Annotated in this window: 53 protein-coding genes and 2 pseudogenes (1 of these 55 only partly in view); 24 read left to right on the forward strand and 31 right to left on the reverse strand. The window is 71.1% G+C overall.

What is annotated here, in order from left to right:
• The first annotated feature begins 216 nt into the window (after positions 1-216).
• Positions 217-1872: a phospho-sugar mutase gene (locus tag ABZ016_RS04465; protein ID WP_356915058.1), complete on the forward strand. Its 1656-nt coding sequence runs from the start codon at positions 217-219 to the stop codon at positions 1870-1872.
• Between the two features lie 62 nt (positions 1873-1934).
• Here ABZ016_RS04465 and ABZ016_RS04470 read toward each other — a convergent pair.
• Together ABZ016_RS04470 and ABZ016_RS04475 are read right to left on the reverse strand one after the other, a co-directional pair.
• A pseudogene (locus ABZ016_RS04470) lies at positions 1935-2123 on the reverse strand (DUF6204 family protein); the annotation flags it as partial.
• A 14-nt stretch (positions 2124-2137) separates the two neighbouring features.
• On the reverse strand, positions 2138-2833 hold the full coding sequence (locus ABZ016_RS04475; protein WP_356915059.1) for a PH domain-containing protein: 696 nt from the start codon (positions 2831-2833) through the stop codon (positions 2138-2140).
• A gap of 111 nt (positions 2834-2944) precedes the next feature.
• On the opposite strand from ABZ016_RS04475, the gene deoC reads away from it, so the two are divergent.
• Genes deoC through ABZ016_RS04490 form a run of 3 tightly spaced genes read left to right on the forward strand, consistent with a single transcriptional unit; the run spans position 2945 to position 6226 of the window.
• On the forward strand, positions 2945-3907 hold the full coding sequence (gene deoC / locus ABZ016_RS04480; protein WP_356915060.1) for a deoxyribose-phosphate aldolase: 963 nt from the start codon (positions 2945-2947) through the stop codon (positions 3905-3907).
• Between the two features lie 5 nt (positions 3908-3912).
• On the forward strand, positions 3913-5349 hold the full coding sequence (locus ABZ016_RS04485; RefSeq protein WP_356915061.1) for an aldehyde dehydrogenase family protein: 1437 nt from the start codon (positions 3913-3915) through the stop codon (positions 5347-5349).
• Positions 5342-6226 (forward strand): aldehyde dehydrogenase family protein, encoded by an 885-nt coding sequence (locus ABZ016_RS04490; RefSeq protein ID WP_356915062.1) that lies wholly within the window; start codon positions 5342-5344, stop codon positions 6224-6226. The genes ABZ016_RS04485 and ABZ016_RS04490 overlap by 8 nt, the downstream gene beginning before the upstream one ends.
• Before the next feature lie 85 nt (positions 6227-6311).
• Here the strand turns inward: ABZ016_RS04490 and ABZ016_RS04495 are convergent, their stop codons facing one another.
• Positions 6312-7055, reverse strand: coding sequence for a TetR/AcrR family transcriptional regulator (locus tag ABZ016_RS04495; protein ID WP_356915063.1), 744 nt, complete (start codon positions 7053-7055; stop codon positions 6312-6314).
• Between the two features lie 118 nt (positions 7056-7173).
• On the opposite strand from ABZ016_RS04495, the gene ABZ016_RS04500 reads away from it, so the two are divergent.
• Both ABZ016_RS04500 and ABZ016_RS04505 read left to right on the forward strand, forming a co-directional pair.
• Positions 7174-7770: an NAD(P)H-dependent oxidoreductase gene (locus ABZ016_RS04500; protein ID WP_356915064.1), complete on the forward strand. Its 597-nt coding sequence runs from the start codon at positions 7174-7176 to the stop codon at positions 7768-7770.
• On the forward strand, positions 7767-9305 hold the full coding sequence (locus ABZ016_RS04505; protein WP_356915065.1) for an MDR family MFS transporter: 1539 nt from the start codon (positions 7767-7769) through the stop codon (positions 9303-9305). Before ABZ016_RS04500 ends, ABZ016_RS04505 begins: the two co-directional genes overlap by 4 nt.
• Before the next feature lies 1 nt (position 9306).
• Here ABZ016_RS04505 and ABZ016_RS04510 read toward each other — a convergent pair whose 3' ends face one another.
• The gene (locus tag ABZ016_RS04510) at positions 9307-9705 is read right to left on the reverse strand and encodes a hypothetical protein (RefSeq protein WP_356915066.1); all 399 of its coding nucleotides are present in this window, start codon (positions 9703-9705) and stop codon (positions 9307-9309) included.
• A 124-nt stretch (positions 9706-9829) separates the two neighbouring features.
• On the opposite strand from ABZ016_RS04510, the gene ABZ016_RS04515 reads away from it, so the two are divergent.
• Positions 9830-10465, forward strand: a complete 636-nt coding sequence (locus ABZ016_RS04515; RefSeq protein ID WP_356915067.1) for a uridine kinase — start codon at positions 9830-9832, stop codon at positions 10463-10465.
• A gap of 203 nt (positions 10466-10668) precedes the next feature.
• On the opposite strand, the gene ABZ016_RS04520 is transcribed toward ABZ016_RS04515, so the two are convergent.
• Complete coding sequence (locus tag ABZ016_RS04520) at positions 10669-11448, reverse strand: SigE family RNA polymerase sigma factor (protein WP_356915068.1); 780 nt, start codon at positions 11446-11448, stop codon at positions 10669-10671.
• Positions 11449-11685: 237 nt separating this feature from the next.
• On the opposite strand from ABZ016_RS04520, the gene afsQ1 reads away from it, so the two are divergent.
• The 5 genes from afsQ1 to ABZ016_RS04545 all read left to right on the forward strand — a co-directional run bounded on the left by afsQ1 (position 11686) and on the right by ABZ016_RS04545 (position 15583).
• A complete protein-coding gene (gene afsQ1, locus ABZ016_RS04525; protein WP_053675520.1) occupies positions 11686-12363 on the forward strand; it encodes a two-component system response regulator AfsQ1 in 678 nt (225 codons plus the stop codon).
• On the forward strand, positions 12360-13964 hold the full coding sequence (locus ABZ016_RS04530; protein ID WP_356915069.1) for a HAMP domain-containing sensor histidine kinase: 1605 nt from the start codon (positions 12360-12362) through the stop codon (positions 13962-13964). Before afsQ1 ends, ABZ016_RS04530 begins: the two co-directional genes overlap by 4 nt.
• Positions 13964-14629: a hypothetical protein gene (locus ABZ016_RS04535; RefSeq protein ID WP_356915070.1), complete on the forward strand. Its 666-nt coding sequence runs from the start codon at positions 13964-13966 to the stop codon at positions 14627-14629. Before ABZ016_RS04530 ends, ABZ016_RS04535 begins: the two co-directional genes overlap by 1 nt.
• A 95-nt stretch (positions 14630-14724) precedes the next feature.
• Entirely contained in the window at positions 14725-15306 is a 582-nt protein-coding gene (locus ABZ016_RS04540; protein ID WP_356915071.1) for a VanZ family protein, read from the forward strand.
• A 64-nt stretch (positions 15307-15370) separates the two neighbouring features.
• Complete coding sequence (locus tag ABZ016_RS04545; protein WP_356915072.1) at positions 15371-15583, forward strand: PspC domain-containing protein; 213 nt, start codon at positions 15371-15373, stop codon at positions 15581-15583.
• 91 nt (positions 15584-15674) lie between these two features.
• On the opposite strand, the gene ABZ016_RS04550 is transcribed toward ABZ016_RS04545, so the two are convergent.
• The 4 genes from ABZ016_RS04550 to tnpA form a co-directional block, all read right to left on the reverse strand.
• On the reverse strand, positions 15675-16058 hold the full coding sequence (locus tag ABZ016_RS04550) for a hypothetical protein (RefSeq protein WP_356915073.1): 384 nt from the start codon (positions 16056-16058) through the stop codon (positions 15675-15677).
• A 142-nt stretch (positions 16059-16200) separates the two neighbouring features.
• Complete coding sequence (locus tag ABZ016_RS04555) at positions 16201-17358, reverse strand: adenosine deaminase (RefSeq protein ID WP_356915074.1); 1158 nt, start codon at positions 17356-17358, stop codon at positions 16201-16203.
• A 168-nt stretch (positions 17359-17526) separates the two neighbouring features.
• On the reverse strand, positions 17527-18735 hold the full coding sequence (locus tag ABZ016_RS04560) for a transposase (RefSeq protein ID WP_356915075.1): 1209 nt from the start codon (positions 18733-18735) through the stop codon (positions 17527-17529).
• Positions 18732-19154, reverse strand: coding sequence for an IS200/IS605 family transposase (tnpA, locus tag ABZ016_RS04565; protein WP_356915076.1), 423 nt, complete (start codon positions 19152-19154; stop codon positions 18732-18734). The genes ABZ016_RS04560 and tnpA overlap by 4 nt, the downstream gene beginning before the upstream one ends.
• A 155-nt stretch (positions 19155-19309) precedes the next feature.
• Between tnpA and ABZ016_RS04570 the strand changes: the two genes are divergently transcribed.
• Positions 19310-20068: an alpha/beta hydrolase gene (locus tag ABZ016_RS04570; protein WP_356915077.1), complete on the forward strand. Its 759-nt coding sequence runs from the start codon at positions 19310-19312 to the stop codon at positions 20066-20068.
• Between the two features lie 94 nt (positions 20069-20162).
• On the opposite strand, the gene ABZ016_RS04575 is transcribed toward ABZ016_RS04570, so the two are convergent.
• Positions 20163-21116: a LysR family transcriptional regulator gene (locus ABZ016_RS04575; protein ID WP_356915078.1), complete on the reverse strand. Its 954-nt coding sequence runs from the start codon at positions 21114-21116 to the stop codon at positions 20163-20165.
• Between the two features lie 63 nt (positions 21117-21179).
• Here ABZ016_RS04575 and ABZ016_RS04580 point away from each other — a divergent pair, with 63 nt between their 5' ends.
• Together ABZ016_RS04580 and ABZ016_RS04585 are read left to right on the forward strand one after the other, a co-directional pair.
• Positions 21180-22451, forward strand: a complete 1272-nt coding sequence (locus ABZ016_RS04580; RefSeq protein ID WP_356915079.1) for an MFS transporter — start codon at positions 21180-21182, stop codon at positions 22449-22451.
• A gap of 213 nt (positions 22452-22664) precedes the next feature.
• The gene (locus tag ABZ016_RS04585) at positions 22665-23684 is read left to right on the forward strand and encodes a sigma-70 family RNA polymerase sigma factor (protein ID WP_356915080.1); all 1020 of its coding nucleotides are present in this window, start codon (positions 22665-22667) and stop codon (positions 23682-23684) included.
• On the opposite strand, the gene ABZ016_RS04590 is transcribed toward ABZ016_RS04585, so the two are convergent.
• On the reverse strand, positions 23568-23954 hold the full coding sequence (locus ABZ016_RS04590) for an STAS domain-containing protein (protein WP_356915081.1): 387 nt from the start codon (positions 23952-23954) through the stop codon (positions 23568-23570). The genes ABZ016_RS04585 and ABZ016_RS04590 overlap by 117 nt on opposite strands.
• Positions 23955-24090: 136 nt before the next feature.
• Between ABZ016_RS04590 and ABZ016_RS04595 the strand changes: the two genes are divergently transcribed.
• Positions 24091-25011, forward strand: a complete 921-nt coding sequence (locus ABZ016_RS04595) for an AEC family transporter (RefSeq protein WP_356915082.1) — start codon at positions 24091-24093, stop codon at positions 25009-25011.
• A 6-nt stretch (positions 25012-25017) separates the two neighbouring features.
• Here ABZ016_RS04595 and ABZ016_RS04600 read toward each other — a convergent pair whose 3' ends face one another.
• The 9 genes from ABZ016_RS04600 to ABZ016_RS04640 all read right to left on the reverse strand — a co-directional run bounded on the left by ABZ016_RS04600 (position 25018) and on the right by ABZ016_RS04640 (position 35477).
• Positions 25018-25611: a Uma2 family endonuclease gene (locus ABZ016_RS04600; protein ID WP_356915083.1), complete on the reverse strand. Its 594-nt coding sequence runs from the start codon at positions 25609-25611 to the stop codon at positions 25018-25020.
• Positions 25612-25707: 96 nt separating this feature from the next.
• Positions 25708-26985: a thymidine phosphorylase gene (locus tag ABZ016_RS04605; protein ID WP_356915494.1), complete on the reverse strand. Its 1278-nt coding sequence runs from the start codon at positions 26983-26985 to the stop codon at positions 25708-25710.
• A gap of 84 nt (positions 26986-27069) precedes the next feature.
• Positions 27070-27474 (reverse strand): cytidine deaminase, encoded by a 405-nt coding sequence (locus ABZ016_RS04610; protein WP_356915084.1) that lies wholly within the window; start codon positions 27472-27474, stop codon positions 27070-27072.
• Complete coding sequence (locus ABZ016_RS04615; RefSeq protein ID WP_356915085.1) at positions 27471-28736, reverse strand: ABC transporter permease; 1266 nt, start codon at positions 28734-28736, stop codon at positions 27471-27473. Before ABZ016_RS04615 ends, ABZ016_RS04610 begins: the two co-directional genes overlap by 4 nt.
• On the reverse strand, positions 28733-29857 hold the full coding sequence (locus tag ABZ016_RS04620) for an ABC transporter permease (RefSeq protein WP_356915086.1): 1125 nt from the start codon (positions 29855-29857) through the stop codon (positions 28733-28735). The genes ABZ016_RS04615 and ABZ016_RS04620 overlap by 4 nt, the downstream gene beginning before the upstream one ends.
• Entirely contained in the window at positions 29857-31428 is a 1572-nt protein-coding gene (locus ABZ016_RS04625; RefSeq protein ID WP_356915087.1) for an ABC transporter ATP-binding protein, read from the reverse strand. The genes ABZ016_RS04620 and ABZ016_RS04625 overlap by 1 nt, the downstream gene beginning before the upstream one ends.
• Before the next feature lie 210 nt (positions 31429-31638).
• The gene (locus ABZ016_RS04630; RefSeq protein ID WP_356915088.1) at positions 31639-32685 is read right to left on the reverse strand and encodes a BMP family ABC transporter substrate-binding protein; all 1047 of its coding nucleotides are present in this window, start codon (positions 32683-32685) and stop codon (positions 31639-31641) included.
• Positions 32686-32952: 267 nt separating this feature from the next.
• Positions 32953-33996, reverse strand: a complete 1044-nt coding sequence (locus ABZ016_RS04635) for a BMP family ABC transporter substrate-binding protein (protein WP_356915089.1) — start codon at positions 33994-33996, stop codon at positions 32953-32955.
• A gap of 248 nt (positions 33997-34244) precedes the next feature.
• Complete coding sequence (locus ABZ016_RS04640; protein WP_356915495.1) at positions 34245-35477, reverse strand: M20 family metallopeptidase; 1233 nt, start codon at positions 35475-35477, stop codon at positions 34245-34247.
• Between the two features lie 299 nt (positions 35478-35776).
• Here ABZ016_RS04640 and ABZ016_RS04645 point away from each other — a divergent pair, with 299 nt between their 5' ends.
• Positions 35777-36463 carry a class I SAM-dependent methyltransferase gene (locus ABZ016_RS04645; RefSeq protein ID WP_356915090.1) on the forward strand — a complete coding sequence of 229 codons (687 nt, stop codon included), beginning with the start codon at positions 35777-35779 and terminating at the stop codon, positions 36461-36463.
• Positions 36464-36840: 377 nt separating this feature from the next.
• Here the strand turns inward: ABZ016_RS04645 and ABZ016_RS04650 are convergent.
• The 4 genes and pseudogenes from ABZ016_RS04650 to ABZ016_RS04665 all read right to left on the reverse strand — a co-directional run.
• Positions 36841-37890, reverse strand: a pseudogene (locus tag ABZ016_RS04650) (hypothetical protein); the annotation flags it as partial.
• Positions 37891-37937: 47 nt separating this feature from the next.
• The gene (locus ABZ016_RS04655) at positions 37938-38876 is read right to left on the reverse strand and encodes an N-acetylneuraminate synthase family protein (protein WP_356915091.1); all 939 of its coding nucleotides are present in this window, start codon (positions 38874-38876) and stop codon (positions 37938-37940) included.
• Between the two features lie 13 nt (positions 38877-38889).
• Positions 38890-40155 (reverse strand): N-acylneuraminate cytidylyltransferase, encoded by a 1266-nt coding sequence (locus ABZ016_RS04660; RefSeq protein WP_356915092.1) that lies wholly within the window; start codon positions 40153-40155, stop codon positions 38890-38892.
• 32 nt (positions 40156-40187) lie between these two features.
• Complete coding sequence (locus ABZ016_RS04665; RefSeq protein ID WP_356915093.1) at positions 40188-41534, reverse strand: DUF6716 putative glycosyltransferase; 1347 nt, start codon at positions 41532-41534, stop codon at positions 40188-40190.
• A 198-nt stretch (positions 41535-41732) separates the two neighbouring features.
• Between ABZ016_RS04665 and ABZ016_RS04670 the strand changes: the two genes are divergently transcribed.
• From ABZ016_RS04670 to ABZ016_RS04685, 4 genes are all read left to right on the forward strand, one after another.
• A complete protein-coding gene (locus ABZ016_RS04670) occupies positions 41733-42719 on the forward strand; it encodes a glycosyltransferase family 2 protein (protein ID WP_003992533.1) in 987 nt (328 codons plus the stop codon).
• Positions 42719-44050, forward strand: a complete 1332-nt coding sequence (locus ABZ016_RS04675; RefSeq protein WP_356915094.1) for an alpha-2,8-polysialyltransferase family protein — start codon at positions 42719-42721, stop codon at positions 44048-44050. The genes ABZ016_RS04670 and ABZ016_RS04675 overlap by 1 nt, the downstream gene beginning before the upstream one ends.
• A gap of 237 nt (positions 44051-44287) precedes the next feature.
• On the forward strand, positions 44288-45394 hold the full coding sequence (locus ABZ016_RS04680) for an acyltransferase (protein ID WP_356915496.1): 1107 nt from the start codon (positions 44288-44290) through the stop codon (positions 45392-45394).
• Between the two features lie 64 nt (positions 45395-45458).
• Positions 45459-46379 (forward strand): class I SAM-dependent methyltransferase, encoded by a 921-nt coding sequence (locus ABZ016_RS04685; protein WP_356915095.1) that lies wholly within the window; start codon positions 45459-45461, stop codon positions 46377-46379.
• A gap of 10 nt (positions 46380-46389) precedes the next feature.
• On the opposite strand, the gene ABZ016_RS04690 is transcribed toward ABZ016_RS04685, so the two are convergent.
• Positions 46390-47040 (reverse strand): TetR/AcrR family transcriptional regulator C-terminal domain-containing protein, encoded by a 651-nt coding sequence (locus tag ABZ016_RS04690; protein ID WP_356915096.1) that lies wholly within the window; start codon positions 47038-47040, stop codon positions 46390-46392.
• A 74-nt stretch (positions 47041-47114) separates the two neighbouring features.
• Between ABZ016_RS04690 and ABZ016_RS04695 the strand changes: the two genes are divergently transcribed.
• Complete coding sequence (locus tag ABZ016_RS04695; protein ID WP_356915097.1) at positions 47115-48518, forward strand: FAD-dependent oxidoreductase; 1404 nt, start codon at positions 47115-47117, stop codon at positions 48516-48518.
• Between the two features lie 19 nt (positions 48519-48537).
• On the opposite strand, the gene leuE is transcribed toward ABZ016_RS04695, so the two are convergent.
• Both leuE and ABZ016_RS04705 read right to left on the reverse strand, forming a co-directional pair.
• Entirely contained in the window at positions 48538-49188 is a 651-nt protein-coding gene (leuE, locus tag ABZ016_RS04700; protein WP_356915098.1) for a leucine efflux protein LeuE, read from the reverse strand.
• Between the two features lie 51 nt (positions 49189-49239).
• On the reverse strand, positions 49240-50820 hold the full coding sequence (locus ABZ016_RS04705; protein ID WP_356915099.1) for a methylmalonyl-CoA mutase family protein: 1581 nt from the start codon (positions 50818-50820) through the stop codon (positions 49240-49242).
• Between the two features lie 139 nt (positions 50821-50959).
• Between ABZ016_RS04705 and ABZ016_RS04710 the strand changes: the two genes are divergently transcribed.
• Positions 50960-51844 (forward strand): L,D-transpeptidase family protein, encoded by an 885-nt coding sequence (locus ABZ016_RS04710; RefSeq protein ID WP_356915100.1) that lies wholly within the window; start codon positions 50960-50962, stop codon positions 51842-51844.
• Positions 51845-52056: 212 nt separating this feature from the next.
• Here ABZ016_RS04710 and ABZ016_RS04715 read toward each other — a convergent pair whose 3' ends face one another.
• From ABZ016_RS04715 to ABZ016_RS04730, 4 genes are all read right to left on the reverse strand, one after another.
• On the reverse strand, positions 52057-53085 hold the full coding sequence (locus ABZ016_RS04715; protein WP_356915101.1) for a hypothetical protein: 1029 nt from the start codon (positions 53083-53085) through the stop codon (positions 52057-52059).
• Positions 53085-53759, reverse strand: a complete 675-nt coding sequence (locus ABZ016_RS04720) for an RNA polymerase sigma factor (RefSeq protein ID WP_356915497.1) — start codon at positions 53757-53759, stop codon at positions 53085-53087. The genes ABZ016_RS04715 and ABZ016_RS04720 overlap by 1 nt, the downstream gene beginning before the upstream one ends.
• 352 nt (positions 53760-54111) lie before the next feature.
• Entirely contained in the window at positions 54112-54858 is a 747-nt protein-coding gene (locus tag ABZ016_RS04725) for a hypothetical protein (RefSeq protein ID WP_356915102.1), read from the reverse strand.
• Between the two features lie 129 nt (positions 54859-54987).
• Entirely contained in the window at positions 54988-55605 is a 618-nt protein-coding gene (locus ABZ016_RS04730) for an RNA polymerase sigma factor (protein WP_356915103.1), read from the reverse strand.
• A 232-nt stretch (positions 55606-55837) separates the two neighbouring features.
• Here ABZ016_RS04730 and ABZ016_RS04735 point away from each other — a divergent pair, with 232 nt between their 5' ends.
• Positions 55838-55992, forward strand: partial view of an N-acetylmuramoyl-L-alanine amidase gene (locus ABZ016_RS04735; protein ID WP_356915104.1) — the 5' end (the start) only. 1048 nt of this gene lie beyond the right edge of the window; 155 of the gene's 1203 nt are visible here — the first part of the coding sequence; its start codon is at positions 55838-55840; its stop codon lies off the right edge, out of view.

Below are 55992 nucleotides of genomic sequence, written 5' to 3' on the forward strand. Positions count from 1 at the left end.
CGGAAGGGGACGTGTCGGGGGGTGTCCGCCCGCAGCGGTTGGCGCGTCAACGGACGGTTAGTCGGTGTCCGAGTCCATCGCGCCGTTCCGAGGACGGACACCCCCCGGCGCGGCCCCGACCCACCGCACCCCGGAAGGCGCTACGCGCACCCCCACCGAAGCAGCACAGGCCGCCGCAGGCATCCCACCCGACACCGGAGAGGCTGACACCCCACCGTGCACGACGAACTCATCGCACAGGCCCAGGCGTGGCTCACCGAGGACCCCGACCCGGAAACCCGCACCGAGCTCGCCCGCCTCATCGACGCCCAGGGCCACACCGAACTCGCCGCCCGCTTCTCCGGCACCCTCCAGTTCGGCACCGCCGGCCTCCGCGGCGAACTCGGCGCCGGCCCCATGCGCATGAACCGCTCGGTCGTCATCCGCGCCGCCGCCGGCCTAGCCGCGTACCTCAAGAAGCAGGGTCACCAGAACGGCCTGGTCGTCATCGGCTACGACGCCCGCCACAAGTCACACGACTTCGCCCGAGACACCGCCGCCGTCATGACCGGCGCCGGCCTGCGCGCAGCGGTTCTCCCCCGCCCCCTCCCCACCCCCGTCCTCGCCTTCGCGATCAGGCACCTCGGCGCGGTCGCCGGTGTGGAGGTCACCGCCAGCCACAACCCGCCCCGCGACAACGGCTACAAGGTGTACCTCGGCGACGGCTCCCAGATCGTCCCGCCCGCCGACGCCGACATCGCCGCGGAGATCGCAGCGGTCCCGTCCCTCACCACCGTCCCCCGCCCCACCGACGGCTGGGACACCCTCGACGACAGCGTCCTCGACGCCTACCTCGCCCGCACCGACGCCGTACTGTCCAAGGGTTCCCCCCGCACCGCCCGCACGGTGTACACAGCGATGCACGGTGTCGGCAAGGACGTCCTCCTCGCCGCCTTCGCCCGCGCCGGCTTCCCGGAACCGACCCTCGTCGCGGAGCAGGCCGACCCCGACCCGGACTTCCCGACCGTCGCGTTCCCCAACCCGGAGGAACCCGGCGCGATGGACCTGGCCTTCGCGACGGCCCGCCGCAGCGAAACCGCCCCGGACCTGATCATCGCCAACGACCCGGACGCCGACCGCTGCGCCGTCGCCGTACGAGACGGCGACGACGGCACCGACAGCACCAACTGGCGCATGCTCCGCGGCGACGAGGTAGGCGCACTCCTCGCCGCCCACCTGGTCCGCCGCGGAGCAACCGGCACCTTCGCCGAGTCGATCGTCTCGTCCTCCCTCCTCGGCCGTATCGCCGAGAAGGCGGGCCTCCCGCACGTCGAGACCCTCACCGGCTTCAAGTGGATCGCCCGCGCCGAGGGCCTGCGCTACGGCTACGAGGAGGCGCTCGGCTACTGCGTCGACCCCGACGGCGTACGCGACAAGGACGGCATCACGGCCGCGCTCCTGATCACGGAGCTGGCCTCCGTCCTCAAGGAGGAGGGCCGCACGCTGCCGGACCTCCTCGACGACCTGGCCGTGGACCACGGCCTGCACGCGACGGACCAGCTGTCGGTCCGCGTCGAGGACCTGTCCCTCATCGCCGCCGCGATGCGCCGCCTGCGCGAACAGCCCCCGACCGAGCTCGCCGGCCTGCCGATCACCCGCACCGACGACCTCACCCGGGGCACGGACAGCCTTCCGCCCACCGACGGCCTGCGCTACACGCTCGACGGCGCCCGGGTGATCGTCCGCCCGAGCGGCACGGAGCCGAAGCTGAAGTGCTACCTGGAGGTCGTGATCCCGGTCGCGACCCCCGCCGACCTCCCGGCGGCCCGCGCGAAGGCGACGGACCTCCTGGACTCGATCAAACGGGACCTGTCGGCGGCAGCCGGAATCTGAGCCCGACCGGGGTGCCCGACGCGGACGCACGGGCACCCCGCACCCACCGAACCTCCGTGGCCTCACACACCCTTACGGGCAGCCTCCCGCCGCTGCCGCTTCCCCAACGGCGCCTGCGAGAGGTCCTCGGCCTGCGACCGGAGGTTCTTGTAGCCGTACCCGCGCTCGCCGAGCCACGCCCGCGCCGCCTGCTCGGCCCGTTCGGTCGCCTCGAGGATGTCCTCCTCGGCGTCCCCGGAGTCCAGGAAGCGGACTCCGGCCCCCATCACCCCACAAGCAGCAGAACCACAACAAGCACCGCCCCGGCCACCACAGGCGCCAAGACCTCGTACGCCCACCGCACGGTCACTTCGCCCTGCGCCGTCTCCGCCTCGCGCCGCGCCTCGTGCAGCCCGCGCAGCTCGTCCACGATCCGGTCGGTCTCCGCCCGCGCGGGCCCGTCGGACACCTGGTCATGGCCGGCTCCGGCCCCCAGCCCCGCCCTCATCCCGAGCGCACTGCCCCGCCCCTCGTCCCGCCCCATGGCCCGCCGCGCCTGCGCCGACGCCCGCATCTCACGCCGCGCGGCCTTCTTACGGGCGCGCAGCGAGACGGGGACGGCCCACAGCTGGTACTTGGCGCCGGACTCGGTGACGGCCTCGTTCGAGTAGGCGGACTTCAGCGAGGCGATCTGCCCCCAGGGCAGCACCACGACGCGGAAGGGGTTGCGCACGCGCAGCCGGTCATCGCCCGCGTACACGGCGGGCCGCAGGGTGAAGGCGACGACCAGCGGCACGATGAGCAGCATCAGCGCGAGCGCCAGCCAGGGCGTGCGGCCCTCCCCCGAGATCACCGCGTCGATGCCGAGCCACGCGGTGAGGGCGAGCAGCAGCACACCACCGGCGATGGCCGGGGCCGACCGGTACACCCGGTCCTCGGACTCGGGCTGCGGCGCTGGTGACTGGGGCTCGGGGCTCGTCATGCCTCGATTCTGCCGGACCCGCCCCGGCCCTGGCCTCCACCCCCTGTTTCCACGGGCGAAGCCCAGGGGCTGTACAGCCGCTACGCGCGTAGATATGCTCGTCTGGTGACCATGCCCAGTACTGCACTCACCGCAGCTCACCCCCTCAAGGACGTCACCTCGTCCGACAGCGCGCTGCGCCGCTTCCTCCACGGGCTTCCCGGCGTCGACGCGGTCGGACTGGAGGGCCGTGCGGCTTCCCTCGGCACCCGTTCGATCAAGACGACCGCGAAGGCGTACGCCATCGACCTCGCCATCTCGATGGTCGACCTGACGACGCTGGAAGGCGCGGACACCCCGGGCAAGGTCCGGGCGCTCGGCGCGAAGGCGGTCCACCCCGACCCGACCGACCGTACGACGCCCGCCACGGCCGCGGTCTGCGTCTACCCCGACATGGTGGCCACGGCCAAGGAGGCCGTCGCCGGTTCCACGGTGAAGGTCGCCTCGGTGGCCACCGCCTTCCCGGCGGGCCGCGCCCCGCTGACCGTCAAGCTGGCCGACGTCCGCGAGGCCGTCGCCGCGGGTGCCGACGAGATCGACATGGTCATCGACCGCGGCGCGTTCCTCGCGGGCCGGTACCTGGCGGTGCACGACGAGATCACGGCCGTGAAGGAGGCCTGCGGCACGTCCGCGCGCCTGAAGGTCATCTTCGAGACGGGCGAGCTGTCGACGTACGACAACATCCGCCGCGCGAGCTGGCTCGGCATGCTGGCGGGTGCGGACTTCATCAAGACGTCCACCGGAAAGGTCGCCGTCAACGCGACCCCGGCGAACACGCTCCTCATGCTGGAGGCGGTGCGTGACTTCCGCGCACAGACCGGCATCCAGGTCGGTGTGAAGCCGGCCGGCGGCATCCGCACCTCCAAGGACGCCGTCAAGTTCCTCGTCCTGGTCAACGAGACCGCCGGCGAGGACTGGCTGGACAACCACTGGTTCCGCTTCGGCGCCTCCTCGCTGCTGAACGATCTGCTGATGCAGCGCCAGAAGCTGGCCACCGGCCGCTACTCCGGTCCCGACTACGTGACGGTGGACTGATCACCATGGCACCCGCATTCGAATACGCCCCGGCCCCCGAGTCCCGCGCGATCGTCGACATCGCCCCGTCGTACGGCCTGTTCGTCGACGGCGAGTTCACCGAGGCGGCCGACGGCAAGGTCTTCAAGACGGTCAGCCCCTCCTCCGAAGAGGTCCTCGCCGAGATCGCCCAGGCGGGCGAGGCGGACGTGGACCGCGCCGTTCAGGCCGCCCGCAAGGCCTTCGAGAAGTGGTCGGCGCTGCCCGGCTCGGAGCGCGCCAAGTACCTCTTCCGCATCGCTCGCATCATCCAGGAGCGCTCCCGCGAGCTGGCCGTCCTCGAAACCCTCGACAACGGCAAGCCGATCAAGGAGACGAGGGACGCCGACCTGCCCCTCGTGGCCGCGCACTTCTTCTACTACGCGGGTTGGGCGGACAAGCTCGACCACGCGGGCTTCGGCGCGAACCCCAGGCCGCTGGGTGTCGCGGGCCAGGTCATCCCCTGGAACTTCCCCCTCCTCATGCTGGCGTGGAAGATCGCCCCGGCGCTCGCCACCGGCAACACGGTCGTCCTCAAGCCGGCCGAGACGACCCCCCTCTCGGCGCTGTTCTTCGCGGACATCTGCCGCCAGGCGGGCCTGCCGAAGGGCGTCGTCAACATCATCCCCGGCTACGGCGACGCCGGAGCCGCGCTGGTCGCGCACCCGGACGTGAACAAGGTGGCCTTCACCGGATCCACGGCCGTCGGCAAGGAGATCGCGAAGACCGTCGCGGGCACCCGCAAGAAGCTCACCCTCGAACTGGGCGGCAAGGGCGCCAACATCGTCTTCGACGACGCCCCCATCGACCAGGCGGTGGAGGGGATCGTCAACGGGATCTTCTTCAACCAGGGCCAGGTCTGCTGCGCGGGCTCCCGTCTCCTCGTCCAGGAGTCGATCCAGGAGGAGCTGCTGGAGTCCCTGAAGCGCAGGCTCTCCACGCTCCGTCTGGGCGATCCCCTGGACAAGAACACGGACATCGGCGCGATCAACTCCGAGGAGCAACTGACCCGCATCACCTCGCTGGTCGAGCAGGGTGAGGCGGAGGGCGCCGAGCGCTGGTCCCCGGCCTGCGAACTGCCCGCCGCCGGCTACTGGTTCGCCCCGACGCTCTTCACGAACGTCACCCAGGCGCACCGGATCGCCCGTGACGAGATCTTCGGCCCGGTGCTGTCGGTGCTGACCTTCCGCACCCCGGACGAGGCCGTCGCCAAGGCCAACAACACGCCGTACGGCCTGTCGGCGGGCATCTGGACGGAGAAGGGCTCCCGCATCCTCGCGGTGGCGAACAAGCTCCGGGCCGGTGTCGTCTGGTCCAACACGTTCAACAAGTTCGACCCGACCTCGCCGTTCGGCGGCTACAAGGAGTCGGGCTTCGGCCGCGAGGGCGGCCGCCACGGCCTGGAGGCGTACCTCGATGTCTGACCGTTTGAGCGTCTTCAAGACCTACAAGCTGTACGTCGGCGGGAAGTTCCCGCGTTCCGAGAGCGGCCGGGTGTACGAGGTGACGGACTCGAAGGGCAACTGGCTGGCCAACGCACCGCAGTCGTCCCGCAAGGACGCCCGTGACGCGGTGGTCGCCGCCCGCAAGGCGTTCGGCGCCTGGTCCGGCGCGACGGCGTACAACCGGGGCCAGATCCTCTACCGCGTCGCGGAGATGCTGGAGGGTCGCCGCGACCAGTTCACGCGTGAGGTGGCCGACGCCGAGGGCCTGTCGAAGTCCAAGGCGGCGGCGGTCGTGGACGCGACGATCGACCGCTGGGTCTGGTACGCGGGCTGGACCGACAAGATCGCCCAGGTGGTCGGCGGCGGCAACCCGGTCGCGGGACCGTTCTTCAACCTGTCCTCCCCCGAGCCGACGGGCGTGGTCGCCGTGCTGGCCCCGCAGGAGTCGTCGTTCCTGGGCCTGGTGTCGGTGCTCGCCCCGGTGATCGCGACGGGCAACACGGCGATCGTGGTGGCCAGCGAGAAGTCCCCTCTCCCCGCCCTGTCCCTGGCCGAGGTGCTGGCCACCTCGGACGTCCCGGGCGGCGTGGTCAACGTCCTCTCGGGCCGTACGGCGGAGATCGCGACGCCGCTCGCCGCCCACCAGGACGTCAACGCGATCGACCTGGCGGGCGCCGACGAGATCCTGGCGAAGGAGCTGGAGATCGCGGCGGCCGACAACCTCAAGCGCGTACTGCGTCCACAGCCTGTGGATTACGCGGAGACTCCGGGCACCGACCGCATGACGGCGTTCCTGGAGACGAAAACGGTCTGGCACCCCACGGGGTCACTGGGCGCGTCGGGTTCCTCGTACTAGCCCCGCCCACGCCCTCGATGCGGAAGCCCCGGCCCTCCTCCGTCCAGGAGGGCCGGGGCTTCTCCCGTACGCGGGCGCTCTCCCGTCAGATGCCGAGGCGCTGGGCGATGCCGTCGAGCACGCAGTCGAGACCGAACACGAACTCCCAGGCCCGGTCGTCCTTGCGGGCCGCGTTGAGGGCGTACTGCTCGAAGGCGGGGTAGCGGCCGGTGCTCATCAGGTAGCGCATCTGCGGGGCGAGCGCCTGCCGCGTCTCGTCGCCGCTGGTCCAGCCGTTGCGTTCCTGATAGTCGCGCATGGCGATCTCGGTCTGGGCCGAGCCGTGCACGAAGGAGGTGACGGCCCGGAAGGCGGCCATCACCGAGTCGGCGTCCAGGCCGCATACGGTGAGCGCGGCCAACTGCCGTTCCGCCACGGCCATCCGCGACGGCGTCAGCATGATCACCGGAGTGGGCATGGCCGCCATCCACGGGTGGGCGAGCATCAGCTCCCGGGTCTGCAGGGCGTAGGAGCGCAGCACCTCGCGCCAGTCCGTCGTGCCGTCCGGCACGGCCAGGTCCCGGGAGACCCGGTCGATCATGAGGGCCCAGAGGTCGTCCTTGCCGTCCACGTGCCGGTAGGCGGCCATCGGAGCGACGCCGAGCCTGGTGGCGAGGCGCCGCATGGTGACGGCGGCACCGCCCTCTTCGTCTGCGATCTCGACCGCGGCGGCGGCGATCCGCTCCAGGGTCAGCGAGGTGCGGGGGGCCGGGGCGGGCCGCTCCATGCGTTCCCAGAGGGAGGGCGTCTCGGCCCCGCTGTCCTCGCCCGGCTTCTTCGCGACCGCCACGGCCTCTCCTCTCCTGCCCTCCGATGTCGTGTACAGCGTATCTCCAGTAGACGGCGTACACATCCATGTGTACGTTGTACGCATCGAAGATACGCCGTACACATCCAGGGGGAGACCCATGCCCGCCGCCACCGAACCTCTCCGCGTCGCCGTCCTCGTCGGCTCGACCCGGGAGGGACGTTTCGCACCCGTCGTGACGAAGTGGCTGACCGGCCACCTCGACCAGCGTGACGATCTGCGCGCCGATGTCGTCGACCTCGCCGAGACACCGCTCCCGACGGTGCTCCCGGCCTTCGGCCGGCAACTGCCGCCCGGCACCGAGGAGCAGTTGGCCCTCGTGTCGCCCCGGCTCGCCGCGGCCGACGCCTTCGTCCTGGTCACTCCCGAGTACAACCACAGCTTCCCGGCGTCCCTGAAGAACGCGATCGACTGGCACGGCGAGCAGTGGCACGGCAAGCCGGTCGGCTTCGTCTCGTACGGCGGCCTGTCCGGCGGTCTGCGCGCGGTGGAACAGCTGCGGGTCGTGATGGCCGAGGTGAACGCCACGACCATCCGCAACACCGTCAGCTTCCACAACGCCTGGAGCTGCTTCGACGCGGACGGCACCTGCACGGACCCCGCCGCCGACACCGCGGCGAAGGCCCTGCTCGACCAGCTCGCCTGGTGGGGGCACGCCCTGCGGGACGCCAAGACCGTCCGCGAGTACGTCGCATGACGGACGAGTCCCGCGCCGGTGAGACCCGGGCCGCACCCACGGGCACGGCTCAGCCGCCCGGCCCGGACGCCCCGCCCTCCCGCATCGTCGTTCTCGGCCTGCTGCTCGGCATCGTGCTCGCCACGCTCGACGGAACCGTCGTCGGCACCGCACTGCCCACCATCGTCGGCGACCTGGGTGGCCTCGACCACCTGTCCTGGGTGATCACGGCCTACCTGCTCACCACCGCCGTCACCACGCCCATCTGGGGCAAGCTCGGCGACCTGTACGGCCACAAGCGCACCTACCTCACCTCCATCACCGTCTTCCTCGTCGGCTCCGTGCTGTGCGGACTCGCCCAGGACATGGGGCAGTTGATCGCCTTCCGGGCCCTCCAGGGGATCGGCGCGGGCGGGCTGTTCGTGGGCGCGCTCGCCCTCATCGGCACGCTGCTCACACCCGCGGAGGCCGGGCGCGCCCAATCCCTGATCGGAGTGCTGCTGCCGGCCGCGATGATCGGCGGCCCCCTGGTCGGCGGTTTCCTGACGGACCGGCTGGACTGGCGCTGGGTCTTCTACGTCAACGTCCCGGTCGGCGCCCTGGCACTTGCCCTGATCGGCCTCGGGGTGCGGCCCCGCGCCCCGCGTGCCGAGGCCCGGATCGACCTGGCCGGTGCCGGGCTGCTGACCTGCGCGATCCTCGCCCTGACACTGCTGGGGAGCTGGGCGGGGACGACGTACGCCTGGTCGTCACCGCAGATCATCGGGCTCGCCCTGGTCTGCGCCGGCGCGCTGGCCGCCTTCGTCCGGGTCGAGCGGCGCGTCCCGGAGCCGGTGATCCCGCCCCGGCTGTTCCGCGACCGCAACTTCTCGGTGGCGCAGGTCATCAGCTTCGTCACGGGTGCGGCCATGCTGGCGGCGGCGAGCTATCTGCCGCAGTACCTGCAGTTCGTCCGGGGCATGTCGTCCACCGGGAGCGGCCTGCTGCTGCTCCCGCTGATGCTGGGCATGATGGGCGCCCAGCTGGTCATCGGCCGACGGGTCGGCGACGGCGGCCGCTACCGCGGCTACCCGATCGCGGGCGGCGCGCTGGCCGCGGCGGGGGCGCTGGCCCTGCTGACGCTGAGCACGGCCACGCCGGCGCCGGTGGCTTCCGGCCTGACGCTGGTGCTGGGCGTGGGCATCGGCTGTCTGATGCAGCCGACGATGCTCATCACGATGAACAGTGCGGAACCGCGTGACATGGGGGCGGCCAGCGGCACCCAGACCCTGCTGCGCACCATCGGCGGCTCGCTCGGGGTCGCCGTCCTCGGCTCGGTCTACACCGGCCGGCTCACGGACGGCTTCACGGACCGGCTGGGCACCGACGGCGCACGGCTGACCGGCCGGGAACTCACACCCGAGCTGCTGCGTGACCTGCCGGATCCGGTCCAGCAGGCCTTCCGGACGGGCGTGGTGGACGGTCTGCACGGTGTCGCGCTCGGCGCGGCCGCGCTGTGCGCCGTGGCGTTCGCGGTGTCCTGGCTGATCCGGGAGGTCCCGCTGCGGAGCCGCTGAACTACCTCCCCGAGACCGGCCTGGTGACCTGGCCCAGCGCCAGGGCGTCCCCGACCGACGGCGCCTGGGCCACCGGGCCCGTCACCTCCCTCGACTCCACCGGCTTGAAGTCGGCGACCTCGGTGCCGACGCCGTTGTCCAGCGGGTCGACTCCCGTGCCGGCGAGGGGGTTGGGCTTGAGGCCGGTTGCAGGGGCGGTGACGTGGCCGACGGTGTCGGTGGTGGTCCGCAGGCCGGACTCGGGGCCGGTCTTGCCGAGCGAGGTGCCGACCGTCTTCACGACCGAGTCGGTCCCCGCCGCGGCCGACGCCGTACCGGCCCCCAGCGCCACGCCCGCGGTCGCGAGGACGGCCAGGACCCGCTGGGCGGTCGGCTTCTTGGGAGAGACGTGTCGGGCCATCGTTGCCACCTTCTGATGCAGTGGGTAATCGAGTCGGAGCACAGGGTAGTTGAGATGTGACGCGCGCATCAAAGGCGACCCGCAGGGCGTACGGCGCCCGCCGGATGCCTCACACTGGTGTCCCGTGAGTTCCCCACTGCCCATACCGACGCGAGTCGTGCTGCTCTGCGGCCCCTCCGGCTCCGGCAAGTCCCTCCTCGCGGCCCGCTCCGGCCTCCCGGTGCTGCGGCTCGACGACTTCTACAAGGAGGGCGACGACCCGACGCTGCCCGTGGTGGCGGGGAGTTCCGACATCGACTGGGACCATCCGCACTCGTGGGACGCGGACACCGCCGTCGCCGCGATCACCCGCCTGTGCCGCACGGGCCGCACGGACGTCCCCGTCTACGACATCGCGCGCAGCGCCCGCACCGGCGAGGAGACCGTCGACATCGGGCGGACCCCGCTGTTCATCGCGGAGGGCATCTTCGCAGCGGAGATCATCACGCGCTGCCGGGAACTCGGTGTCCTCGCCGACGCGCTGTGCCTGAGCCGCGGCCCGGTGAAGACGTTCCGCCGCCGCTTCCTGCGGGATCTCAAGGAGGGCCGCAAGTCGGTGCCGTTCCTGCTGCGCCGCGGCTGGCGCCTGATGCGTCAGGAGCGCTCGATCGTCGCCCACCAGACCGGGCTGGGCGCGTACGCCTGCGACCGGGACGAGGCGATGGGCCGGCTGGCGGCCGCGGCGGCGGGCCGGTGCGCGAGCCTGCGCACAGCGGCCTAGGCGACGAGAGCACGAAGAAACGGGCCAAAGAAGCGGGCCCGAAGAAGCGGGCACAAAAAAGCGGGACTGGACGGACCCCCCGGCCCTCCAGTCCCGCTCCCCCGTGTCCCCCGCTCCCCTGCACAGACGCCCCCCAGCGTCTTCGCAGGTCCCCCGCTCGGGCCCCGTTCCCCCGTGGCCCCTTGTGGTGCTCCCCCCAGCCTTCAGGCGACGAGCTCGCCGAAGGCGTCCTCCTCGTCACGGCCGAAGCTGAGGACCTCGTCCTCGCGCAGCCGGCGGAGCGACCGCCAGATGCTGGACTTCACCGTGCCGACACTGATGTCGAGGATGTCCGCGATCTCCGGGTCCGTGCGGCCCTCGTAGTAGCGCAGGACCAGCATGGTGCGCTGGAGTTCGGGGAGCCGGGCGAGCGCCTGCCACAGGACCGCGCGCAGCTCGGTGCCGCGCATCGCGTCCGTGTCGCCGGGCGTCTCCGGCAGTTCCTCGGTCGGGTACTCGTTGAGCTTGCGGCGCCGCCAGGCGCTGATGTGCAGGTTCGTCATGGTGCGGCGCAGGTATCCGCCGACCGCCGCCTTGTCACTGATCCGGTCCCACGCCCGGTAGGTCGAGAACAGCGCGCTCTGCAGCAGGTCCTCGGCCTCGAAGCGGTCGCCGGTGAGGTGGTAGGCGGTGGCGTACAGGGAGGCGCGGCGCTCCTGGACGTAGGCGGTGAACTCCGCCTCCGACAGCGAACAGCGCTCCCCCGATTCCTCCCTGTACGCGGCTCCCCCGTGAGCCTTGCTCTCCCCCGTACGAGCGTCAACCACCGTCATGTAACCGGTGTGCTGACGCCCGGTGCCGCGAGCGCACCCCCGCCCTCCCCCACGCTCGAATCCGCTCGCGCGGGAGGGACCCCCATCGGCACCGGACTTCTCGGCACCCCGGTTCACGTCGTGCAGACGCGTGATCACTGCGCTGGTGGTGGTGCCGTGCAGCGTGTTCATCTCGCGCCCCCCGTCGTGGACTTCCGGTGTGCGGCCCGCCGGTCGGGCGGGCTTCCTTGCCTGTGCCGAAAAGCTTGCCTCGGCACTTTCATGGCCGTGTCCGTCGACTGTCACAGACCTGTCACAGGGGTCGGCCACAGTGCGGCCACGGTTCGTTCACAGGCGTCGGCGGCAGGCGCGGGCATGATCTCCGCCCACAGGTCGAACCGCGCCCCCTCCATGGGCCAGAATGAGCCCGTGCCTTCCCTGTTGCTGATCGAGGACGACGACGCCATCCGGACGGCCCTGGAGCTCTCTCTGACGCGCCAGGGTCACCGCGTGGCGACCGCTGCCAGTGGTGAGGACGGTCTGAAGCTGCTCCGTGAGCAGCGGCCGGATCTGATCGTGCTGGACGTGATGCTGCCCGGCATCGACGGGTTCGAGGTGTGCCGGCGCATCCGGCGCACGGACCAGTTGCCGATCATCCTGCTGACCGCGCGCAGCGACGACATCGACGTGGTGGTCGGGCTGGAGTCCGGCGCCGACGACTATGTCGTCAAACCGGTGCAGGGGCGGGTGCTGGACGCCCGGATCCGGGCCGTGCTGCGGCGCGGCGAGCGGGAGTCCAACGACGCGGCGTCGTTCGGCAGCCTCGTCATCGACCGCTCGGCGATGACCGTGACGAAGAACGGCGAGGACCTCCAGCTCACGCCGACCGAACTGCGGCTGCTGCTGGAGCTGAGCCGCCGGCCGGGCCAGGCGCTGTCCCGGCAGCAGCTGCTGCGGCTGGTGTGGGAGCACGACTACCTGGGCGACTCGCGTCTCGTGGACGCGTGTGTCCAGCGGCTGCGTGCCAAGGTCGAGGACGTGCCGTCGTCCCCGACGCTGATCCGTACCGTGCGGGGTGTCGGCTACCGGCTGGACGCGCCTCAGTGACACAGGGGCACCAGGGGGGAACCCGCGGCTGGGCCGCGACGCGCAAGGGAGTCTGGTCGCGGCTGCGTTTCACGAGCCTGCGGCTGCGGTTGGTCGTCGTGTTCGGCCTGGTGGCGCTGACGGCCGCCGTGTCCGCGTCCGGTATCGCGTACTGGCTCAACCGTGAGGCCGTGCTGACGCGTGCCCAGGACGCGGTGCTGCGCGACTTCGAGCAGGAGATGCAGAACCGGGCGGGCGCGCTGCCCGAGCATCCGTCGCAGGACGAGTTGCAGCACACCGCGGGCCAGATGGCGGGCAGCGACCAGCGCTTCAGCGTGCTGCTGGTCGCCACCGACGCCGACGGCAGGACCGTCTACGGCAGCTCCGGAGGGCTGAACGGCTTCTCGCTGCGGGACGTCCCGGCCTCGCTGCGCACGGCGGTGAACAGGACGCAGAAGGTCGACGCGAACAACAAGCACCCGTACCACCTGTACTGGCAGCGCATAGTCGACCACGACACGCCGTACCTGGTGGCCGGGACGCGGGTGATCGGCGGCGGTCCGACCGGTTACATGCTCAAGTCGCTGGAGCCGGAGGCCAAGGACCTGAACTCGCTCGCCTGGTCGCTGGGGATCGCCACGGGGCTCGCGCTGATCGGCTCGGCGCTGCTCGCGCAGGCCGCGGCGACGACCGTGCTGAAGCCGGTGCAGCGACTCGGGGCCGCCGCGCGGCGGCTCGGCGAGGGGAAGCTGGACACCCGGCTCAGGGTCTCGGGGACCGACGAACTCGCCGATCTGTCCAGGACGTTCAACAACGCGGCCGAGGCGCTGGAGAAACGGGTCGCCGACATGGCAGCGCGGGACGAGTCCTCCCGGCGGTTCGTGGCGGACATGAGCCACGAGCTGCGGACGCCGCTCACCGCGATCACCGCCGTGACGGAGGTGCTGGAGGAGGAGCTGGAGGCGGAGACCGGGAGCATGGACCCGATGATCGAGCCCGCCGTACGGCTGGTGGTCAGCGAGACCAGGCGCCTGAACGACCTGGTCGAGAACCTGATGGAGGTCACCCGCTTCGACGCGGGCACCGCCCGGCTCGTCCTGGACGACGTCGACATCGCCGACCAGATCACCGCCTGCATCGACGCCCGTGCCTGGCTGGACGCGGTCGAGCTGGACGCCGAGCGGGGCCTCCACGCCCGGCTGGATCCGCGCCGGCTGGACGTCATCCTGGCCAACCTCATCGGCAACGCGCTCAAGCACGGCGGCTCCCCGGTGCGGGTGTCCGTCCGTGAGGACGACGACTGGCTCGTCATCGAGGTGCAGGACCACGGTCCGGGCATCCCCGAGGACGTCCTGCCGCACGTCTTCGACCGTTTCTACAAGGCCAGCGCCTCCCGGCCGCGCTCCGAGGGCAGCGGGCTCGGCCTGTCCATCGCCCTGGAGAACGCCCACATCCACGGCGGGGAGATCACCGCGGCCAACTCATCCGACTCGGGTGCGGTCTTCACCCTGCGGCTCCCGCGCGACACGGCCGAACCGGGCGAGGAGCCCGCCGGTGGCGAGCCGAAGCCCGGGGAGGACGCCGACCGGCCCAGGGGCGAGGACTCCGAGGGGGACGCCTGATGACCACACGCCGACCGTCGACCGCGTCTTCCGAGGACGCCGGCGCCCGGCGGGGGCGCCTTGTGGCCCTGGGGCGGCTGGCTGCCGTTCCCGCGCTCGCCGTGCTGCTCGCCGGGTGCGGTATCCGGGCCACGGAAGTGCCGACGAACTTCGGGCCCGCGCCCTCGCGGGTTCAGTGTTCGCTCGCCGAGCCGGACGTGGCGGCGCAGGCCGCGCGGGGGCTGCCGGTGCAGGTGTTCCTGCTGTGCGGGTCCTCGCTCGTGACCGTCGACCGGACGGTGCGGGTGCCGGACGGCGCCGCCGACTCCGAGCGGCGCATCCTGGTGGCGCAGGGCCTGCTGGACCAGCTCGCCAGGACTCCGTCGCCCGCCGAGAAGGAGGCCGGCTACAGCTCCGACGTGCGCGGCGGCATCACCGTCGGCAGGCCCCGGCCCGGCGACCCGGAGGACACGCTGCGGCTCAGCACGGCCCCGGACAGCCTCACCTCGTACGCCCTCGCCCAGATCGTCTGCACGTTCTCCGACTCGGCGGCCGCCGAGGGCGACGGCTCGGTGGTCCTGGGCGGCCCCGGCGCCGAGCGCCCGCGCCGCTACGAGTGCACCGACGAGGTACGGGCCCGCCCGGGCAGCAAGGAACCGCCGTCCAAGGACGTCGCCGGCGAGTGAGGCGGCCGGCTCCGGGCGGGCTGTGGCGCATGCCTCACCGGCGTACCGGGGGGCTTCCCGGAACCGATCCTGCCGAAGGGCGCGTCTAGGGGGGCGTGCAGCGTCAAGGCTCCATCGGCGGCAGCGCCGCGTTCCGCATCCGTGTGACAGGAGGTGTCCTCCTCGTCGCACATCTCGCGTTCGTCGCCTGGTTCACGCTGCGACCGCTGGACGTGCCCTGGGTGATGCCCGCCAATCTGCGGCCGTTCGACGGTCTGCGGGCCGATCTCGCCCTGGGCTGGCCCGAGGCGGCCCGCCGGATCGGTGAGGGGCTGGCGCTGCTCGCCCCGCTGGGTGTGCTGCTGCCCATGGCGAGCGGAAGGCTGATCGTCTCGCCGCTGGCGTCCCTGCTGAACACCGTCACCGCCGGCGCCCTGTTGTCGCTGGGCATCGAACTGCTCCAGACCGGTGTCCCCGGCCAGGTCGTCGACATCGACTCACTGTTCCTGAACACCGCGGGCGTGTCCCTCGCGCACCTCGCGCTGGTCCCGGCCGGCCGCTCCTGGCTGCGCCGCCGCAGCCGCGCACGCCTGACCCGTACGCCCCTCCCGGAGGAGCCGGCTCAGGGTCGGACCCCGACGATTCCCAGGGTCGGGATCGCCCCGTGGAGCGACGCTTTGCCCCCTTCGTCTCCGTAGCGTGGAGTGCAGATGGGGTACTCGGAGACGAGGCCTCACACCGACACTCACGAAGGAGTCGCACATGTCCCGCCTCGCCCGCCCCACCCACGGCCGCATGATCGGCGGAGTGTGCGCCGCACTGGCACAGCGCTTCGGCACCTCCGCCACCACGATGCGGGTGATCTTCCTGGTCTCGTGCCTGCTGCCCGGCCCGCAGTTCCTGCTGTACATCGCGCTGTGGATCGTGCTGCCCTCGGAGAACAAGGTGCAGAACAAGGCACAGACGGCCTGGTGACCGGCCGCCGCGGAAACGCCGATGGGGCGCACCCCGTGTCCAGGGGTGCGCCCCATCGGCGTGTGTCCGCCAGGGCGGGAGGGGCAGCGGGTCAGACGACCGGCAGGCCCTTCGTCGGCAGACCCTTGGTGGGCAGGCCCTTGGCGGGCAGGCCCTTCGTCGGGAGGCCCTTGGCGGGCAGACCGCCGAGCAGCTTGCCGGCCGGGCCAGTCGGGCCCTGGGCGAGCGCGCCCTTGGCGGCCGGCTGGGCGGCGGCGAGACCGCCGCCGGCCAGGGTCTGGCCCTGACCCAGCGTCTCAGCCGAGCCCGGGAGCGCCTGGGAAAGCTGCTCCGCCGGGAGCGCCTTGCCGGCGGTCTCCAGCGTCTGAGCGGTGTCCGGGACGGCCGGGGCGGCGGCCGCGGCACCCGCACCGACGGCGGCGAAGGCGACACCGAGAGCGGCGACACCGAGGGACTTGGCAGCAGACTGCTTCATGAAAACGCGTCCTCGTAATGGAATGACGGGGTGTGTGAGCGGTTCAGCGACCGTAGACACTCAACGCCGCCCGCCGCAAACATCGAAATGCGGACGGCTTGTGAAAGCCGTCCGCATTCCCCGTGCGCCGATTAACCCGGGATCAGCCGTCGTTATCGACAGAACCGCTGGTGGAAGCGGTCTGCCGGAACAGCCATTCGGATTTCAGCTCGGCGTATCCCGGCTTGATCACGTCACTGATCATGGCCAGTCGTTCATCGAAAGGGATGAACGCTGATTTCATCGCATTGACTGAGAACCACTGCATGTCGTCGAGCGTGTAACCGAATGCATCGACAAGGTGCTCGAATTCCCGGCTCATGCTGGTGTGGGACATGAGACGGTTGTCCGTATTGACGGTGGCACGGAAATGCAGCCGGCGCAGCAGCCCGATGGGGTGCTCGGCGTACGAGGACGCCGCCCCGGTCTGGAGGTTGGAGCTGGGGCACAACTCCAGCGGGATGCGCTTGTCCCGGACGTACGAGGCGAGCCGCCCGAGTTCGACCCGGCCGTCCTCGTGGACCTGGATGTCGTCGATGATCCGCACACCGTGGCCCAGCCGGTCGGCGCCGCACCACTGGAGGGCCTGCCAGATGGACGGCAGCCCGAAGGCCTCGCCGGCGTGGATGGTGAAGTGGTTGTTCTCGCGCTTGAGGTACTCGAAGGCGTCCAGGTGCCGGGTGGGCGGGTAACCGGCCTCGGCACCGGCGATGTCGAAACCCACCACGCCCAGGTCGCGGTAGCGGTTGGCGAGTTCGGCGATCTCCAGGGCGCGGGCCGCGTGCCGCATGGCGGTGAGCAGGGCTCCGACGCGGATGCGGTGCCCGTTCTCCTTCGCGCGCCGCTCCCCTTCCCGGAAGCCCTCGTTGACGGCCTCGACGACCTCTTCGAGGCTCAGGCCGCCCTCCAGGTGCTGCTCGGGGGCGTAGCGCACCTCGGCGTAGACGACGCCGTCCTCGGCGAGGTCCTCGGCGCACTCGGCGGCGACCCGCACCAGGGCGTCGCGGGTCTGCATGACGGCGACGGTGTGGGAGAACGTCTCCAAGTACCGCTCCAGGGAACCGGAGTCGGCGGCCTCCCGGAACCAGATGCCGAGCTTCTCCGGGTCGGTCTCGGGGAGCTGGGAGTAGCGACTGTCGCGGGCGAGTTCGACGATGGTGCCGGGGCGCAGGCCGCCGTCGAGGTGGTCGTGCAGCAGGACCTTGGGCGCCCGGCGGATCTGGTCCGGTGTCGGGGTGTTCGCGATGGTCTGGCTCGTCATTTCCGCACTCTAACTCCTACGCGCGTAGATGGCGCGTTCTCGGCACCTTTACGTTTCCGTCGATACGTAACGGTGACCCCGGGGACGGGTCGAGTACACCCGCGCTTCTGACACTGTTCTGTCGTGACTCCACCCACGCGTAACCGCGCGGGCTTCCTGTGTCGGTGGCTAGGCCACGTCACAGAGGACCGGCCCGGCCCTGTTGAGGACGTTCGTCGCGCCGACGTGGGCCGCATTCGCCGCGAACCCGCACGCCGTGCATTCGAACTTCGCTTGGGTAACGCGGTTCTCCTTCGCTACATGCCCGCAGGACGGGCATGTGCGGGAGGTGTTGCGCGCGTCCACCGGGACCACGAGGCGACCGGCACTCTCAGCCTTGTTCGCCAGGATTCCGAGGAACTGCGCCCAACCCGCGTCGAGGAGGCTGCGGTTGAGCCCGGCCTTCGCGGCAGCACCGTTCGGCAGGAAGCCGCCGGGCTGGTCGGGGTCGGCCTTGGGGGCGGGACTCTTGGACATCCCCGCCGTGTTCAGCCGCTCGTGCGCGATCGCGTCGTGGTCACGGACCAGCGCGCGAGCGGTCTTGTGGTGGAAGTCGGTGCGCTGCCTCCGGATCTTGCCGTACAGCTTGGCGAACTTCCGGACCGCGGCGCGATGCTTCCTGGTGCGCTGCCGGGCCCGCTTGGGGAACGTCGCGAGGTGCTGCTGGGCTTCAGCCAGTTCGCCGGCCATCGCGTCGAGGAAGCGAGGGTTGGCGATGTGTTCGCCGTCGGAGGTGGTCAGGAAGTGGGCGATGCCCATGTCGATGCCGACCACCGCGCCGGTGGGCGAAAGTTTCTCGGCGGGTACGTTGTCGCAGGCGAGGACGACGTACCAGCGGTTTCCCTCGCGTTTCACCGAGATCGTCCTGACGCGGCCCTGCACGGGCCGGTGCTGGTGCACGCGGACGTGCCCGACGCCTTGGAGGCGGACGCGGGTCTGCCGGTCGTCGGGGGTGGAGTCCCAGCGGCAGCCGTCGCCATCCTTCGGGAAGACCACGGTGTCGAAGTGCCCGGCACCCTTGAACCTGGGGTAGCCCGGCGTGAGACTGGCCTTCACACGGCGGAAGAACGCCTGGAATGCCTTGTCCAGCCGACGCAAGGTGGCCTGCTGGGAGGAGAACGACCAGCGCCCCTGACGCTCCGGGTCGAACGCGCGGATCTCTTTGAGCTGCGCAGACTGGTCGCCGTAGCGGATCGTGGTCTTCGAGGCGTGCCGGTAGGCGTCCCGGCGCTCTTGCAGAGCGCCGTTGTACAGGGAGCAGCGGTCGGCCAGCATCTCGCGCAGCGCGACGGCCTGACGGGCTGTGGGCCGCAGGAGGAACTTGTACGCGCGGATCACGAGCTGTCCCCCTTCTTCCACGGGCGTTCCCACTGGGTGTTGATGTACTTCTCGACCGTCGCCGCCGACACGGCACCGACCGATGCCGCGAGATACGACGACGACCACAAGGTCGGCATCCGCGACTTCAGGTGCGGGAACTCCTCGCGCAGGACGCGGGAGGTGAAGCCCTTGAACTGGTTGGCCACGTACGAGGCTGACGACTTCGGGTCGTGCTTCACGAAGAGGTGGACGTGGTCGGGCATCACCTCAAGGGCGATGATCTCCCAGCCGCGTTCACCGGCCTTCTGCCGGATCAGTTCGTCCAGTCGTTCCGCGACCCGGCCGCTGAGGACCGGACGGCGGTACTTCGGGCACCACACGATGTGGAGACCAAGGTCGTACACGCCGCCGGAGAATCGACGAACCTTCCTGTTCACGGCAATGTGGGCACTATACACACGCCGCAGGTCTAATGCGGCAGAAAGGCGGCACAGGTGAACGGTGCAGATTCGTGCACCCAGTTGAGGTCAGCGCAACCAAGAGAAGCCATTCCTCACCCCGCTGAAGCGGGGCGTCTCCTGGCCAGGTCCTGATGGCACACCAAGCGACGCCGGTTCGCAGGGCCCGGCTGGGCAGGACGTTCGGTCCGGAACCGACGGCGGTGAGCGGCGTGGTGCTGCTGCTGCCCGGTGGTGACGAGGTCTCCGGCCGCAGACCGTCCCCCCTGCTGGCCACCGCCTCCGTACGCGGCCTCGGGCGCCGCCTGGCCCGCGCGGGCCGGGACGAGGGCCTCGTCACGCATGTCGTGCACTACCGCTGCCGCGGCTGGAACGGCAGCGAGGCCAACCTCGCGCGCGACGCCGCCTGGGCTGCCGACGAGGTCGCACGGCGCTACGGGGACGTCCCCGTCTGCCTCGCCGGCATCGGCATGGGCGGCCGGGCCGGGTTGCGTGCCGCTGGGCACGAGGGCGTCAACTCCGTGCTGGCCCTCGCCCCTTGGCTGCCCGAGGAGGATGTGGCGGCACCACCCGAACCGGTGAAACAGCTGGTGGGCAGGCAGGTGCTGATCGTGCACGGCACGAACGACGGGCGGACGGATCCGGAGTTGTCGTTCCGGCTGGCGGCGCGGGCGAAGAAGGCGAACCGGGAGGTGTGCCGGTTCGAAGTGCATGCGGACGGGCACGGGTTGAGTCAGTACCGGGACGAAGTGCTGGCGTTGGCGGAGGACTTCGTGATGGGGGCGTTGTTCGGGTGGGCCGTGTCGCGGCCGGTGCGGGACGCGTTCGCGGCGCCGCCGCCACTGGGGTTGCGGATGCCGTTGGCTGCGGGGTTCAGTCCTTCGAGGCGGTAGCGCCGTTTGAGGGGCCTGTGGGTTTCGGGGTGCGGGTTGTTCGTGGCTGGTCGCGCCCCGCGGCGGAACCGCAGATCGTTACAGCCCCGCGCCCCTAGGCAGGCAGCAAGCTGCCCCTTCTTGACAGCAGGAACCTTTTGAAGGCTGCTACCGGGGGTGTGTCCGGGTGGCCTTCCAGCCAGGCCACGCCGATTTCCCGGACCGCCCTCGGGGCTGTGACCGTCAGCTCCACCACTCCTGGGCGGGGGACGGCGGGTGGGGGCAGGAGGGCCACGCCGAGGCCCGCCGCCACCAGGCCCCGCAGGGTTTCCGCCTCCTCCCCCTCGAAGGCGATCCGCGGCTTGAAGCCGGCCTCCTTGCAGAGGTCGTCGGTGATGCGGCGCATGCCGTAGCCGGGTTCGAGGGTGACGAAGGTTTCGTCGGCCGCTTCGGCGAGGCGGATGCGTCTGCGGCCAGCGAGCGGGTGGTCGGCGGGGACGACCAGGCGGAGCTTCTGCTCGTCGAGTCGGCGGGCGACCAGGTCGGGGGCGTCGGGGACCGGGGAGGTCAGGCAGAGGTCGAGTTCACCGGCGCGGAGGCGTTCCAGCATGGCCTCGCCGTAGTTCTGGACGAGGCTGAAGCGGACGCGGGGGTGGTCGGCGCGGAAGGCCTGGAGCAGGCCCGGGACGGTCTCGGCGCCCATGGTGTGCAGGAAGCCGAAGGCGACCTTGCCGGTGGCGGGGTCGGCGTCGGCCCGTACCTCCTCGGCGGCGCGCTCGACCTCGGCCAGGGCGCGCTCGACGGAGGTGAGGAAGGTGCGCCCGGCCGGGGTGAGGGACACGGTGCGGCCGTGGCGGGCGAACAGGTCGACGCCCAGGTCCTGCTCCAGACGGGCCATGGACCGGGAGAGGGTCGACTGGGGGACGTTCATCTCCTGGGCGGCACGGGTGACGTGCTCGGTGCGGGCGACGCCGGCGAAGTACGCGAGGCGGGGCGCCAGCAACATCGCCGTGTCTTCTGTGTCACTGGATGGTGACAGCCGAGCCGCTGAACTGGGTTGATGCACCATGGGAACGATTATGGCAGTTCCATGCATTGGACGGATCAGTGGTGGCGTACGTAATTTCGAGGCATGTCTCCCGCCAGTACCGGGGCGTCCACCATCGTGGGCGCCGATGCCTCTGTCCCTGCTGTCGACGCACGTATGTCCCCGGGCGGGCCCGGCTACCGCCGGATGAGCTTCGCCCTCTTCCTCGCGGGTGTCGCGACCTTCGCGCTGCTGTACTCCACGCAGGCACTGCTCCCGCTGATCTCCGGCGAGTTCGGGGTGGCGGCGAGCGACGCGAGCTGGACCGTGGCCGCCGCGACGGGTGGTCTGGCGCTGTTCGTCCTGCCGATGAGCGCCCTGTCGGAGCGCTTCGGACGACGTACGGTCATGACGGCCTCGCTGGCCGTGGCGGTGACCCTCGGACTGCTGGTGCCCTTCGCCCCGTCGCTGGGTGTCCTGGTGGCGCTGCGGGCGCTCCAGGGAGCGGCCCTGGCCGGACTGCCGGCCTCGGCGACCGCGTACCTCGCGGAGGAGGTCGCTCCCAAGGCGCTGGTCACCGCGATCGGCCTGTTCGTCGCGGGCAACAGCGTCGGCGGGATGAGCGGCCGGGTCATCACCGGCTGGGTTGCGCAGGAGTGGGGCTGGCGAGTCGCCGTCGGTGTGATCGGCGCGATCGCCGTGGCCTGCGCGGTGGCCTTCCGGGCGCTGCTCCCGGCACCGACGAACTTCAAGGCGGGGTCGCTGCGCCCGCGTGTGCTGGCCCGTACGGTCCGTGACCACCTGTCCAACCCGCTGCTGTGCCGGCTGTACGCGATCGGCGCGCTGTTCATGACGGTGTTCGGCGGCGTGTACACGGTCATCGGCTACCGCCTCACCGAGGCCCCGTTCTCGCTGCCCCAGGGCATCATCGGCTCGATCTTCCTGGTGTACCTGGTCGGCACGGTGTCGGCGTCGACGGCGGGCCGCCTGGTCGGCCGGATGGGCCGCCGGGGTGCCCTGTACGCGGCGGGCGGTACGACGGCCACGGGTCTGCTGGTGTCCCTGGCGGGGTCGCTCCCGCTGGTCCTGCTGGGCCTGGTGCTGATCACCGGCGGCTTCTTCGCGGGTCACGCGGTGGCCTCCTCGGCGGTCAGCAAGACGGCCGCGCACGGCCGCGCGCAGGCCTCGGCCCTGTACCAGTCCGCGTACTACATCGGCTCCAGCGCGGGCAGCACGGTCGGCGCGATCGCCTTCCACTCGGGCGGCTGGGCCGGGACGGTCGGGGTCGGTCTGCTGGCGGTCCTCGGAGTCGTGACGATCACGGTCTTCGGAACGCGGGCGGCCCGCCTGCAGCGGCGGCTGACCACGGCCGCCTGAGCCCGACGCCGGGTCGTTCCCCTGGCCGAGTCCGACACCCCGGACCCGGCCAGGGGGTTTTCTCATGGGGTTCGGTGCAGCCAGCCGGTCTGAGGCGGCGCCTCCGACCTGCCGTTTTGTGCGCTCGGGGGGCCGTTGTCAGTGGGCTGCGGTAGCTTCCGAAGTGCTGGGCGCAAAGACGCGTGACAGAAATTCCGCAGGGGTGGGTGGGCGATGACGAACGGCACGGCGACACCGACGGACCTGGACGCCAGGCTGGAGGCACACCGCACCGAGCTGACGGGCTACTGCTACCGGATGCTCGGCTCCTCCTTCGAGGCCGAGGACGCGGTGCAGGACACGATGATCCGTGCCTGGCGCAGCTACGACAAGTTCGAGGGCCGCTCCAGCCTCCGCTCCTGGCTGTACCGCATCGCGACCAACGTGTGCCTGGACATGCTGACCGCCGGCAACAAGCGTGCCCGGCCGATGGACCTGACCGAGTCCACCCCGCTCGCCCAGGCAGCCCTCTCCCCCCGCCCGGACAACACCTGGCTGGAGCCCATGCCGGACGCCCGTGTGCTGCCCACGACCGACGACCCGGCGGAGGCGGCGGTCGCCAAGGAGTCGGTGCGGCTCGCCTTCATGGCCACGCTGCAGCAACTGCCCGCCAAGCAGCGGGCCGTGCTGATCCTGCGCGAGGTGCTGGCCTGGAAGGCGAGCGAGGTCGCCGAGCTGCTGGACACCTCCGTGGCGTCGGTCAACAGCGCCCTCCAGCGGGCCCGCGCCACCCTGGCCGAGCGGCAGCAGCCGGGCGCCGAGGCGGCCGTGTCCGACCCGCTGGACGAGGACCAGCAGAAGCTGCTGGACCGCTATGTGGCGGCCTTCGAGGGCTACGACATGGCGGCGCTGACCGCCCTGCTGCACGAGGACGCCATCATGACGATGCCGCCGTTCGACCTGTGGCTGACCGGCGTGCGGGACATCACCGGCTTCATGACCACCCTCGGCGCGCCCTGCGCGGGCTCCCGTCTGGTGCCCGTCCAGGTCAACGGCCTGCCCGGGTTCGCCCAGTACAAGCCGGACCCGGAGGGGGACGGCGGTTTCACGCCGTGGGCGGTCCAGGTGCTGGAGATCTCAGACGGCCGGATCACCGGGTTCCACTGTTTCCTCGACACCAAGCGCTGGTTCCCGCTCTTCGGTCTGCCCCTCCACCTCGAAGCTGAGACCGACCAGGTCGAGGAGGGCGCGTAGGGCCGGGTCGGGGTCGCGCAGCCGTATCCGGCCACCGGCCCGGCGGGCGGCCAGCTGGAGCCGGGCCAGCAGGTCGACGGTGGCGAGGCCCGGCGGCCCCAGGCCTCCGACATCGCACACCACGACCCGGGCACCGCTGCCCTCCAGCAGTGCCCGCACATCGTCGCTGAGCCCGCTCACCTCGTCCCGGGTGACGGGGCCGGGCAGTACGAGCACGGGCGGTGTCATGGCGTCCACGATCGGTAGACCGCGCGGGCGGCGGTAACTCATCGCGACTGTCCGTCCTGTCGGCCCCGTAAGGATCACATTGACCCGGGGACGACCTTCCCCCGAGTGTTAGCTGCATGCTCCATGCATCTGCCCCTCCCGCGCTGCCCGATGCCCGCTTCGCCGGTGAGGGGGCGTCGTGCAGGGAGTGCTGAGCGGGTTCGCGGTCATCGCGGTCGTCATCGGGGTGGGCTATCTGATCGGCCGGCGCGGCTATCTGGGTGACGGCGGCCGTGAGGTCCTCACCAAGCTGGCCTTCCATGTGGCGTCCCCCGCGCTGCTCTTCACGACGCTCGCCCAGGCCGACCTGTCGGTGATCTTCTCGAACCGGCTGCTGGTCACGGCCATGAGCACGGCAGCGGCGGCGGGTGTCTTCGTGGTGGTGGGGGCCGTGCGGCGCTGGGGCGTGGGCCGGACGACGATCGGCGCCCTGTGCTCCAGCTACGTCAACTCCGGGAACCTCGGTATCCCGATCGCCGTGTACGTGCTGGGCGACGCGTCGCTGGTCGCGCCGGTGCTGCTGTTCCAGCTGGTCGGTGTGACGCCGGTGGCGCTGACGGTTCTGGACCTGGCGAGCGGTGGGGAGAAGCGCCCGCTGTGGCAGCGCCTGCTGACGCCGCTGCGCAATCCGATCGCCCTGGGCTCGCTGGCGGGCGTGGCGGTGTCGGCGTCGGGCCTGACGCTGCCGGGCCCCCTGATGGATCCGCTGACCCTCATCGGCAACATGTCGGTCCCGGCGGTGCTGCTGGCCTTCGGCATCTCCCTGCGCGGCAGCACACTCCCGCTGCGCGGCGCGGAACGGGCCCCGGTGCTCCTCGCCGTAGCCCTGAAATCCGTGGTCCAGCCCCTGGTCGCCTGGGCCCTCGCGGTGTTCGTCTTCGGCCTGCGCGGGGCGCTGCTGCTCGACGTGGTGGTGACGTCCGCCCTGCCTGCGGCCCAGAACCTGTTCACGTACGCGAGCAGTTACCGGGTGGGCGAGGTGCTGGCGAGGGAGGCGATTCTGTTGTCGACGGTGCTGGCGGTGCCGGTGCTTGTGGTGGTGGCGGCGTTGCTGGGGTGAGGCCCTTCAGCTTGCGAGGAACTCGTCCGTGTCGAGTCTGAGGTTGAAGGGTTCCGCCAACTCGATCTGCTCGCCGAACTTCCCTGCGTCCAGAACCCGGTAGACGTCTCCTTGCGGTTCTCCATAGAGCGTGATGGTGGGCCCGCCGGGGGCCCAGCCGTCGATAAGCAGGTACAGCGGAACACTGGCCTGGGCATAACCCGCGGCCTTCTTGATGCGGTCGTGGGTCGCATTGGACTTGGACGTGATCTCGACGATGAGTTCGGCGGCGGCCGCCGGGACGAAGTTGCCGCCCTCGTCACGCAGTACCTGCCTGGGGGCGACTGCGAGGTCAGGGATGTAGAGCCCGTCACGCGACGGGACCGCCGCACCCAAAGTCTGGTAGATGCCCCAGTCCTTGGGGATTACCTCGTACAGGGCTCGCTGAACCAAGTCAGCGATGTCGTTGTGGGCGTTGGACGGCGGTGGTGCCACGGTGACGATCCCCTCGATGATCTCCACCTTGCAGCCCTCGGGCGCGTCCGTCTCCTGCCAGATCCGAACGAGGTCGTCCCACTCGTGGCCGTTGGCTGTCGAGTGGTCGACGGTGAGTGCGCTCATGGCGGTTCTCCAATCAGTGCGTCACCGATCCCAGCATGCCGAACGGGACCGGTGAGGGTCCACCGGTCCCGTTCACCCGAATGGGAGAACCCCTGCTCAGGCGATACGCCCCAGCACCACCGGAGACGCCGTGAAGCCCGTGCCCGGGGCGGCGATGTCGTAGGAGCCCTCGACCGACTGGAGCGCGTAGTCGAAGCGCTCGGGCGTGTCCGTGTGGAGGGTGAGGAGGGGCTGGCCCTCGCGCACCGTGTCGCCCGGCTTGGCGTGGAGCTCGACGCCCGCGCCCGCCTGGACGGGGTCCTCCTTGCGGGCGCGGCCCGCGCCCAGGCGCCAGGCGGCGACGCCGATGTCGTAGGCGTCGAGGCGGGTGAGGACGCCCGACGACGGGGCCTTGATCACGTGCTGCTCGCGTGCCACGGGCAGCTCCGCGTCCGGGTCGCCGCCCTGGGCCTTGATCATGCGGCGCCAGACGTCCATCGCCGAGCCGTCGGCCAGGGCCTTCGCCGGGTCGGCGTCCGCGATGCCCGCCGCGTCGAGCATCTCGCGGGCCAGGGCCAGGGTCAGTTCCACGACGTCCGCGGGGCCGCCACCCGCCAGCACCTCCACCGACTCGCGGACCTCCAGGGCGTTGCCCGCGGTGAGGCCGAGCGGGGTCGACATGTCGGTGAGGAGCGCGACCGTCTTCACGCCGTGGTCGGTGCCCAGGCCGACCATGGTGGAGGCCAGTTCGCGGGCGTCCTCGATCGTCTTCATGAAGGCGCCCGTGCCCACCTTCACGTCCAGGACCAGCGAGCCCGTGCCCTCGGCGATCTTCTTCGACATGATGGACGAGGCGATCAGGGGGATCGCCTCGACCGTGCCCGTGACGTCGCGGAGTGCGTAGAGCTTCTTGTCCGCGGGAGCCAGGCCGTCGCCCGCCGCGCAGATCACCGCCCCGGTGCCGTCCAGGACCGACAGCATCTCCTCGTTGGAGAGCAGGGCGCGCCAGCCGGGGATCGACTCCAGCTTGTCGAGGGTGCCGCCGGTGTGGCCGAGGCCGCGGCCCGACAGCTGCGGGACGGCGGCGCCGCATGCGGCGACCAGGGGGGCCAGCGGGAGCGTGATCTTGTCGCCGACACCGCCCGTGGAGTGCTTGTCGGCCGTCGGGCGGGACAGGGACGAGAAGTCCATGCGCTCGCCGGAGGCGATCATCGCTGCCGTCCAGCGGGCGATCTCACGGCGGTTCATGCCGTTGAGCAGGATGGCCATCGCGAGCGCCGACATCTGCTCGTCCGCCACCTCCCCGCGGGTGTACGCGTCGATGACCCAGTCGATCTGCTCGTCGCTGAGCTCGCCGCGGTCCCGCTTGGTGCGGATGACGGAGATGGCGTCCATGGCCATGGCTTGGGCTTCCTTCCGAGGGTTCCAGAAGCCGCACGGCCCCTCCTGGGTAAGTGGGAGGGGCCGTACGGGAAATGACTACTTGCTGAGGTGGCCGGGTCCGAAGGCCTGGGGCAGCATCCGGGACAGCGGCACGATGCCCTCCGGGGTCTCCAGCAGGAGGTCCGGGCCGCCGAACTCGTGGAGCAGCTGGCGGCAGCGGCCGCACGGGACGAGCACGGCACCGTCGCGGTCGACGCAGGTGAAGTGCGTCAGCCGGCCGCCGCCGGTGTTGTGCAGCTCCGACACCAGGCCGCACTCGGCGCACAGGCCCAGTCCGTACGAGGCGTTCTCGACGTTGCAGCCGGAGATGATCCGCCCGTCGTCGACCAGGGCGGCCACGCCGACCGGGTAGCCGGAGTACGGGGCGTACGCCCGGGACATGGCGTCCCGGGCCACGGCGCGCAGCTTCTCCCAGTCGACGACCGGGCCGTCGGCGCTCACTTGCCCTGCCCCTTCCGGTACGGCAGTCCGTCCGCCTTCGGCATGCGCAGCCGCTGGGCGGACAGCGCCAGGACGACCAGGGTGATGACGTACGGCGTGGCGGAGACGACCTGGTTCGGGACCTCGTCGGTCGTCGCGTACCAGGCGAACACCAGAGCGCCGACGACCAGGGTGATCACGGCCTGGAGGTACTTCTTGCGGACCACCAGCCAGATCGCGCCGATGAGCAGCAGGAGCGCGCCGAGCAGCAGCAGGGCGTGCACGTTGGCGGAGCCGCCGCGCAGGTTGAGGCTGTCGGTGTAGCCGAACAGGCCCGCGCCGAGGGCGAGTCCGCCCGGCATCCAGTTGCCGAAGATCATCGCGGCGAGGCCGATGTAGCCGCGGCCGCTGACCTGGCCCTCCAGGTAGAAGGGGTTGGCGACGATGGACAGGAAGACACCGCCGAGGCCGGCCAGACCGCCGGAGATGACCACGGCGATGTACTTGTACTTGTAGACGTTGACGCCGAGGGACTCGGCGGCGACCGGGTTCTCGCCACAGGAGCGCAGCCGCAGGCCGAACGCGGTGCGCCACAGGATCCACCAGGTGGCGGGGACCAGCGCGACGGCGAGGAGGGTCAGCCAGGAGACGTTGGTGACCAGGCCGCCCAGCAGTCCGGCGATGTCGGAGACCAGGAACCAGCCGTGGGCGTTGAGGTCGCGCAGGGCGTCGGACAGGCCCGGCACCGTGAAGTGGCCGAGCGACTCCACCGCCGGGGACTGCTTGGCCGAGCCGCCCGTGTGTCCCTCGAAGGCGAGGGGCGCGAGATAGCGGGTGGCGCCGAGAGCGAGGATGTTGATCGCCACACCGGAGACGATGTGGTTGACGTTGAAGGTGACGGTGACGAAGGCGTGCAGCAGGCCGCCGATCGCGCCGCCGATGATGCCGACCAGGACGCCGGTCCACGGGCCCCACTGGAAGCCGGCCCAGGCGCCGAACCAGGTGCCGAGGATCATCATGCCTTCGAGGCCGATGTTGACCACGCCCGCGCGCTCGGCCCACAGGCCGCCGAGACCGGCGAGGCCGATCGGCACGGCGAGCTGGAGCGCGGTGGACATCTGGCTGACGTTGGTGATGCCGTCGGCGCCGGTGACGAGACGGACGATCGAGGTGAGCGCCAGGCCGCCGGCGATGATCAGCAGCAGGACGGGCCACGACAGACGGCGGCCGGTGGGCGCCGCGGGCTGCAGCGTGGGCTGGTTGAGGTCGGTCGCGGTCGTCATCGGCCAGCCACCTCCTTCACGGTGTTGGTGTGGGCGCCGAGGACGTGACCGGCGGCCAGTTCGGCGCCGACCCGGCGCTGCTGGCGGCGCAGGCCCCACTCGCGGACGGCCTCGTAGGAGACGACGACCGAGAGCACGATCAGGCCCTGCATGATGACCGCGATCTCCTTGTCGTAGCCGTGGAAGTCCAGTTCGGGCGAGGCCTTGTCGAGCCAGGCCCACAGCAGGGAGGCGAAGGCGATGCCCACGGGGCTGTTGCGGCCGAGCAGGGCGATGCCGATGCCGAGGAAGCCGATGCCGGTGGGGAAGTTCAGGCTGTAGGTGTGGGTGTCGCCGAGCAGGATCGGCAGGCCGGCGAGGCCCGCGAGGCCGCCGGAGAGCAGCATGGCGGTCAGCACCATGCGCTTGGGGTCGACGCCGCTGGCCGCCGCGGCGGTCGTCGAGGCGCCGGAGGCGCGCAGGTCGAAGCCGAAGCGGGTGCGGTTGAGGACGACCCAGTAGCCGATGCCGAGCAGGACGGCGAGCAGCACCAGGCCGTAGATCTCGCCGGCCGCTCCCATGCTGATGCCGGGGATCCAGCCGGATTCGTGCATCTCGCCGGTGGTGTTGTTGTTGCCGACCTTCACGCCGAAGACGTTGGGCAGCCACAGGTAGGCGATCACGGAGGTGGCGATAGCGTTGAGCATGATCGTGGCGACGACCTCGCTGACGCCGCGGGTGACCTTGAGGACACCGGCGATGCCGGACCAGAAGGCGCCGGTCAGGACGGCGGTCACGAGCAGCAGCGGGACCTGGAGGACGGCCGGCAGGTTCGCGTGGGCACCGACTACGGCGGCCATCATGGCGGCGAGCTGGTACTGGCCGTCGACGCCGATGTTGAACAGGTTCATCCGGAAGCCGATGGCCACCGCGAGCGCCGCGATGTAGTACATCGAGGCCTGGTTGATGACCAGCACCTGAATGTCCGAGAAGCCGATCTGCTCGAACATCACGGTGAACGGCTCGACGGGGTTCTTGCCCGACGCGACCAGCACGATCGCGCTCAGCACGAAGGCCACGGCCAGCGCGATGACCGGTCCGGCCACCGCGAGGAGCACGCGCTCCTTGTCGAACTTCTTCATCAGCGGGCCTCGTCTTCCGGAGACTCGGGGGCGTCGGCCTTCGAGATCTCGGGGGTCTCGTCGTGCTCGAGGTGCCCGGTGGCGGCGCCGGTCATGGCCGAGCCGAGCTCCTCGGGGGTGATGGTGGCCGGGTCGGCGTCCGCGACCAGCCTGCCGTTGTAGATGACGCGCAGGGTGTCGGACAGGCCGATCAGCTCGTCCAGGTCGGCGGAGATCAGCAGCACGGCCAGGCCCTCGCGGCGGGCCTCGCGGATGAGGTCCCAGATGGCGGACTGGGCGCCGACGTCCACGCCCCGGGTGGGGTGGGCGGCGATCAGGAAGCGCGGCTTGTGGCTCATCTCGCGGCCGACGATCAGCTTCTGCTGGTTGCCGCCCGAGAGGGAGGCGGCGGTGACGTCGATGCCGGGGGTGCGCACGTCGTAGGCCTCGACGATGCGGCGGGTGTCCTCCTGGGCCGCCTTCGGGTCCAGCCAGACGCCCTTGGCGAGGGGCTTCTCGGTGACGTGGCCGAGGATGCGGTTCTCCCAGAGGGGGGCCTCCAGGAGGAGCCCGTGGCGGTGCCGGTCCTCGGGGATGTAGCCGATGCCCTGCTCGCGGCGCCTGCGGGTGGGCCAGGCGGTGATCTCCTCGCCGGCGAGGGCGATGGTGCCGGAGTCGGCGTGCTTGAGGCCGATGAGCGCGTCGACCAGTTCGGTCTGGCCGTTGCCCTCGACGCCGGCGATGCCCAGGACCTCGCCCGCGTGGATGGTGAAGCTGATGTCGTCGAGGAGGGCCTTGCCGCCGGGGGTGGCGAGGCGGAGCTTGTCGACGGTGATGACCGGGCGGTCGGTGACCGTGGACTCGGCCGTCTCGGGGGTGGGCAGTTCGCTGCCGACCATCATCTCGGCGAGCTGGCGCGGGGTGGTCTCGGCGGGTACGGCCGTACCGACGGTGGTGCCGCGGCGGATGACGGTGATCTCGTCGGCGACGGACAGCACTTCGCCGAGCTTGTGCGAGATGAAGATGACCGACAGGCCCTCGGCCTTCAGTTCGCGCAGGTTGGCGAAGAGGGCGTCGACCTCCTGCGGCACCAGCACGGCGGTCGGCTCGTCGAGGATGAGGGTGGTGGCGCCGCGGTAGAGGACCTTGAGGATCTCCACGCGCTGACGGGCGGCGACGCCGAGCTCCTCGACCAGCAGGTCCGGCTCGACGCCGAGGCCGTAGCGGTCGGAGAGCTCCTTTATCTTGCGGCGGGCCTTGGCGCCGATGCCGTACAGCTTCTCGCTGCCGAGCACCACGTTCTCCAGGACCGTGAGGTTGTCGGCGAGCATGAAGTGCTGGTGGACCATGCCGATGCCGCGGGTGATGGCGTCGGCGGGCGAGGAGAGGCTCACCTGCTCGCCGTCGACGGCGATGGTGCCCTCGTCCGGCTTCTGCATGCCGTAGAGGATCTTCATCAGGGTCGACTTGCCGGCGCCGTTCTCGCCGACGAGGGCGTGGACGGTGCCCTTGCGGACCCTGAGGTGGATGTCGCGGTTGGCCACGACGCCGGGGAAGCGCTTGGTGATCCCGGCGAGTTCGACGGCGATCACCGATGTGTCGACCGCCGCTCCGGCCGGAGGGCTGCTGGACGCGTTGATAACGCACTCTCCTGGGGACGGGGGTCGTCTACGCGCGTAGCGCCCCTACGGCATGCAAAGGGTCGGCGCTCCCCGCGACAACGGGGTACGGGGAGCAGCCTCCCCGTACCCCGTTGCGCGGACGCAACCCCGGGGTTACGACCTGCTCGAGGCAGTCGCTCGTCAGCTGCTCTTGACCTTGATCTCGCCGCTGATGATCTTCTCCTTGGCCGTCTTGATGGCTTTCTGGAGCTCGGCGTCGGCCGCGAACTTCGGGTTGGAGTCCGACAGGCTCACCTCGCCGGTCTTCAGATCGCCACGAACGATACCGGTCTCGGGCTTGCCGTCCTTGACCGACTTCGCAAGGGTGTACACGGCCTGGGCGACGTCCTTCATCGCCGAGGTGAGGATGGAGTCCTTGTACTTGGCGAGGGCTTCCTGCTTGTACTGGTCGGAGTCGACGCCGATCGCCCAGACCTTCTTGGCGGCGGCGGCCTCGATCACGCCCTGCCCGGACAGACCGGCGGCCGCGTAGACCACGTCGGCCTTCTTCTCGATCTGGCCCTCGGCGGCCGTCTTGCCCTTGTCGGGGCTGGCGAAGCCACCCTCCTCGGCCGTCTGCGTCAGGTACTGGGAGAGGACCTTGACCTTCGGGTCGGTGTCCTTGACGCCCTGCGCGAAGCCCGCCTGGAACTTGTGGATCAGCGGGATGTCCACACCGCCGACGAAGCCGACGACCTTCGACTTGGTGCTCTTGGCGGCGGCGACACCGGCCAGGTAGGAGGCCTGCTCCTCGTTGAAGACCAGGTCGGCGACGTTCTTGGTCTTGATCGTCTCGTCGTCGACGATGCCGAACGTGGTGTCCGGGAACTTCGCCGCGGCGCCCTTGACGGCTCCGGCGTACGCGTAGCCGACACCGATCACCGGGTTGAAGCCCTGCTTCGCCAGCGAGACCAGGCGCTGCTCCTTGTCGGCGTCCGTCTCGCCCTCGGTGGGCTCCAGGTCGGCCGTCTTGTAGCCGAACTCCTTCTGCGCCTTCTCCAGACCGGCGTAGGCGGCATCATTGAAGGACTGGTCGCCCTTGCCGCCGACGTCGTACGCGATGGCGAGGCCCTTGTTCCCCTTCGAGTCGGACGACCCGGAGGTCGAGGTGCTGCCGCAGGCGGAGAGGGCGAGGGCCAGGGAAGCGGTCGCTGCGCCTGCGACCGTGATCCGGGAAATCCGGCGCATGTGTGAGTGCTCCTGTCGTACAAGCGCCGGATGGACAGCTGGACAGCTTCGGCGCTGGTTTCGCCGCAGATTAACGCGCGTAGACCTGCCTGAAAACCCCTTCTGTCCACCTTGTTATGCGCCCGTGCCCAAGCCAGTACCGCGTCCCGGCCGGTGCGTTGCCGACCGCGAACAGGGGGTGGCGCTGGGTGATCCGGGTCCCGGGAACGCGAGACGGGCGGACACCGTGGGTGTCCGCCCGTCTCACCTGCTGTGCGACCGCCGCCGCTACTCCGTCTTGACCTTGATGGTGCCGTCGGTGATGCCTTCCTTGGCCTTCTTCACGGCGTCCGCGAGGCCCGGGATCTTGGCGTACTCCGGGTTCGACTCGGAGAGGCCGACGCCGTTGACCTTCAGGTCGAAGGTCTGGGTGCCGGTCAGCGGCTTGTCGTCGTGGACCGACTTGGCCAGCGCGTAGACCGCGCCGCCGACGTCCTTGAGAGCGGAGGTGAGGATGGAGTTCTTGTACTTGGCGAGGGCGGCTTGCTTGTACTGGTCGGAGTCGACGCCGATCGCCCAGACCTTCGCCTTGGCGGCGGCCTCTATGACGCCCTGGCCGGACAGACCGGCGGCCGCGTAGACCACGTCGGCCTTCTTCTCGATCTGGCCCTCGGCGGCGGCCTTGCCCTTGTCGGGGCTGGCGAAGCCACCTTCCTCGGCCGTCTGCGTCAGGTACTGCGACAGGACCTTCACCTTGGGGTTGGTGTCCTGCACGCCCTGCTTGTAGCCGGCCTCGAACTTGTGGATCAGCGGGATGTCGACACCGCCGACGAAGCCGACGGTGTTCGACTTGGTGGCCTTGGCGGCGGCGACACCGGCCAGGTAGGAGGCCTGCTCCTCGGCGAAGACGAGGGAGGCGACGTTCTTGCTCTCGACCACGAAGTCCACGATGCCGAAGCTGGTCTTCGGGTACTTGGCGGCGACGGCCTTCATCGCCGGGCCGTAGGCGTATCCGATGCCGACGACCGGGTTGTAGCCCTGCTTCGCCAGCGAGGCCAGACGCTGTTCCTTGTCGGCGTCGGTCTCGCCCTCGGTGGGCTCGATGTCGGCCGTCTTGTAGCCGTACTCGCCCTTGGCCTTCGTCAGACCGGCGTAGGCGGCGTCGTTGAACGACTGGTCGCCCTTGCCGCCGACGTCGTACGCGATGGCGACGCCGCGGTCGCTCTTGTCACTGTCGCCACTTTCACCGCTGGTGTTGCCACAGGCCGTGGCGACGAGCCCCAGCGACGCGACCCCCACCGCGACACGGGTCATCTTGGAAATCCGACGCATCTGAAGTTCCCCATTCTCCAAAGCCCCGCAGTGGGTGCTCGGTGCGGCGCACATTAACGCGCGTAGAAACCCCTTGGGAACGGGTGACAGCGGCCGTTATCCATTCGTGCCGATGGCCGGTCACGCCGGTGTGGACCACGGGCTCGAACGGGGGCGAAAGCGTGCGCTCGGGGAAACGGCGCGACCCGCTCCGGGCCGTGAGCCGGAGCGGGTGGGGGGAGGTGGGCTTCCCGGAAGCGGGACCGGTCCTAGCGGAGGCCGTTGACCAGGGCCGCGGCCGTGAAGAGTTCCACTCCGACCGAGATCGCGGACTCGTCGACGTCGAAGTCGCCCTGATGGAGGTCGCGCACATGGAGTTCGCCCGGGGTGCGCACGCCGAGGCGGGCCATGGCGCCGGGGACGTGTTCCAGGTACCAGGAGAAGTCCTCGCCGCCGAGGCTCTGCTCGGTGCTCACCACGGAGTCGACGCCGCGCCGGGCGATCATGGCGTCCCGCAGGAGCTCGGTCACACCGGGTTCGTTGACGACGGGCGGGACGCCGCGCACGTAGTTGATCTCCGACTTGGCGCGGTAGAGGTTGGCGATCTCGTCGATCGCGGCCACCACGACGTCGGGCGCCTGCCGCCACGCCTCGATGTCGAGGCACCGCACGGTGCCGGAGAGTTCGGCGTGCTGCGGGATCACGTTGGGCGCGTGCCCCGACTCGACGCGGCCCCAGGTGATGGCGAGTCCGCTCCGGCTGTCGAAGCGGCGGCCGACCAGGGCGGGTACGTCGGTGACGACGCGGGCGGCCGCGGTGACCAGGTCGGTCGTCAGGTGGGGGCGTGCCGTGTGGCCGCCCGGGCCGTTCAGGGCGATCTCCAGCCGGTCGCAGGCGGAGGTGATGGGGCCCTCGCGGAGTCCGATCTGGCCCGCGTCCACCCGGGGATCGCAGTGCACGGCGATGATCGCGCCGACCCCTTCCAGTGCGCCGCCCTTGATGACGTCGGCGGCGCCGCCCGGCAGCACCTCCTCGGCGGGCTGGAAGATCAGCCGGACGGGGCGGGGCAGCAGGCCCTGCTTGTGCAGTTCGGCGAGGACGAGGCCGGCACCGAGGACGACCGTGGTGTGCACGTCGTGGCCGCAGGCGTGGGCGCGGTCGGGCACGGTCGAGCGGTACGGGCAGTCGGCCTTGGTGTCGGGGATGGGCAGGCCGTCGATGTCGGCCCGCAGCGCGAGCATGCTGGGACCGCCGTCCCACTGTTCGCCCGCCACGCCGATGTCACAGACGAGTCCGGTCCCGATGGGGAGTACGCGTGGCTTGAGGCCCGCCCTCTCCAGCCGCTCCTTGATCGCGGCTGTGGTGCGGAACTCCTGGTTGCCCAGCTCCGGGTGCATGTGCATGTCGCGTCGGAACGCGATGAGCTCGGCCCGCAGAGCGTCGGGCAGCGCACCGGGAAGCACGGCTCCCCCGGGAAGATCGACCTCGGACTCCAGTGACATCAATTGCTTCACCCTCTGAAGGGTAGGGCGCCAGGGCGGTCGGCTGACCCTCGATCAACAAAACTTCAACCCGTTAGGGGAAGAAAATATGACCGCCCGGCGCATAGCTATCAACTGAGATGGGTAAGCTGCCTGCCTTTTGGGCTGCGTCGATCACCGCATCTCCCGGAGTGTGACATCGACCACACCTCAGCCATCTCTCCGGTATCCATCCATCCTCCTCCACGCATACCACGCCCCGCGCGGGGAAACGCGGGTTCGTTCGCCTGCCGGACGCGCGCGCCGCTAGGGTGCGGCCCGTGCGCGCCGACTCTCCCGAGTTCCTTCACACGACCCAGGCCTCGTACGACGCCATCGCCGAGGCCTACGCCGCCGAGTTCCCGGACAGCCTGGCGGGCAGACCTCTGGAGCGGGCCCTTCTCACGGCCTTCGTGGATCTGGTCCGGGCCGCCGGGGCGGCGAAGCAGCCCCCGGTCGCCGATGTCGGCAGCGGTCCCGGGCACGTGACGGCGCGGCTGCACGAGTTCGGGCTGCCGGTGTTCGGGATCGACGTCTCGCCGCGCATGGTGGCCCTGGCCCGCCGGGAGCACCCGGAGCTGCGGTTCCACGTCGGGTCGATGACGGCCCTGGACCTGCCGGACCAGACGCTCGGCGGCATCGTCGCGCTCTACTCGATCATCCATGTGCCGGACGACCAGTTGTCCGCGACCTTCGCCGAGTTCCACCGCGTGCTGGTGCCGGGCGCGCCCGTGCTGCTCGGCTTCCAGTCCGGGGACGAGGACGGGCATGAGCGGCTCACGGAGCGGTTCGGGCAGGAGATCTCGCTCGACTACTACTGGCGCACCCCGGACACCGTCGCGTCCCACTTCACGCGGGCCGGGCTGGAGCTGCACGCCTGCGTGCTGCGCGAGGCCGTGGACGGGGAGAAGCGGCCTCGCACCTTCCTGCTGGCGCGCAGGCCGGCTGTGGGCGCAGGGGGTTCGTGACCGGCCGGTGGCCGGCGGCCGTCCACCAACGGCACGGGACACTTGGCCTGCGGCCGCCACGCCCGCGGGGGCACCGGGACACCTGGCCTGCGGCCATCACGCCCCCGGGGGCACCGGGACACCTAGCCTGCCGCCACCACGCCCGCAGCACCCGCCGGACCGGCCATGCTCGCCGAAGTCGTGCCTGGCGGACCCGCCGTCCCGGCCGTGCTCGCTGAAGTCGTCGTGCCCGGCGAACCCGCCGTCCCTGCTGGGCCCGTCGTGCCCGTCGTGCCTGTCGTGCTTGTCGTGCCTGTGATCTTCGCCGGGCCCGTCCCGCCACCCGGACCCGCCAGGCCCTCCGGATCCGCCGGAGACGCCGGAGGGGGCGAGTCCACCGTGGGCAACCGGTGTACGTCCCGCGCCGTTCCCGTGACCCCGGACAGGAATCCCTGGGCCCGGGGGGAAGCGTGTTCGGTCAGCCATGACGGGTCGATGTCGCAGACGGCGACGCGGACCTCCGTGCCGGACAGGGCCAGCGGCAGGGTGTGGACGACCGTGGACGGGAAGCTGAGGATCGTCCGGCCGATGGGGCCGCGGCGGGCGATCAGTTCGAGGGGGAGTTCGGGGCGCACGATCTCCAGGCCCGTCTCGACCGCGAGGCGGTGCAGCTTCGTCGGGCTCTCGCGGCGGTGCGCGAAGTAGCGGGTGGCGCCGTGGGCCGCGGCCAGGGCGCGGACGGCCTCCAGGTAGTGGTCGTCGTCCACGACACCGGTCTCCACCAGGGAGGTACCGACCATGTCGGCGCCCTTGGTGATGCGCGGCGGGCCGAAGCGGGCCCGGGTCCACGCGAAGTCGTTGGCGGTGACCGTGACGCCCGCCGGGGTCTCCTCCACCGGCATGGACGAGAACACCTCCACCCGGCGCCTGCCCCCGGGGGTCAGCCGGCGACGGGCCGAGGAGGACACCGGCGCGAAGATCAGGTCCCGTGGGCCGGGGCGCCCGCCCTTGCGGTGCCAGCGCACCAGCCGCTCCCCCCGGGCCAGCTGGCCGACGAACTCCATCGTGGCCGTGCCGTCGTCGACGACGACCAGGTCACGAGCCCGCGTGATGGTCAGCAGCAGCTGGACGTAGCGGGAGAAGGGGTCCCCCAGCACCACCCGGCGCGCCCTGCGGAGCAGACCCGCGAGGCCGCCGACGGTCTGGAAGGGCGCGAGCGGGCCGCCGCGCGCCTCCTCCCAGCGGACCTCGTGCCCCTCGTCACGGGCCAGGTCGGACATCCGCCGCAGCTGACCGCGCGTCATCGGGTCGACGGGTGACAGCACCACGAGGGTGAGCCCCACGCCGGGCGCATGCGCGTGCGCCCACTCCAGCACGTTCAGCAGCTGTACCGGACTCTCGACGAACGCGAGAGTGTGGGGGCCGGCGTTCCCGGCGCGGGGGCTCATCGACGTACGACCGTCCCGTCGTAAGGGGGGTGTGGGGAGTTGTGCGCTCAGACGCCGACCGGCTCGCCCGCCGCGTCGGCGATCTCGGCCTCGGCGACCACACCGGTGACGCGGCGCAGCTTCTTCATCGGGGCCAGCTCGGAGTCGTAGACCTTCTTCACGCCGTCACCGAGGGAGGCCTCGATGGTGCGGATGTCGCGGACGAGGCGGGTGAGGCCCTGCGGTTCCACGGAGGCGGCCTGGTCCGAGCCCCACATGGCGCGGTCGAGGGTGATGTGACGCTCGACGAAGGTGGCGCCCAGGGCGACCGCGGCGAGGGTGGTCTGCAGGCCGGTCTCGTGGCCGGAGTAGCCGATCGGGACGTTCGGGTACTCCTGCTGGAGGGTGTTGATGACGCGCAGGTTGAGCTCCTCGGCCTTGGCCGGGTAGGTCGACGTGGCGTGGCACATCAGGATGTTGTCGGAGCCGAGGACCTCGACCGCGTGGCGGATCTGCTTCGGGGTCGACATGCCGGTGGAGAGGATCACCGCGCGGCCGGTGGCGCGCAGGGCGCGCAGCAGCTCGTCGTCGGTGAGCGAGGCGGAGGCGACCTTGTGGGCGGGGACGTCGAACTTCTCCAGGAAGGCGACGGCCTCGGTGTCCCACGGGGAGGCGAACCAGTCGATGTTCTTCGACTTGCAGTAGTCGTCGATCGCGCGGTACTCGTCCTCACCGAACTCCACGCGGTGGCGGTAGTCGATGTAGGTCATCCGGCCCCAGGGGGTGTCGCGCTCGATGTCCCACTGGTCGCGCGGGGTGCAGATCTCCGGGGTGCGCTTCTGGAACTTGACGGCGTCGCAGCCGGCCTCGGCGGCGGCGTCGATCAGCTTGAAGGCGTTCTCGAGGTCGCCGTTGTGGTTGATGCCGATCTCACCGCAGACGTAGACCGGACGGCCCGGGCCGACCTCGCGCGAACCGAACTGGCGGATACGGGAGTTGGTGCTCATGGCAGAGATGTCCTTACTTGGTGAGGGAATCGAGAGAGGGGCCGAGGATCCAGCTGGCGATCTCTCGGATCGCGCCGTCGCCACCGGGGACGGTGGTGACCGCGCGTGCGGCGCCGCGCACGACGTCGTGGGCGCTCGCGACCGCCACGGGCCAGCCCACGAGGGCGAAGCACGGGAGGTCATTGACGTCGTTGCCGACGTAGAGCACGCGCTCCGGCGCGATGCCCTGCTCCTCGCACCACTGCTTCAGCGCGAGGTCCTTGCGGTCGATGCCGTGCAGCACCGGGAGCTTGAGCTTCCGGGCCCGCGCGGCGACCACAGGGTTCTGTTCCGTGGACAGGATCAGCATGTCGAGGCCGCTCCTGCGGAGGGCCGCGATGCCGAGTCCGTCCCCGCGGTGCACGGAGACGAACTCCCGTCCGTCGGAGTCGACGAGCACCCGGTCGTCGGTCTGGGTGCCGTCGAAGTCGAGGACGACCGCGTCGATGTCGTCGGCGGTCGGGAGGGCGCCGGGGCGGTCCGCGTCGAAGAGCGGCGCGAGGGCCCGGGCGCGGGCCAGGTCGTGCGGATCGTCGATCTCCAGGACCCGGGCGGGGTCGGTGCGCACGAGTTCCGTGCGGCCGAAGAAGCGGTGCTGGTGCTTGCGGAAGCCGAGCGCGTCCATGCCGTAGACGGCTCCGGTCTCCAGGAAGTCCTGGGGGCGGTCCTGACGGCGCGGGCGGAACGACTTGTCGTGGTTGATGCCGTAGCCGCCGCCGACGGCCGCGTCGGCCTCCGTGACGCTCCCGGCCGTGACCTCGTCGTCGGCGTCGCGCCACACGAAGCCGTGGAACGGGGCCACGGTCAGCGCGGTGTCGGCGCCGTTCTCCACGATGGACTCGACGACGCCGTCCACGTCCTCGCGGATGATGAACGGGCTGGTGCACTGCACCAGCAGGACCACGTCCACCTGCGCCCCGTGCAGGGCCTCGTGGGCGTCCATGGCGTGCAGCACCGCGGCCTCGGAGGTCGCCGTGTCCCCGGCGATGGCGGCGGGACGCAGCACGATCTCCGCGCCGGCCTCGCGGGCGGCGGCGGCGATGGCCTGGTCGTCGGTGGAGACGACGACGTCGGTGACCAGCCGGGAGGCGAGGCACTCGCGCACCGCTCGGGACACCAGCGGGACACCGCCGACGGGCAGGAGGTTCTTCGCGGGCACGCCCTTGGAGCCGCCGCGCGCGGGGATCACCGCGAGCACGCGGCGCACCGAAGCCCTCTGGCCGGCTTCCGAGTTGGACATGGTTTCTGCTCCTTGACGTGGGATCGTGCGGCTCACAGCTCGCCCATCCGCCGGATGACGGGCGCCACGCGCTGCACGCCGTGCCGGTAGGCGCCGCGCGCCGCCCGGCGCACGATCTGCCGGACCGGTCCGGGGTCCCTGTCGGCGGCGGGCGCGCCGGGCAGCGGGGTGCCGTCCGGGCCGAGGTGGTGGCGGGCGAGGATCCCGGGCAGATAGCCGGGGGCGGTGACGGGTGTGTAGTACGGGGCCAGCGGCGGCAGTCCGGCGGGCCGGCCGAGCAGCTTGGCGATGCGCTCGCGCGCCGCGTCGAAGGCGGACTCGTACGGGCCTTCCGCTGCGACGCCCTGCCGGGCGACCCACTCCTCGTCGGGCACCGGCCGGTGTCCGGCGTCGAGCTGGTCCCAGGAGGCAAGGCAGCCGGAGCCGACGAAGTGGTGGTTGCCGAGCGCCTCACGGACGCCGAGGTCGGTCAGGACGACGGTCGGGACGCGGCGGTGCAGCGACTCCAGGGCGGCCGTGGAGCTGACCGTGACCAGCAGGTCGGTGCGGTCGAGGACCTCGCCCATGTTGCCGTACACCAGTTGGAAGTTGGCCGGCGGATCAAGGCGCTGCACCAGCTTCTGGTAGGGCAGTTCCTCGATGTGGGTGGTGTGTTCGCCCGGCTTGGAGCGCAGCTTCAGCAGCACCTCGCGTTCGGGGTGCTTGCGGGCGTGCTGGACCAGCCGGTTCAGCAGGTACGTACGGTCCTTGCGGTTCTCCGGCACGGAGGGCTGGGCGGCGAAGACGACCGTGAAGGGGTCGTGTTCGCCTTCGTAGGCCGCGCCGCCGAGGAAGGGCAGGGCCACCTCGGTCACCGACGTGGCGTCGGCGCCCACTCCTTCGTAGACGGCCCGGAAACGGTCCGCGTCCTGGCGGGAGTTGGCGAGGACCAGGTCGGCGCCGTGCCGCAGCAGCAGGCCGTCGGCGAGCTTCTCGTAGACGACACCGACGTAGCCGGTGACCACGACCGGGCGTGAAGTCCGGTTCTCCCAGGCCCGCTTGAGTCCGTGCAGCATCGCCTGCACACCGCCGCCGACCAGGGCGAGGACCAGGATGTCGTACGACTCCTCTGCCATGGTGCGCAGGAACTCGACGGCGGTGACCTCCCGCAGCGAGTCGGCGCGCACGCCGACCTCCTCCAGCTGGCGCGGGGTGGGCGTCGCCCGGCCGCGCAGCAGGAATCCGTCGAGGGCAGGACCCACTTGCGCGTCCTCGTCCGGTCCGGTTTCCATGGACGGTCCCGGGGCGATGCGGTGCGCGGTCAGCGCACCCCATTTCCATCGGGTGTCGGAGTCCGCGAGGACGGCGATTCGCGGGCGCTTCGGTGTACTTGCTGGCACGTCGAAGACGCTAGGAAGCAATTCCTAGGTATGGCGGAACCGCGACTCAACGAAAAGTTAACAACAGCCCACCGAGAGCCGAACTGGCCTGCTGGAGACCGGGAAGTACACGGGGTGCACCGTTCTGACACATTGAGTTCACCCAGTGTATGTTCACCGGAAAGTTCCGGAGCCGGACGGCCTCCTAACGTTTTGCGGGTGCCTAAGCTTTCCGTGATCGTGCCGTTCTACAACGTGCAGCAATACGCCCCGGACACCCTCAGAAGCCTTCGGCTGAATGCCGACCGCGATTTCGAGTTCATCCTGGTCGACGACCATTCGAAGGATGAGACCCCGGCCATTCTCGAACGAGCGGCCGAGGATCTTTCGGATGTCGCGCGCGTGCGTTACATCCGCCACGAGCAGAACGGCGGGCTGGCCACGGCCCGCAACACCGGCCTGGACGCGGCGCAGGGCGAGTACCTGACGTTCCTGGACGGGGACGACTGGCTGGCCCCCGGCTATCTCGCCGAACTGGTGTCCGCCATGGACGAGTTGGGCTGCGACTTCGTCCGCACCGACCATGTGCAGGCGACCGCCCGGGCGCGCTCGGTGAGCCGGGTGCCGGTCGGCCGGCGTTGGGAGGCGTTCAGCCCGCGGGACGCGATCCTGCCCGCCCACCGCTCGACCTCCGTCGACTACGCCTACGCGTGGGCCGGTGCCTACCACCGCCGCCTGCTCGACCAGGGCGTGCTGCACTTCACCGACGGTCTGCGCACGGCCGAGGACCGGCCGTGGATCTGGAAGCTGCACCGCGAGGCGGAGTCGTTCGCCGTGGTGAGCCTGCTGGGTGTGTTCTACCGGCGCGGGGTGGCCTCGTCCCTGACCCAGATCGGCGATGTCCGCCAGCTCGACTTCATTCGCGCTTTCGACCAGGTGATCGAGGAGACGGCCGCGGACCGCGAGGCGGACCGGCTGCTCCCCAAGGCGGTGCGGACGTACTGCGCGATCATCGCCCACCACCTTTCCAACGAAGACAGGTTCGAACCGGCCGTGGCCAGGCAGCTGCGGTCGATGAGCGCGGCGGCCATCAGGCGCATGCCACAGGACGCGCTCGGAGACGCACTGGAGGCCATGGACATGGACCGCTCGGCCAAGCTGCGGCGGCTGCGGCGCAGGGTCACCACGGCGGGGGCGGCGGCCTGATGCCCGGGACCACACAGATCTTCTGCGCCTCGACGCTGTACGGCGTCGCCACCCTGGCCGCCGCGATCGACTCGGACCTCTTCGAGGAGCCGGACCGCCGGGTGCTGCTGGTGTTCAACAACTCCGCGACCCCGGAGACCACCCCGGCCCTCGACGAGATGCCGGGCTTCGCGCCGCTGCGCGAGCACTTCGACGAGGTGCTGTCCTGGAACGAGGCGATCCGCCCCTTCCACCCGGGTGCCTGGACGCCGCGCTCCGACGACATCCCGCTCTTCGAGCGCTATCTGCGGATGCTGTGGGGCCTCGGCGACGACCGGGTGAGCCTGGTCCTGGAGTCCATCCAGGTCGCGCCCGCGCTCACGGTGGCCCAGCTGTTCACCGACGCCCCCGTCGACGTCTACGCCGACGGGCTGATGAGCTACGGCCCCACGCGCAACAAGCTCGACCCGCTGGTCGGCACACGCGTGCGGCGGCTGCTGCACCTCGATCTGGTGCCGGGCCTCACTCCGATGCTGCTGACCGAGTTCGACGTGCCGGCGCACCTGGTGCCGACGCCCGCGTTCCTGAAGGTGCTGGGCGAGGTCACCGAGACCGTCCCCGAGCTGCCCGACCTGCCCGGTGACTCGGCGCTGCTGCTGGGGCAGTACCTGTCGGCGCTGAACATCCTCTCCCCCGAGGAGGAAGAGGACCTGCACGTGCGGATGATGCGGGGCGCCGTCGCCCGCGGCCACCGCACGGTCGTCTTCAAACCGCACCCGACCGCACCGGCCCGCTACAGCCGTGCCCTGGAGTCCGAGGCCGAGAAGCTCGGCGTGGACCTCACCGTGCTGGACACGCCCGTGCTCGCCGAGGTGCTGTTCGACCGCGCCCGGCCCGCGCTGGTCGTCGGCTGCTTCTCGACCGCCCTGTTCACGGCCTCGTCGTTCTACGACCTGCCCGTGGCGCGCATCGGCACCGACCTGCTGCTGGAGCGGCTGACGCCGTACCAGAACAGCAATCGGATCCCCACCACGCTGGCGGACGCGCTGCTGCCCGACCTGGAGCGCGGCGGGGACGGCGACGTCCTGCCGGCCGAACTGCTGTCCGACCTGGTGACCGCCGTCGGGTTCACCATGCAGCCGCAGATCTACCCGGACCTGCGTCCGCGGGCGGAGCGGTTCCTCGCCCGGCACCTCGGTCCGCGCACCCGGCGCTACTTCAAGAAGCGGCGTCTCACCGCGCTCGGACTGCCCGGTGGCATTCCGCAGCGGCTGGCGTTCCTGCCCCGCAACTCCGCGGCGCGCAGGGTGGTGCGCCGGGCGCGGGCGCTGCGCAAGGCGGTACGGCGCTGAAGCGGGTCCGCCGGGTACGCCCGGCGGGCCCGCTTCGGCGACATCCAGATGAACCCGTGGGGACCGTCAGGCGAAGCCTGCCTCTGTCGAACGTTCTAGCGTCAATCTCCGTCCTAGGGTGACTGCCGGCGCCCTGCCCGCCCACAGGCGGCTCAGGTGAAGGACATACGAGCTACAGAGGTTTTCAGCGTGACGGAGACGGTCGTCAGCACCCGCAAGCCCCAGCCCGGTGTCGCCGTGCTGGTCGAACCACCGGGCGCCACGACCGTCCCGCGGCGCCGGCAGGGCTCCGGCGGCCGGCTGCGCGCCCTGGACGGGCTGCGGCTGGTGGCCGCGCTGATGGTGGCGGCGTACCACTACGGCGGCCGGGACGGTGAGGTCAGCGAGGCGTGGGGCACCTCGCCCACGGAGCAGTTCCCGACCCTGCACGAGTACTTCGCCTACGGCTGCCTCGGCGTCCAGGTCTTCTTCGTGATCAGCGGGTTCGTGATCTGCATGAGCGGCTGGGGACGGCCGCTGAAGTCGTTCTTCGCCTCCCGCGCCTCCCGGCTGCTGCCCGCCTACTGGGTGGCGGTCGTGCTCGTGACGGCGGTGTTCGCGCTGCCGGTGGTGGCCTACCAGGCGGTGTCGCCGAGCGACGCCCTGGTGAACCTGACCATGCTGCAGATGCCGCTCGGCGTGGACCGGGTGCTCGGGGTGTGCTGGACGCTGTGGGCGGAGATCCGCTTCTACGCGCTGTTCGCGCTGTGCGTGGTGCTCCCCGGGGCGAACCGCCGCCGGGTGATCATGTTCTGTGCGGTCTGGATGCTGGCCGCGGTGATGGCCTCGAACGCGGACATGCCGCTGCTCGACATCGTCGTGATGCCCGAGTACGCCCCGCTCTTCATCGGCGGCGTCGGCCTCTACCTCGTCCATCTGGACCGGCGGGACGCCTACGGCTGGGGCATCGTCGCCGTGAGCTGGCTGACAGGCCAGCACTTCGCGGTGCAGAGCCTGTGGCACGCGCCCAGCGCGGACGGTTTCTCGTACCGCTCCTCGCTCGGCATCGTCGCCGTCGTGACCTTCGGCTTCGTGGCGGTCGCGGCGATCGCGCTGGGCTGGCTGCGGTGGGCGAACTGGCGCTGGCTGACCGTGGCCGGGGCGCTGACGTACCCGTTCTACCTCGTCCACGAGCACCTCGGCTGGGTGGTGATCCACGCCCTGCACCGCGGCCTCGACCTGCCGTCCGGGGTGACTTTCGCCCTGACCGCGGCCTCGATGCTGCTGCTGGCATGGCTGCTGAACCAGTATGTGGAGAAGCCGCTGACGCCACGGCTGCGGGCGATGCTGACGAAAGCCCGCTGAGGCTGTTCACGCGCCGTTCAGCCAACCTTCGGTTCCGGCAACGCTGAGGGAGAAGGCTCGTCCCATGACCAACGCACAAGCGACCGACAAGCACCCCGGCGAGCTCGCGGACGTCCCCGGCTGGTTCCCCGCGCTGGACCAGATGCTGTTCACCTGGTTCCTCGAGCGGCAGCAGAGCCAGGGCATCCAGGGCGACCTGCTGGAACTCGGCGTCTACATGGGCAAGAGCGCGATCCTGCTCGGCCACCACCTCCAGACCGGCGAGAAGTTCACGGTCTGCGACCTGTTCGAGGGCGACGCCCCGGACGGCGCCAACCAGGCGGAGTCGCAGAAGTCCTACGCCTCGCTGACCCGGCAGGCCTTCGAGCGGAACTACCTCTCCTTCCACGACAGCCTGCCGACGGTGCTCGCGGCTCCCAGCTCGGTGGTGTCCGAGAAGGTGGCCCCGAACACCTGCCGCTTCATCCACGTGGACGCCTCGCACCTCTACGAGCACGTGCACGGCGACATCGGCGCGGCCCACGACATCCTGCTGCCCGAGGGCATCGTGGTCCTCGACGACTTCCGTTCCGAGCACACGCCGGGTGTCTCGGTCGCCACCTGGGAGGCGGTCCTCAACCGCGGGCTGCGGCCGATCTGCCTCAGCACGCAGAAGCTGTACGGCACCTGGGGCGATCCCGAGCCGCTCCAGGAGGAACTGCTCGACATGCTCCGGCAGCGCTCGGACTGCGGGCTGAGCGTGCAGGAGGCGGCGGGGCACCGGCTGGTCCGCGCCCGGTCCAGGGGCATGAAGCCGCCGCCCTTCCCGACCTCCCGGCACTACCTGGCGCCCGCGCCGGCGAGCGTCCCGGCCGCCCGGGTCACCGAGTCCCGCGCGGCGCGCCCGGCCCGGCCCGCCCCGTCCCGGGCCCGCCGCCTAGCCAAGGACCTGCTGCCGCCCGTGGTCACCCGGGCCGTTCGGCGGGCTCGCGCGAAGCGCTCCTGACGCAGGCGTGTCATGAGACGCCGTAGCGCGCCCCGATACCCTCGACGACGAGGGCCAGCCCCTCCTCGAAGTGCCGTTCGTAATCCTCGAAGATCTCCGCGCCCGCCTGGGCCGACAGTGGGAAGTCGGCCATCAGGCGGGCGCGTTCGTGTACGTCGTAGCCCTCACGGCGCTCGTCGGGCAGGGGCTGCACGCCCTGTTCCTCGGTGACGAAGCCGAGCGTGTAGAGATAGGTCGTGGTGAGCGCGCGGACCGCCTGGGGAAGGGTGAAGCCGGCGGCCGTGAACAGCCGCAGGTTCTCCTCCATCTGCCCGGCGTGCTCGATGCCGGTGAACCGTGAGCCGCTGAACACCTTCGCGCCGTCCCGGTACCCGAGCAGGGCCGCGCGCAGCCCCCGGTTGGCCTTCAGCAGCCGTTCCCGCCAGGTGTCGGCGGCGTCGAGGGCGGTCCGGGCCACCATCCGGCGGTACATCTCCGTGGCCATCTCGTCCAGCAGCGCCTGCTTGTCCTTGAAGTGCCAGTAGAGGGCGGGCGCCTTCACGTCCAGCTCCCGGGCGATGGCGCGCAGGGTCAGACCGTCCAGACCCACCTCGTTCAGCAGCCGCAGCGCGGTGTCCGCGACCCGTCGGCGGTCCAGGGGCTCACGTCGTTCCGTACTCACGCTTGACAACTTAACACCGTTAAGGCGACTCTCGTGAACGACGGCACTTAACAACGTTAAGGAGCGGGGTTCTCATGGAGACGGACGTACTGGTGGTGGGCGCGGGCCCGACCGGCCTGGCGCTCGGCATCGATCTCGCCCGGCGGGGCGTGGCGGCGCTGGTCGTCGAGCGGGCTGAGGCGCTGTTCCCCGGCTCGCGCGGCAAGGGCATCCAGCCGCGCACCATGGAGGTCTTCGACGACCTGGGCGTGCTCGGCGCGATCCGCGCGGCGGGCGGCCCCTACCCGGTCGGGATGATCTGGCAGGACGGCCGGCGCGCGGGCGAACACCGGATGTTCGACCCGGCCGAGGCGAGCGAGGACGCGCCGTACGACGAGCCGTGGATGGTGCCCCAGTGGCGTACGCAGGAGATCCTGCTGGCACGGCTGGAGGAGCTGGGAGGCGGGGTGGCCTTCGGCCGGGAGGTCGTCGGCCTGACGCAGGACGCGGACGGGGTCCGCGCGGAGTTCGGCTCCGGTGAGCCCGTCACCGCCCGGTACGCCGTCGCGGCGGACGGCGGCCGCTCGACCGTGCGCGGGCTGCTGGGCATCGGCATGACGGGCGAGACCCTCGACCCCAGCCCGACGCTCGTGGCGGACGTCCGGATCAGCGGCCTGGACCGGGACAACTGGCACATCTTCCCGCCCGTCGGGGACGGCGACGGTTTCCTCGCGATCTGCCCGCTGACCGGCACGGAGGACTTCCAGCTGGTGGCGCGGTTCCCTGACGAGACGGCCCCGGACCTGTCCCTGGAGGGCATCCGGAAGGTCGTCGCCGCCCGCTCACACCTCGCGCCGGAGGCCGTGACCGAGCTGCGCTGGGCCTCGGACTTCCGCCCCCGGGCGGCCCTGGCGGACCGCTTCCGCGCCGGGCGGGTCTTCCTCGCCGGCGACGCGGCGCACGTCCACTCCCCGGCCGGCGGCCAGGGCCTCAACACCAGCGTCCAGGACGCCTACAACCTGGGCTGGAAGCTGGGCGCGGTGCTCCGCGACGGCGCGGACGCGACCCTCCTCGACTCCTACGTGGAGGAGCGGAGGCCCGTCGCCGCTGACATGCTGGGGCTGTCGACCAGCGTGCACCGCGGCGAGACCCGGCGCGGCGGGGCGACCCGCCAACTCGGCCTCGGCTACCGGACGTCGTCGCTCACCCACGAGACCCGGCCCGGCCCGGGCCCGCTCCGGGCCGGCGACCGCGCGCCCGACGGCACCGTGGACGGCGTCCGGCTCTTCGACGCCTTCCGCGGACCCCACTGGACGCTGCTGGTGCTGGGCGGGGCGCGTGTTCCGGACGTCACGGCGCCGGTCCGCGTCGTACGGGGCGCGGCGCCCGGGACGTACGGCCCCGGGCTGTACCTCGTCCGGCCCGACGGCTACATCGGCTGGGCGGGCGACTCGCCCGCGGGCCTCCCGGAGTACCTCGCCCGCTTCGGCCGGTGCTAGGGAGCGTGGGCGTCTGCGGCTACGCGCTCGCCAGGGACAGCTTCACCGCGAAGCCCAGGAACAGCGCCCCCGCCGCCGAGGTCGCACCCGCCGAGAGCCGCTTGCGGCGGCGGAAGACGGCGGCCAGCCGGGTGCCGCCGAATATCAGCGCGCTCAGGTAGAGCACGCTGGCGAGCTGCGCGAAGGCGCCGAGGACGACGAAGGACACGGCCGGATAGGCATACCCCGGGTCGACGAACTGCACGAAGAAGGCGACGAAGAACAGGATGGCCTTGGGGTTGAACAGGCTGACGACGAAGGCCCGGCGGAAGGGCCGCTCCTCGGCGGGAGCGGGGGCCTGCACCGCATCGGCGGACCGCTCACCACGGGTGCGCCACATGCCCCACGCGGCCCGCAGCATGCCTATGGCCAGCCACGTCAGATAACCGGCACCCGCGTACTTCACGATCCCGAACAGCACGGCGTTCGCCTGCAACAGCGAGGCGACACCCGCTGCGGACAGCGTCATCAACACCGTGTCCCCGCACCAGACGCCCCCGGCCGCGGTGTACCCGGCACGCACACCACGGCGGGCGGCCACGGACAGCACGTACAGCGAGTTGGGACCGGGCAGCAGGATGATGAGGACGAGGCCCGCCAGGTAGGTGGGCAGATCGATGACACCGAACATGAAAAGGAGTCTCGCACGAGGGTGTGACACTCCCCCCGCCCCGGCCGGCGGTCAGAAGACGTCCGACGGGACGTACGCGCCCCACACCTCGCGGAGTGTGTCGCAGACCTCGCCGATGGTGGCGCGGGCGCGCAGGGCGTCTTTCATGGGGTAGAGGACGTTGTCGTCGCCTTCGGCGGCTTTCTTCAGGGCCGCCAGGGCCGTGGTGACGGCCGGCTGGTCGCGCTCGGCGCGCAGGGCGGCCAGGCGTTCCGCCTGCCTCGCCTCGATGGCCGGGTCCACCCGCAGCGGCTCATACGGTTCTTCCTCATCGAGCTGGAAGCGGTTGACGCCGACCACGACCCGCTGCCCGGCATCGGTCTCCTGCGCGATCCGGTAGGCGTTGCGCTCGATCTCGCCCTTCTGGAAACCCCGCTCGATGGCGGCCACGGCACCACCCAGCTCCTCGACCCTGTCCATCAGGGTTACGGCCGCCGCCTCGACGTCATCGGTCATCCTCTCGATCGCATAGGAGCCCGCGAAGGGGTCGACGGTGGCGGTGACGTCGGTTTCGTGGGCGAGGACCTGCTGCGTGCGCAGCGCCAGACGCGCGCTCTTGTCGGTGGGCAGCGCGATGGCCTCGTCGAAGGAGTTGGTGTGCAGCGACTGCGTCCCGCCCAGCACCGCCGCCAGCCCCTGCACCGCCACCCGCACCAGGTTCACCTCCGGCTGCTGCGCGGTCAGCTGCACCCCAGCCGTCTGCGTGTGGAAACGCAGCATCAACGACTTCGGGTTCTTGGCGCCGAACTCCTCACGCATCACCCGCGCCCAGATCCGCCGCGCCGCCCGGAACTTCGCCACCTCCTCCAGCAGCGTCGTCCGCGCCACGAAGAAGAACGAAAGCCGCGGCGCGAAGTCGTCCACATCCATCCCCGCCGCGACCGCCGTGCGCACGTACTCCACACCGTCGGCCAGGGTGAAGGCGATCTCCTGCGCCGGCGACGCGCCCGCCTCGGCCATGTGATAGCCCGAGATCGAGATCGTGTTCCACCGCGGCATCTCCGCCCGGCAGTACTTGAAGATGTCCGCGGTCAGCCGCAACGACGGCTTCGGCGGAAAAATGTAGGTCCCCCGGGCGATGTACTCCTTCAGCACATCGTTCTGGATCGTCCCCGTCAGCCGCTCCGCGGCCACGCCCTGCTCCTCCGCCACCAACTGGTACAGAAGCAGCAGCAGCGCCGCCGGGGCGTTGATCGTCATCGACGTGGACACCTGCTCCAGCGGAATGCCGCCGAACAGCACCCGCATGTCCTCCACCGAATCGATCGCCACCCCCACCTTGCCCACCTCACCGTGCGCGATCGCCGCATCCGAGTCATGACCCATCTGGGTGGGCAGATCGAACGCCACCGACAACCCCGTCGTCCCGTGCGCGATCAACTGCCGGTAGCGGGCATTGGACTCCGACGCCGTACCGAACCCCGCGTACTGACGCATCGTCCACGGCCGCCCCGTGTACATGCTCGGGTACACACCCCGGGTGTACGGATACGCCCCCGGCTCCCCCAGCCGCTCCGCCGGATCCCAGCCCTGGAGAACCTCCGGCCCGTAGACCGGCTCGATCGGCAACCCCGACTCCGACTCATGCGCCATGGTGTGATGCCTCCCGGAGAGCAGTGACCTCGCTCACCACCATGCCCCCTGGTTCGCGACGGGTCACGCCCGGGGAACATCTCAGGTGACATCCGGGCACACCGGTGAGACGACGGGGGGCCGTGTGCGTACCACGGGCATGGGGAGAGCAACGATCGCGGTGGCCGTCGCCGGGGTGGCCGTGCTGGCCGGCTGTACCGTCCAGCCCGCCGACGGTGACGGGAAACGCCGCTCGCCGGTGCACATCGAGCTGCCCAGCGGCACCCCGGAACCGGCCCGCACTCCGGAACCGGCCCGCACGCCGGGCGGGGCCCGCACCCCCGCCGGCGGCGGGCCCGGCACCGCGTCCGCACCGCCACGCGACGACAAACCGAGCGCCGCCCCCGCTCCGGCCCGGGTGCTGTGGTCCCGGGGCGACACCGGCCGCGACGTCCGTGAACTCCAGGCCCGGCTGCGCCAGGTCGCCTGGCTCTTCGACGGGCCGACCGGGACGTACGACGACCGGACGGAGCGGGCGGTCAGCGGCTTCCAGGGCAAGCGCGGGCTGCCGCGCACGGGGCGGACCGACGCCGTCACCTGGCAGCGGCTGCTGGGGATGACGCGCGAGCCGGGCCGGTGGGACCTGTACCTGATGGGCGGCCAGCCGGCCGACCCGCCGGACGCGCGCTGCAGGACCGGCCGGGTGCTGTGCATCGACAAGACCAGCCGGACACTGCGCTGGATGATCGACGGGCGGACCGTGTCGACGATGGCCGTGCGCTTCGGCTCGCAGTACACGCCGACCCGGGAAGGCGTCTTCTCGGTCTACTGGAAGTCGCGCGACCACGTGTCGACGCTCTACGACTCGCCCATGCCCTACGCGATGTTCTTCAGCGGCGGCCAGGCCGTGCACTACTCCGCCGACTTCGCGGCCCGGGGCTATGCGGGCGCCTCGCACGGCTGCGTCAACGTACGGGACGAGCAGGCGATCTCGGGGCTGTACGCGCAGGTCCGCAACGGCGACAAGGTCGTCGTGTCCTGGTGAGGGAAGCGGGAGGGAGATTGGGGCGCGGGCGGGACCGGGGGAACGTGTCCCGCCCGCGCTCAGATGCACGAGCCGTAGGTACGGGGGGAACCCCGGCTCTGTGCGACGGCCGATGACCAGTCGGCTCACTCATTACTGCGCCGGGGCGGCCGAAAACGTCACACCCTCGGCCAGAAGATTTTCGCGGAGTACAAAACCGCAGGTCACAGGGGCTACTCAGACCGTGCGGACCGGCCGCGGTCCGCGTGGCCGTCGCCGGTGCCCTGCCGCTCGGCCCGCTGCTGGGCCTTCCGCTGGGCCTCGCGCTCGGCCTTGCGCTCCGCCTTGTCCTGCTTGCGCCCCTGGTTCGCGCCCTTGCCCTTGCTGGCGCCCTTGCTGTTGTTCGCGTGCTTGCCCGGGTTCGCGTCGCCGTGGCCGCGCTGGGTGGCACGGCCGTCGGCGCCGGCCAGGACGCCCTTGCAGTACTTCCACACCCGGGAGCCGCCCGCCGCGTCCCGCAGGGCGCGCCGGTGCTCGCCGTTCAGCCGCTTGCCTTCGCGCAGGTCGCGGCAGGCGGTGGCGACCTTCCCGTGGCCGTCGCGGGGCCGGTCTCCCCTGTCGCCGGAGCCGGGCTTCGGGGCCGCGTCGTCGCGGTCCCCGGTCCGGCCGGAGCCACCGGCGCCGCCCGTCGAGGTGCCGCCCGGCGCGTCGTCGGGCGTGGACCCGCCCTGCACGGCGTCGCTCGGGGAGGGCGAGATCAGCGGGCGTTCGGGCGGAGTGACATCGGCCGAGACGGAGGCTCCGGGCTGGGGCTCGTCGCCGAACGGTGCTTTCAGGACTCCGGTTCCGGCCGCGACGGCGACTCCGCCGACCATGCCGACGGCCAGCACGGCGGCGAGTGCGAGGCGCGCGGGACGGGCCCAGCGGGGCCGCCGGTCGGCGCCGGAGCCGGAGCCCCGTGGGGCCCCGATCCGGACCAGCCCGGCGTCGTCGACGTCGCGGCGCGTCTGTTCGCCGGTGCCCGAACGGGCCCCCGCGGCGTCGGCGCGCTCCGCGCTCGCCTTGCGGAAGGCGGCCATCGCGGCGGCCTCACCCGGGAGTTCCTCGCTGGTCAGCGGTGGTGACGCGGACAGTGCGTCGAGTGTCCTGGCGAGGCGTTCGGCCCTTTCAGGGGCTGCGCCGTCGACAGCTTCGAGTGGCTCTCCGTTCAGCAAGCGCTCCGCTGTTTCGCGGTCCAGCCACCTGTACTGCTCGTCGGCCATCACACATCCTTCTGCGTCCGCGCGACGCTTTGCGTCACACGTGCGGACGTCATGGCACTACCGCGTGGTTCTCTCTGGGGCGGCAGGGCGTCGAGCACCCCGGCCGATTCCGGATCGGCCTCCGGATCGCCGCCGAGCAACTCCGCGAGCCGCTTCAGTCCCCGGTGTGCCGCCGTCCGGACGGCGCCCGGGCGCTTGCCGAGGGTCTCGGCGGCGGTCTTCGCGTCGAGCCCCACGACCACGCGCAGCACGACCGCCTCGGCCTGGTCCTGCGGCAGCCGGGAGATGAGGGAGAAGGCGCCGTCGGTGGCGAGCGCCTCGATGGCCTCGCCCGCCGTGTCGGACTCGGCGGCCCGGCCGGTCAGTTCGGTCTCGTCGCCGCCGATCGCGGGCCGCCGCCCGCGCATGCGTATGTGGTCCAGGGCGCGGTTGCGGGCGATACGGGCGGCCCAGCCGCGGAAGCGGTCCGCGTCGCCGGTGAACCGCTCGAGGTCACGGGCTATCTGGAGCCAGGCCTCGGACGTCACGTCCTCGGCGTCGGGGTCGCCGACCAGCGTCCGTACGTATCCGAGCAGCCGCGGGTGCACGGTGCGGTACACAGTCCGGAACGCGCTTTCGTCTCCGTCCTGTGCCGCACGCACCGCGGCGGTCAGCTCCGCGTCGTCCCCCAGCACCGCGCGCCCTTCTGCGCCTAAACCGGTGCCGCTTCCGCGGACCGGGTTCTCGCCGTCGTGGTTGCTCAATTGGTGGTTGCGGTTTTTCAAGGCCGCAGGTGGTTGCGGTGGTCTTGCCGCCTCCGCTGTTGGCGCGAATGGCACGTTACGACCTGAAACCACTCGACGTCCATGTCCGCCGGAGATGCAACTAAGCCGTGACACGGTGGGGTGTGACAGAAAACGCACACCGGGCGCTGTAGGAGATACGGGCCGCGGCGCGGTCCGTGCCGTGCGACGGCCGGGGCCTCTCCTGTGGGGGGTGGCGGCCTCGGCCGTTGCCAAGGCGGCGTCTCAGGGTCCGCCGCATCCCTTACTGAGAACGGTCGTTGGGCCGGGCGGGGGTGCCCTTGCCCCGGTCCTTGTCCGTGCCGTTGTTCTCGCCGGAGCCCTTGTTCTCCGAACCGCCGCTCCTGTTCGGCCGGGGCTCGGGCGTCGACGGCTCCAACTGCGCGGCGCAGTACCGCGTGACGTTCCTCTCACCGCCCGCGGCGTCGATGAGACGCTGCCAGGCCGTCGCGTCCATGGCCCGGCCGCGGCCTCCGACCCGCTGGTAGGCGCGGCAATGGGCCTCGGTGTCCTGGGCGGGGGCAGGGCGGTCGGGACGGGCGGTGGCGGAGCCGGGGGCGGTGCCGGGGGTGTGGCCGGAGGCGCCGTCCCGGGGAGGCGTCCGGGCCGGGTCGCTCGGGGTGTTGCTGGTGGCGGGCGAGGGCCGGGGGCTGTCGTCCGGGCCGTCCGCCGAGGATCCCGCCGCGCCGATCGCCGCCACGGCGACACCGCCCAGGGTCAGGCTCGCCAGCAGCACGCCGAGCGTCGTCCTCAGCGACCGTCCCAGGTGCCGCCGCTCCCGGGGCTGCCAGTCGTCCCGGCGGCGGGTGAGCGTCCGGTGGGCCCCGGAGTCCCGGGCGGCCCGGAACGCGGCCACGGCCCGCTGTTCCGCCTCGGCGTCGACACCGTCCCGGACGAGGGAGGCGGCGATGAGCGCCTCGACCTCGGAGTCGAGAAGGGCATGACGGGAAGCGCGGCCGGCAAGCCCGCCGTCGCTCTGCCGTTCACCCATGTCCGTTTCCGTCCCTGCTCGATCCACTCGTCCCACTAGGCCTGCCCGGCCTCACCAGTACGTCCCGCTCGTCCGGCCTGTTCACAACGCCGGGTCCGGGTGACCCCGGCCGGAAAAGCTGAGCTCTGTTCACGTCGACTCACCCAGCGTCCGGGGAGCCTCATCCGTCACACTCTCCGTCCCGAGCTGCCGGGCGAGACGTTTCAGCCCCCGGTACGCGGCCGTGCGCACCGCGCCCGGCCGCTTGCCCAGGACGCGTGCGGCGGCGGGGCCGTCGAGGCCGACCACGACGCGCAGCAGCACGGCCTCGGCCTGGTCGCGCGGCAGCCCGCGGACCAGTTCCAGGGCGTGTTCGGTCGACATGGCCTCCAACGCCTGCTCGTACGTGCTCTGCGGCCCGGGCAGCTCCAGTACGTCCTGTTCCAGCGCGGACGACCGGGGCCGCACCCGCTGCCGGCGCAGATGGTCCAGCGCCCGGTGCCGGGCGATGGTCGCCGTCCAGCCGCGGAAACCGGCCCCGTCGCCCTTGAACCGTCCGAGGTCCCGGGCGATCTCCAGCCAGGCGTCGGACGCCACGTCCTCGGCGTCGTCGCCGACGATCCCGCGCAGGTAGCCGAGCAGTCCGGGCTGCACGATCCGGTAGGCGACCGCGAAGGCCGCCTCGTCACCCTGCTGGGCCCGCGCGACGGCCGCGCCCAGTTCCCCGTCGTACGCCTGCACGCGCCGGGGTTCCGCTCCCTGACCCAAATACCGTCCTCGTCCGTACCGAGTGCGCGCCCTCCTCTGCGACGCCCCCCACGCTCATCAGCGCCGGTTCGCCCGGAAGTGTCACAGCGCGTCAGGCGCCCGGTTCCCGCGACCGTTCGGGTCATCCCGCGCCGCCGTCCTCGGGAGCGCCGGCTCGGAGAGGTTTTGTCCAAGTGACGGACCGGGGAGCTCTGCACGCGAGTACAACCGCCCGACGAAAGGCGAGCGCCGTATGCCGTCCCTCCTCCTGCGCACCGCCGTCGCCACCGCCCTGGCCCTCGGTGCCCTCGGCCTGACCCAGCCCGCCCGGGCCTCCTCCTCGGACGACGACGTGCACACCGTCCGGGTGCCGGACGGTGATCCCCACGAGCGGTCCCTCGCCCCGCG

Origin of the sequence: Streptomyces sp. NPDC006372, assembly GCF_040612515.1 — a bacterium.
Lineage (GTDB): Bacteria > Actinomycetota > Actinomycetes > Streptomycetales > Streptomycetaceae > Streptomyces.

Bases quoted from the DNA above. Each gene is read 5' to 3' on its own strand.
- ABZ016_RS04475 (WP_356915059.1), bottom strand. From the start codon at position 2,833: ATGACGAGCCCCGAGCCCCAGTCACCAGCGCCGCAGCCCGAGTCCGAG.
- deoC (WP_356915060.1), top strand. From the start codon at position 2,945: ATGCCCAGTACTGCACTCACCGCAGCTCACCCCCTCAAGGACGTCACC.
- ABZ016_RS04485 (WP_356915061.1), top strand. From the start codon at position 3,913: ATGGCACCCGCATTCGAATACGCCCCGGCCCCCGAGTCCCGCGCGATC.
- ABZ016_RS04490 (WP_356915062.1), top strand. From the start codon at position 5,342: ATGTCTGACCGTTTGAGCGTCTTCAAGACCTACAAGCTGTACGTCGGC.
- ABZ016_RS04500 (WP_356915064.1), top strand. From the start codon at position 7,174: ATGCCCGCCGCCACCGAACCTCTCCGCGTCGCCGTCCTCGTCGGCTCG.
- ABZ016_RS04505 (WP_356915065.1), top strand. From the start codon at position 7,767: ATGACGGACGAGTCCCGCGCCGGTGAGACCCGGGCCGCACCCACGGGC.
- ABZ016_RS04510 (WP_356915066.1), bottom strand. From the start codon at position 9,705: ATGGCCCGACACGTCTCTCCCAAGAAGCCGACCGCCCAGCGGGTCCTG.
- ABZ016_RS04520 (WP_356915068.1), bottom strand. From the start codon at position 11,448: ATGAACACGCTGCACGGCACCACCACCAGCGCAGTGATCACGCGTCTG.
- ABZ016_RS04535 (WP_356915070.1), top strand. From the start codon at position 13,964: ATGACCACACGCCGACCGTCGACCGCGTCTTCCGAGGACGCCGGCGCC.
- ABZ016_RS04545 (WP_356915072.1), top strand. From the start codon at position 15,371: ATGTCCCGCCTCGCCCGCCCCACCCACGGCCGCATGATCGGCGGAGTG.
- ABZ016_RS04550 (WP_356915073.1), bottom strand. From the start codon at position 16,058: ATGAAGCAGTCTGCTGCCAAGTCCCTCGGTGTCGCCGCTCTCGGTGTC.
- ABZ016_RS04555 (WP_356915074.1), bottom strand. From the start codon at position 17,358: ATGACGAGCCAGACCATCGCGAACACCCCGACACCGGACCAGATCCGC.
- ABZ016_RS04570 (WP_356915077.1), top strand. From the start codon at position 19,310: ATGGCACACCAAGCGACGCCGGTTCGCAGGGCCCGGCTGGGCAGGACG.
- ABZ016_RS04575 (WP_356915078.1), bottom strand. From the start codon at position 21,116: ATGGTGCATCAACCCAGTTCAGCGGCTCGGCTGTCACCATCCAGTGAC.
- ABZ016_RS04580 (WP_356915079.1), top strand. From the start codon at position 21,180: ATGTCTCCCGCCAGTACCGGGGCGTCCACCATCGTGGGCGCCGATGCC.
- ABZ016_RS04585 (WP_356915080.1), top strand. From the start codon at position 22,665: ATGACGAACGGCACGGCGACACCGACGGACCTGGACGCCAGGCTGGAG.
- ABZ016_RS04590 (WP_356915081.1), bottom strand. From the start codon at position 23,954: ATGAGTTACCGCCGCCCGCGCGGTCTACCGATCGTGGACGCCATGACA.
- ABZ016_RS04600 (WP_356915083.1), bottom strand. From the start codon at position 25,611: ATGAGCGCACTCACCGTCGACCACTCGACAGCCAACGGCCACGAGTGG.
- ABZ016_RS04605 (WP_356915494.1), bottom strand. From the start codon at position 26,985: ATGGACGCCATCTCCGTCATCCGCACCAAGCGGGACCGCGGCGAGCTC.
- ABZ016_RS04615 (WP_356915085.1), bottom strand. From the start codon at position 28,736: ATGACGACCGCGACCGACCTCAACCAGCCCACGCTGCAGCCCGCGGCG.
- ABZ016_RS04620 (WP_356915086.1), bottom strand. From the start codon at position 29,857: ATGAAGAAGTTCGACAAGGAGCGCGTGCTCCTCGCGGTGGCCGGACCG.
- ABZ016_RS04630 (WP_356915088.1), bottom strand. From the start codon at position 32,685: ATGCGCCGGATTTCCCGGATCACGGTCGCAGGCGCAGCGACCGCTTCC.
- ABZ016_RS04635 (WP_356915089.1), bottom strand. From the start codon at position 33,996: ATGCGTCGGATTTCCAAGATGACCCGTGTCGCGGTGGGGGTCGCGTCG.
- ABZ016_RS04640 (WP_356915495.1), bottom strand. From the start codon at position 35,477: ATGTCACTGGAGTCCGAGGTCGATCTTCCCGGGGGAGCCGTGCTTCCC.
- ABZ016_RS04655 (WP_356915091.1), bottom strand. From the start codon at position 38,876: ATGAGCACCAACTCCCGTATCCGCCAGTTCGGTTCGCGCGAGGTCGGC.
- ABZ016_RS04660 (WP_356915092.1), bottom strand. From the start codon at position 40,155: ATGTCCAACTCGGAAGCCGGCCAGAGGGCTTCGGTGCGCCGCGTGCTC.
- ABZ016_RS04675 (WP_356915094.1), top strand. From the start codon at position 42,719: ATGCCCGGGACCACACAGATCTTCTGCGCCTCGACGCTGTACGGCGTC.
- ABZ016_RS04685 (WP_356915095.1), top strand. From the start codon at position 45,459: ATGACCAACGCACAAGCGACCGACAAGCACCCCGGCGAGCTCGCGGAC.
- ABZ016_RS04695 (WP_356915097.1), top strand. From the start codon at position 47,115: ATGGAGACGGACGTACTGGTGGTGGGCGCGGGCCCGACCGGCCTGGCG.
- leuE (WP_356915098.1), bottom strand. From the start codon at position 49,188: ATGTTCGGTGTCATCGATCTGCCCACCTACCTGGCGGGCCTCGTCCTC.
- ABZ016_RS04705 (WP_356915099.1), bottom strand. From the start codon at position 50,820: ATGGCGCATGAGTCGGAGTCGGGGTTGCCGATCGAGCCGGTCTACGGG.
- ABZ016_RS04710 (WP_356915100.1), top strand. From the start codon at position 50,960: ATGGGGAGAGCAACGATCGCGGTGGCCGTCGCCGGGGTGGCCGTGCTG.
- ABZ016_RS04715 (WP_356915101.1), bottom strand. From the start codon at position 53,085: ATGGCCGACGAGCAGTACAGGTGGCTGGACCGCGAAACAGCGGAGCGC.
- ABZ016_RS04725 (WP_356915102.1), bottom strand. From the start codon at position 54,858: ATGGGTGAACGGCAGAGCGACGGCGGGCTTGCCGGCCGCGCTTCCCGT.